The sequence below is a fragment of the Streptomyces sp. NRRL S-244 genome (assembly GCF_000717915.1).
In the GTDB taxonomy this organism is placed as follows: domain Bacteria; phylum Actinomycetota; class Actinomycetes; order Streptomycetales; family Streptomycetaceae; genus Streptomyces.
The window spans coordinates 286733-342089 of sequence record NZ_JOCX01000003.1; the positions used below are offsets into that span (position 1 = coordinate 286733).

51 protein-coding genes (2 of these 51 cut by a window edge) are annotated in these 55357 nt (G+C 73.9%); 17 read left to right on the top strand and 34 right to left on the bottom strand.

Annotated elements, in window-relative coordinates; all coding sequences use genetic code 11:
- Positions 1–560, bottom strand: the 5' portion of a protein-coding gene (locus IF02_RS0105220; protein WP_078621910.1) for a PfkB family carbohydrate kinase. 466 nt of this gene lie to the left of the window's left edge; the window shows 560 of its 1026 coding nt (coding positions 1–560); it begins with the start codon at positions 558–560; its stop codon lies beyond the left edge, outside the window.
- A gap of 2 nt (positions 561–562) precedes the next feature.
- Positions 563–1201, bottom strand: coding sequence for a bifunctional 4-hydroxy-2-oxoglutarate aldolase/2-dehydro-3-deoxy-phosphogluconate aldolase (locus IF02_RS0105225; protein ID WP_234318091.1), 639 nt, complete (start codon positions 1199–1201; stop codon positions 563–565).
- Positions 1202–1330: 129 nt separating this feature from the next.
- Between IF02_RS0105225 and IF02_RS0105230 the strand changes: the two genes are divergently transcribed.
- The 3 genes from IF02_RS0105230 to IF02_RS0105240 all read left to right on the top strand — a co-directional run bounded on the left by IF02_RS0105230 (position 1331) and on the right by IF02_RS0105240 (position 6588).
- Entirely contained in the window at positions 1331–2128 is a 798-nt protein-coding gene (locus tag IF02_RS0105230) for an IclR family transcriptional regulator (RefSeq protein ID WP_030154054.1), read from the top strand.
- Positions 2129–2243: 115 nt separating this feature from the next.
- Entirely contained in the window at positions 2244–3971 is a 1728-nt protein-coding gene (locus IF02_RS0105235; RefSeq protein WP_030154055.1) for a sigma-70 family RNA polymerase sigma factor, read from the top strand.
- A gap of 115 nt (positions 3972–4086) precedes the next feature.
- A complete protein-coding gene (locus IF02_RS0105240) occupies positions 4087–6588 on the top strand; it encodes a DEAD/DEAH box helicase (RefSeq protein WP_030154056.1) in 2502 nt (833 codons plus the stop codon).
- Positions 6589–6795: 207 nt separating this feature from the next.
- Here the strand turns inward: IF02_RS0105240 and IF02_RS0105245 are convergent, their stop codons facing one another.
- Positions 6796–8187: a glutamate decarboxylase gene (locus tag IF02_RS0105245; RefSeq protein WP_030154057.1), complete on the bottom strand. Its 1392-nt coding sequence runs from the start codon at positions 8185–8187 to the stop codon at positions 6796–6798.
- Between the two features lie 292 nt (positions 8188–8479).
- Here IF02_RS0105245 and melC1 point away from each other — a divergent pair, with 292 nt between their 5' ends.
- Both melC1 and melC2 read left to right on the top strand, forming a co-directional pair.
- A complete protein-coding gene (gene melC1 / locus IF02_RS0105250) occupies positions 8480–8884 on the top strand; it encodes an apotyrosinase chaperone MelC1 (protein WP_030154058.1) in 405 nt (134 codons plus the stop codon).
- The gene (gene melC2 / locus IF02_RS0105255; protein WP_030154059.1) at positions 8881–9732 is read left to right on the top strand and encodes a tyrosinase MelC2; all 852 of its coding nucleotides are present in this window, start codon (positions 8881–8883) and stop codon (positions 9730–9732) included. Before melC1 ends, melC2 begins: the two co-directional genes overlap by 4 nt.
- Here melC2 and IF02_RS0105260 read toward each other — a convergent pair.
- Together IF02_RS0105260 and IF02_RS0105265 are read right to left on the bottom strand one after the other, a co-directional pair.
- A complete protein-coding gene (locus IF02_RS0105260; protein WP_051695799.1) occupies positions 9684–10424 on the bottom strand; it encodes a response regulator in 741 nt (246 codons plus the stop codon). The genes melC2 and IF02_RS0105260 overlap by 49 nt on opposite strands.
- Positions 10421–12025, bottom strand: a complete 1605-nt coding sequence (locus tag IF02_RS0105265; protein ID WP_030154061.1) for a sensor histidine kinase — start codon at positions 12023–12025, stop codon at positions 10421–10423. Before IF02_RS0105265 ends, IF02_RS0105260 begins: the two co-directional genes overlap by 4 nt.
- A 108-nt stretch (positions 12026–12133) precedes the next feature.
- Here IF02_RS0105265 and IF02_RS0105270 point away from each other — a divergent pair, with 108 nt between their 5' ends.
- Both IF02_RS0105270 and IF02_RS0105275 read left to right on the top strand, forming a co-directional pair.
- Entirely contained in the window at positions 12134–13492 is a 1359-nt protein-coding gene (locus IF02_RS0105270; protein ID WP_051695802.1) for a cation:dicarboxylate symporter family transporter, read from the top strand.
- A 290-nt stretch (positions 13493–13782) separates the two neighbouring features.
- On the top strand, positions 13783–15558 hold the full coding sequence (locus IF02_RS0105275; protein ID WP_030154063.1) for a S8 family peptidase: 1776 nt from the start codon (positions 13783–13785) through the stop codon (positions 15556–15558).
- A gap of 35 nt (positions 15559–15593) precedes the next feature.
- Here the strand turns inward: IF02_RS0105275 and IF02_RS0105280 are convergent, their stop codons facing one another.
- The 4 genes from IF02_RS0105280 to IF02_RS0105295 all read right to left on the bottom strand — a co-directional run bounded on the left by IF02_RS0105280 (position 15594) and on the right by IF02_RS0105295 (position 19455).
- Positions 15594–17027 (bottom strand): alpha/beta hydrolase family protein, encoded by a 1434-nt coding sequence (locus IF02_RS0105280; protein ID WP_051695804.1) that lies wholly within the window; start codon positions 17025–17027, stop codon positions 15594–15596.
- 76 nt (positions 17028–17103) lie between these two features.
- Entirely contained in the window at positions 17104–17778 is a 675-nt protein-coding gene (locus IF02_RS0105285; protein ID WP_030154065.1) for a (2Fe-2S)-binding protein, read from the bottom strand.
- A gap of 52 nt (positions 17779–17830) precedes the next feature.
- Positions 17831–18280 carry an SRPBCC family protein gene (locus IF02_RS0105290; protein WP_051695808.1) on the bottom strand — a complete coding sequence of 150 codons (450 nt, stop codon included), beginning with the start codon at positions 18278–18280 and terminating at the stop codon, positions 17831–17833.
- Positions 18281–18375: 95 nt separating this feature from the next.
- Positions 18376–19455, bottom strand: coding sequence for an SIS domain-containing protein (locus tag IF02_RS0105295; protein WP_037835516.1), 1080 nt, complete (start codon positions 19453–19455; stop codon positions 18376–18378).
- Positions 19456–20299: 844 nt separating this feature from the next.
- On the opposite strand from IF02_RS0105295, the gene IF02_RS0105300 reads away from it, so the two are divergent.
- Positions 20300–20986: a GNAT family N-acetyltransferase gene (locus IF02_RS0105300; protein ID WP_030154068.1), complete on the top strand. Its 687-nt coding sequence runs from the start codon at positions 20300–20302 to the stop codon at positions 20984–20986.
- A gap of 55 nt (positions 20987–21041) precedes the next feature.
- On the opposite strand, the gene IF02_RS0105305 is transcribed toward IF02_RS0105300, so the two are convergent.
- The 3 genes from IF02_RS0105305 to IF02_RS0105315 form a co-directional block, all read right to left on the bottom strand.
- Positions 21042–22070: a TolB family protein gene (locus tag IF02_RS0105305; protein ID WP_030154069.1), complete on the bottom strand. Its 1029-nt coding sequence runs from the start codon at positions 22068–22070 to the stop codon at positions 21042–21044.
- A 97-nt stretch (positions 22071–22167) separates the two neighbouring features.
- A complete protein-coding gene (locus IF02_RS0105310) occupies positions 22168–23466 on the bottom strand; it encodes an MFS transporter (protein WP_030154070.1) in 1299 nt (432 codons plus the stop codon).
- A gap of 2 nt (positions 23467–23468) precedes the next feature.
- Positions 23469–24350 (bottom strand): alkaline phosphatase family protein, encoded by an 882-nt coding sequence (locus tag IF02_RS0105315; protein ID WP_030154071.1) that lies wholly within the window; start codon positions 24348–24350, stop codon positions 23469–23471.
- A gap of 280 nt (positions 24351–24630) precedes the next feature.
- Between IF02_RS0105315 and IF02_RS0105320 the strand changes: the two genes are divergently transcribed.
- A complete protein-coding gene (locus IF02_RS0105320; RefSeq protein WP_078621883.1) occupies positions 24631–25878 on the top strand; it encodes an alpha/beta hydrolase in 1248 nt (415 codons plus the stop codon).
- Here IF02_RS0105320 and IF02_RS0105325 read toward each other — a convergent pair.
- The gene (locus IF02_RS0105325) at positions 25856–27307 is read right to left on the bottom strand and encodes a carboxylesterase/lipase family protein (protein WP_051695810.1); all 1452 of its coding nucleotides are present in this window, start codon (positions 27305–27307) and stop codon (positions 25856–25858) included. The two genes, IF02_RS0105320 and IF02_RS0105325, sit on opposite strands and share 23 nt — an antisense overlap.
- Before the next feature lie 185 nt (positions 27308–27492).
- Here IF02_RS0105325 and IF02_RS0105330 point away from each other — a divergent pair, with 185 nt between their 5' ends.
- Positions 27493–27891 carry a hypothetical protein gene (locus IF02_RS0105330; RefSeq protein ID WP_158708458.1) on the top strand — a complete coding sequence of 133 codons (399 nt, stop codon included), beginning with the start codon at positions 27493–27495 and terminating at the stop codon, positions 27889–27891.
- 81 nt (positions 27892–27972) lie between these two features.
- Positions 27973–28251, top strand: a complete 279-nt coding sequence (locus tag IF02_RS0105335) for a chaplin (protein ID WP_030154075.1) — start codon at positions 27973–27975, stop codon at positions 28249–28251.
- Between the two features lie 113 nt (positions 28252–28364).
- Here IF02_RS0105335 and IF02_RS0105340 read toward each other — a convergent pair whose 3' ends face one another.
- The 6 genes from IF02_RS0105340 to IF02_RS0105365 form a co-directional block, all read right to left on the bottom strand.
- Positions 28365–29228, bottom strand: a complete 864-nt coding sequence (locus IF02_RS0105340; RefSeq protein WP_030154076.1) for a tyrosinase family protein — start codon at positions 29226–29228, stop codon at positions 28365–28367.
- 10 nt (positions 29229–29238) lie between these two features.
- The gene (locus IF02_RS0105345) at positions 29239–29604 is read right to left on the bottom strand and encodes a tyrosinase family oxidase copper chaperone (protein WP_030154077.1); all 366 of its coding nucleotides are present in this window, start codon (positions 29602–29604) and stop codon (positions 29239–29241) included.
- Between the two features lie 131 nt (positions 29605–29735).
- Positions 29736–30347, bottom strand: a complete 612-nt coding sequence (locus tag IF02_RS0105350; RefSeq protein WP_030154078.1) for a trimeric intracellular cation channel family protein — start codon at positions 30345–30347, stop codon at positions 29736–29738.
- A gap of 226 nt (positions 30348–30573) precedes the next feature.
- Positions 30574–31686 carry an acyl-CoA dehydrogenase family protein gene (locus IF02_RS0105355; protein ID WP_030154079.1) on the bottom strand — a complete coding sequence of 371 codons (1113 nt, stop codon included), beginning with the start codon at positions 31684–31686 and terminating at the stop codon, positions 30574–30576.
- The gene (locus IF02_RS0105360; protein ID WP_030154080.1) at positions 31683–32867 is read right to left on the bottom strand and encodes an acyl-CoA dehydrogenase family protein; all 1185 of its coding nucleotides are present in this window, start codon (positions 32865–32867) and stop codon (positions 31683–31685) included. Before IF02_RS0105360 ends, IF02_RS0105355 begins: the two co-directional genes overlap by 4 nt.
- Complete coding sequence (locus IF02_RS0105365) at positions 32867–33853, bottom strand: NADPH:quinone oxidoreductase family protein (protein ID WP_030154081.1); 987 nt, start codon at positions 33851–33853, stop codon at positions 32867–32869. The genes IF02_RS0105360 and IF02_RS0105365 overlap by 1 nt, the downstream gene beginning before the upstream one ends.
- Before the next feature lie 207 nt (positions 33854–34060).
- Between IF02_RS0105365 and IF02_RS0105370 the strand changes: the two genes are divergently transcribed.
- The 3 genes from IF02_RS0105370 to IF02_RS0105380 are packed head-to-tail and all read left to right on the top strand — an operon-like array spanning position 34061 to position 37044.
- The gene (locus IF02_RS0105370) at positions 34061–35185 is read left to right on the top strand and encodes a hypothetical protein (protein ID WP_030154082.1); all 1125 of its coding nucleotides are present in this window, start codon (positions 34061–34063) and stop codon (positions 35183–35185) included.
- A gap of 56 nt (positions 35186–35241) precedes the next feature.
- Positions 35242–36207: an SDR family oxidoreductase gene (locus IF02_RS0105375; protein ID WP_234318092.1), complete on the top strand. Its 966-nt coding sequence runs from the start codon at positions 35242–35244 to the stop codon at positions 36205–36207.
- A gap of 36 nt (positions 36208–36243) precedes the next feature.
- On the top strand, positions 36244–37044 hold the full coding sequence (locus IF02_RS0105380; protein ID WP_030154084.1) for a hypothetical protein: 801 nt from the start codon (positions 36244–36246) through the stop codon (positions 37042–37044).
- On the opposite strand, the gene IF02_RS0105385 is transcribed toward IF02_RS0105380, so the two are convergent.
- The 5 genes from IF02_RS0105385 to IF02_RS0105405 form a co-directional block, all read right to left on the bottom strand.
- Positions 37031–37864 carry an enoyl-CoA hydratase/isomerase family protein gene (locus tag IF02_RS0105385; RefSeq protein ID WP_030154085.1) on the bottom strand — a complete coding sequence of 278 codons (834 nt, stop codon included), beginning with the start codon at positions 37862–37864 and terminating at the stop codon, positions 37031–37033. The genes IF02_RS0105380 and IF02_RS0105385 overlap by 14 nt on opposite strands.
- 44 nt (positions 37865–37908) lie before the next feature.
- The gene (locus IF02_RS0105390; protein WP_030154086.1) at positions 37909–38673 is read right to left on the bottom strand and encodes a PIG-L deacetylase family protein; all 765 of its coding nucleotides are present in this window, start codon (positions 38671–38673) and stop codon (positions 37909–37911) included.
- Positions 38674–38725: 52 nt separating this feature from the next.
- Positions 38726–40027: an alpha/beta fold hydrolase gene (locus IF02_RS0105395; RefSeq protein ID WP_106977222.1), complete on the bottom strand. Its 1302-nt coding sequence runs from the start codon at positions 40025–40027 to the stop codon at positions 38726–38728.
- 225 nt (positions 40028–40252) lie between these two features.
- Positions 40253–41338: an S-(hydroxymethyl)mycothiol dehydrogenase gene (locus IF02_RS0105400; protein WP_030154088.1), complete on the bottom strand. Its 1086-nt coding sequence runs from the start codon at positions 41336–41338 to the stop codon at positions 40253–40255.
- Positions 41339–41411: 73 nt separating this feature from the next.
- The gene (locus IF02_RS0105405; protein WP_030154089.1) at positions 41412–42353 is read right to left on the bottom strand and encodes a LysR substrate-binding domain-containing protein; all 942 of its coding nucleotides are present in this window, start codon (positions 42351–42353) and stop codon (positions 41412–41414) included.
- A 71-nt stretch (positions 42354–42424) separates the two neighbouring features.
- Between IF02_RS0105405 and IF02_RS0105410 the strand changes: the two genes are divergently transcribed.
- Entirely contained in the window at positions 42425–43318 is an 894-nt protein-coding gene (locus tag IF02_RS0105410; RefSeq protein WP_030154090.1) for a dihydrodipicolinate synthase family protein, read from the top strand.
- A gap of 393 nt (positions 43319–43711) precedes the next feature.
- Positions 43712–44470: a transglycosylase SLT domain-containing protein gene (locus IF02_RS0105415; RefSeq protein WP_030154091.1), complete on the top strand. Its 759-nt coding sequence runs from the start codon at positions 43712–43714 to the stop codon at positions 44468–44470.
- 45 nt (positions 44471–44515) lie between these two features.
- Here IF02_RS0105415 and IF02_RS0105420 read toward each other — a convergent pair whose 3' ends face one another.
- The 10 genes from IF02_RS0105420 to IF02_RS0105465 all read right to left on the bottom strand — a co-directional run bounded on the left by IF02_RS0105420 (position 44516) and on the right by IF02_RS0105465 (position 54941).
- Positions 44516–45121 carry a response regulator transcription factor gene (locus IF02_RS0105420; protein WP_030154092.1) on the bottom strand — a complete coding sequence of 202 codons (606 nt, stop codon included), beginning with the start codon at positions 45119–45121 and terminating at the stop codon, positions 44516–44518.
- Positions 45118–46404 (bottom strand): sensor histidine kinase, encoded by a 1287-nt coding sequence (locus tag IF02_RS0105425; protein ID WP_234318093.1) that lies wholly within the window; start codon positions 46402–46404, stop codon positions 45118–45120. The genes IF02_RS0105420 and IF02_RS0105425 overlap by 4 nt, the downstream gene beginning before the upstream one ends.
- 21 nt (positions 46405–46425) lie before the next feature.
- Entirely contained in the window at positions 46426–47148 is a 723-nt protein-coding gene (locus IF02_RS0105430) for an ABC transporter permease (protein WP_106977223.1), read from the bottom strand.
- Positions 47148–48134: an ABC transporter ATP-binding protein gene (locus IF02_RS0105435; RefSeq protein WP_078621912.1), complete on the bottom strand. Its 987-nt coding sequence runs from the start codon at positions 48132–48134 to the stop codon at positions 47148–47150. The genes IF02_RS0105430 and IF02_RS0105435 overlap by 1 nt, the downstream gene beginning before the upstream one ends.
- A 101-nt stretch (positions 48135–48235) precedes the next feature.
- A complete protein-coding gene (locus IF02_RS32180) occupies positions 48236–49156 on the bottom strand; it encodes a squalene/phytoene synthase family protein (protein ID WP_158708459.1) in 921 nt (306 codons plus the stop codon).
- 46 nt (positions 49157–49202) lie between these two features.
- Positions 49203–50933 (bottom strand): serine/threonine-protein kinase, encoded by a 1731-nt coding sequence (locus IF02_RS0105445; RefSeq protein WP_051695816.1) that lies wholly within the window; start codon positions 50931–50933, stop codon positions 49203–49205.
- A gap of 27 nt (positions 50934–50960) precedes the next feature.
- Complete coding sequence (locus IF02_RS0105450) at positions 50961–52652, bottom strand: peptide-N4-asparagine amidase (RefSeq protein WP_030154098.1); 1692 nt, start codon at positions 52650–52652, stop codon at positions 50961–50963.
- Between the two features lie 211 nt (positions 52653–52863).
- On the bottom strand, positions 52864–53130 hold the full coding sequence (locus IF02_RS0105455) for a GlsB/YeaQ/YmgE family stress response membrane protein (protein ID WP_030154099.1): 267 nt from the start codon (positions 53128–53130) through the stop codon (positions 52864–52866).
- 87 nt (positions 53131–53217) lie between these two features.
- Positions 53218–54129, bottom strand: a complete 912-nt coding sequence (locus tag IF02_RS0105460) for a hypothetical protein (RefSeq protein WP_030154100.1) — start codon at positions 54127–54129, stop codon at positions 53218–53220.
- The gene (locus IF02_RS0105465; RefSeq protein ID WP_030154101.1) at positions 54126–54941 is read right to left on the bottom strand and encodes a phosphatase PAP2 family protein; all 816 of its coding nucleotides are present in this window, start codon (positions 54939–54941) and stop codon (positions 54126–54128) included. The genes IF02_RS0105460 and IF02_RS0105465 overlap by 4 nt, the downstream gene beginning before the upstream one ends.
- 172 nt (positions 54942–55113) lie before the next feature.
- Here IF02_RS0105465 and IF02_RS0105470 point away from each other — a divergent pair, with 172 nt between their 5' ends.
- A protein-coding gene (locus tag IF02_RS0105470) for a TetR/AcrR family transcriptional regulator (protein ID WP_037835524.1) crosses the window boundary here: on the top strand, positions 55114–55357 show its start. It continues 395 nt past the right edge of the window; the window shows 244 of its 639 coding nt (coding positions 1–244); its start codon is at positions 55114–55116; its stop codon lies off the right edge, out of view.

A 55357-nucleotide genomic window follows, 5' to 3' on the forward strand; every position in this document is an offset into this window, starting at 1 on the left:
TCGTACGAGACGTGCCCGCCGGCGCCGTGCACGGTCTCGGCGGCGGCCACGACCGCCTCGCGGCTGCTCGGGGAGAGCGCGCCCGTGATCCCGCTGGTGACGAGCGCCTTCGTGCCGGTCAGCAGGTCCCGCCAGGACTCGATGTGCCGGGTGGAGAGGCTGGAACCCGCGCTGTGGGTGCGCCAGTAGACGAAGGCCCGGTCGCCCTCGGTGTCGGAGGCGAGCAGATAGGCGCCGTTGGGGCGCGGGGCGCGGCGTACGTGGGAGACGTCCACGCCGAGCGCGGCCGCGCGGTGCAGGAGCGGGACGCTGAGCTCGTCCTCGCCGACGACGGCGAGGAGGGCGGTCCGGGCCCCGGCGGCCGCGGCGGCGGCCGCCGCGTTGAGGGCGTCGCCGGAGTAGGAGATGCGGGCCGGGGTGCCGTCGGCGGCTTCCCGCAGGGCGGTGTCGGCGTGGATCTCCACGAGGACCTCACCGAGGACGAGGACGTCGTAGCCGGTGTCGTGGCCGGTGTCGCGGCCGGTCTCGTGGCCGGTACGGGGCCCGGGAGCGGGCGCCATCCTCAGCACCCCGCCGCGGCGCAGCCGGTGCAGCACGGCCGGGCCAGAGCCGCGAAGACGGCGGCCAGTTCGCCCGGATCGTCGGGCAGGCCGCTGCCGATGCCCACGGCGGCCGCCCCGGCGGCGAGCCACTCCGGGATCTCGGCGGGCCGGATGCCACCGGTCGGTATGAACAGCGCCCCGGGCAGGACCGCCTTGAGGGAGCGGATGAACTGCGGGCCGCCGACGTGCGCCGGGAACACCTTGGCGGCTCCCGCCGACCGGACGGCGGAGGCGATCTCGCCCGGGGTGAAGCCGCCCTCGACGAAGACCGCCCCGCGCCGGGCGGCGACCGTCCGGACCTCGGGGGCCGGGTAAGGGGAGATCAGGAAGGCCGCGCCCGCGTCGAGGGCGGTCTCGGCCTGGTCGGCGGCGGTGACGGTGCCGACGCCGATCAGGGCGGGCCGGCCGTACGCGTCGGCGAGCGGGGCGGTCCGGGCGACGGCCTCGGCCCAGCCGGGGGTGGAGGTGGTCAGCTCGACCACGCGGCAGCCGGCGGCCAGCAGGGCGGCGGTCCGGCGGACGGCTCCGTCCGCGTCGGCCTCGCGCAGGACCGGCAGCAGGCACTGGGCGGCCATCGCGTCGTACGGGTGGCAGGACAAAGGACCCCTCCCTCTCCATCTGTTCCGCTGCTCCGCATGGCACTTGTTCCACGTAGCGGAACGCAGTACCGTGTAGCGGAACCACTTCCCGCAGACCCTACCCCCACCCGCCCTGCCCTGGGAGAGCGCATGCCCGACGACGGGCCCACGAACGACGCGGCCGAAGGCCCCGCGCGCGGCGGCCGGACCTCGGCCGCCGGCACGGCGCTGGAGAAGTCGATGCGGATCCTGGAGGCCGTGGCCGCGCCGGGCGGACCGCACCGGCTCACCGATGTGGTGGCCGCGGCCGCCGTGCCGAAGTCGAGCGCCTTCCGGATCCTCGCCTCGCTGACCGAACAGGGCTTCGTACGCCCGGAAAGCGGATCGCGGTACGGGGTGGGCCCCCGGCTGCGCGGGCTGTCCGCCCTGGTCAGCGGCGGCGAGCCGCACAGCATCGGGCGGATCCTCGGCGAGCTGCGCGAGGCCGTCGGCCAGACCGTCCACCTGGCCCTGCACAGCGGGGAGACGCTCACCTACATCCGGAAGCTGGAGAGCGACCAGCCGTTCCAGACGGCCTCCCGGGTCGGGATGCGGATGCCGCTGCACAGCACCGCGATCGGCAAGAGCATCCTGGCGCACCTGCCCGAGGAGGAGGTACGGGCGCTGATCGCGAGCGCGGGACTGCCGCGCCGCACGCCGAGGACGCTGACCGGCCCCAAGGCCCTGCTGGCGGAGCTGGAGGCGGTCCGGGCCCGGGGCTTCGCCGTGGACGACGAGGAGAACGAGCCGACCATCCGGTGCATCGGCGCCGCGGTCCTGGGCCCCGGGGGCCGTCCGATCGGCGGGGTCAGCGTCACCACGGTGACCTTCCTCGTCTCCCGCGAGGAGCTCGAGGCGTACGCGCCGGCCCTGCGCGCGGCCACGGAGGCGCTCGCCCCGCTGCTGTGAACGGCCGAGAAGAATTTCTTCGGGTTCTTTTCCGGATAACCGTTATCGGGGCCGCGCTCGACGGTCTCCCAGGTATCGGGCATCATCGACCGCCGGTACGGACAGGGAACCTCACATGACTACACAGCACACGGCAGAGCTGGTGGCAGCCGCCCGCGCGGGCGATCCCCGCGCGCAGGACGAGCTGGTCGGCACCTATCTGCCGCTCGTCTACAACATCGTCGGGCGCGCCCTGAACGGCTCCGTCGACGTGGACGACGTGGTGCAGGACACCATGCTGCGGGCGCTCGACGGACTCGGCACCCTGCGGTCGGACGACAGCTTCCGGTCCTGGCTGGTGGCGATCGCCATGAACCGGGTGCGGGCGCACTGGCAGGCGCGGCACAGCGCCCCCGGCGAGAGCGGGCTCGAAGCCGCCTGGGAACTGGCCGACCCGGGCGCCGACTTCGTGGACCTGACCGTCCTGCGGCTCCAGCTCGAGGGTCAGCAGCGGGAGACGGCCCGCGCCACCCGCTGGCTGGAGACCGAAGACCGGGCGCTGCTGTCGCTGTGGTGGCTGGAGTGCGCCGGCGAGCTGACCCGCGCCGAGGTGGCCGCGGCCCTCGAACTGTCCCCGCAGCACACGGCGGTACGGGTGCAGCGGATGAAGGCGCAGCTGGAGTCGGCCCGGGTGGTGGAGCGCGCGCTGGGCATGCAGCCGCCGTGCGAGGGTCTGCGCGGGATGACGGGCACCTGGGACGGGGCGCCGTCGACGCTGTGGCGCAAGCGAATAGCCCGGCACGCGCGTGAGTGCGTACGGTGCGCAGGGCTGTGGAGCGGACTGCTCCCGGCGGAGGGGCTGCTGGCGGGCCTGGCCCTGGTCCCGGTCTCGATGGCGCTGCTGGCGGGCATACGGTCGGCCGCGGCCGCCGGCTACGTCCCGGCGGGCGCGGGCTTCGCCCCGGCCGACGCGGCGTACGCGTACGACGGCGGCGCGGGCGCGGGCGCCCAGGCGTACTCCCCCGACGGCGGCACGGGCTTCGACGGCACCGACGTCTCCGACGCCGCGACGCAGCTCACCCCCACCGTCTCCGCCCAGGGCGGCATACCGGACGCCACCCCCGGCGGCGGCCGCAGCGTCCTGCGCAAGCGCCGCCAGAGCCGCCGCCGCGCGGTCGGCGGCGCGGTGCTCGCCGCGTGCGTCGCGGGCGGCGGGCTCGCGTACCTCGGCGGTTTCCCCGGCTCGGACGACAAGGACACCGGCGCCGCGCCCGCCGCCCCGCTGTCCGCGCTGGCGGCTCCCGACCCCGCCTCCGCCTCCCCCTCGGACTCGGCCTCGCCCTCCGCGTCGGCCTCCCCGTCCCCCTCGGCCTCCGCCTCGCCGAGCCCGTCCGCCGAGAGCCCGACGCCGAGCCCCACGCCGACCAAGTCCAAGGCGCCGGCTCCGCGCCCGTCGGCGCCCGCTCCGGGTCCCGTCCCGTCGGGCGTCGCCGGGCAGGTCATCGCGCTGGTCAACTCCGAGCGCGCGGCGGCCGGCTGCGGCCCCCTGAAGGAGGACCCGCAGCTGCGGTCCGCCGCCCAGGGGCACTCCGACGACATGGCCGCCCGGGACTTCTTCGACCACACCAACCCCGACGGCGCCGACCCGGGGAAGCGGACGACGGCCGCCGGGTACCGCTGGTCGACGTACGGCGAGAACATCGCGCGGGGCCAGCAGACCGCGGCCTCGGTCATGGACTCGTGGATGAAGAGCCCGGGCCACCGCGCCAACATCCTCAACTGCTCCTTCAAGGACATCGGCGTCGGCATCCACCAGGGCCCGGGCGGCCCCTGGTGGACGCAGAACTTCGGCGCCAAGATGTGATCCATCCGCTCCGCTCGCGGCGCGGACCCGCACGCTTCACATGTCGTGCAGGATGGAGTCTGGAGCCGAAAGGGCTGATCGGAGCCGAGGCGAGCGGGCGGACGGAGCAGGGCGCATGGCGAGGAAAGAGCTCCGTCCGCACCAGCGGGAGGCCGTCGACGCGGTGCTCCGGGCTCTCGAACTGCCCGCCGACGGCCGGGTGCCGGTATCCGGGCTGCGGACCCAGGTGATCATGGCCACCGGCTCCGGCAAGTCCCTGGTCGCCGTCCGCTCGGCCGAGGAGCTGCGGGCCGGGCGGGTGCTGGTCCTCGTGCCCTCGCTGGACCTGCTCGTACAGACGGCGGCGGCCTGGCGGGAGGGCGGCCGGACCGGGCGCGCCCTCGCGGTGTGCTCCCTGCGCCCCGCGGACGCGGGCATGCAGGCTACGACCGATCCCGCCGAACTGGCCCGCTGGGCCGGCCCGTCGGCGGACCGGGTGACGGTGTACGCCACCTACGCCTCGCTGGGCCTCGGCACGGTCGAGCAGGCCCACCTCGCCGGGCTGCCGGGCTGGGACCTGATCGTGGTCGACGAGGCGCACCGTACGTCCGGGCGGATCGGGAAGCCGTGGGCCGTGGTGCACGACAACACCCGGATCCCCTCCGTCCGGCGGCTGTACATGACGGCCACGCCCCGGGTCTGGCAGGACGGCGCGGAGGAGGACGAGGGGAGCGGCCGCGGGCGGGGCGAGCTCGTCGCGTCCATGGAGGACGACCCCGACGGCCCCTTCGGCGCGCGCTGCCACACCCTGACCCTCGCGGAGGCCATCGACCGCGGCATCTGCGCCCCGTACCGGGTGGTGTGCGTGGACGTCAGCGATCCGGGGTTCCAGGCGGCCGTGCTGCTGGGTGCGGACGCGCGCTCCGACGCCGTGCGCGGGTCGCGGCTGGCGGCCCTGCAGGCGGCGCTGGTGAAGGCCGCCGCCGACCAGGGGTTCCGGCGGACCCTCGTCTTCCATCACCTGACCCGGGAGGCCGAGGCGTTCGCCGCCGGGCTGCCGGCGGTGGCGCGGCGGCTGCGGGCCGCTGCCGGAGCGCCGGAGCCGGTCTACCCCCGTACGGTCTGGGCGGACTGGCTGTGCGGGCAGCACACGGCGGTGCACCGGCGGCGGGTGCTGGCGCAGTTCGCGGCGGACGGGGGCGCGGACAAGGCCTTCCTCGGCAGTGTCCGGGTGCTGGGCGAGGGCGTGGACACCAAGGAGTGCGATTCCGTCTTCTGGGCCGACGTACGGGGGTCCATGCCGGACCTGGTCCAGGCCGTCGGGCGGGCGCTGCGCATCCGCCCCGGCGAGGGCAAGGTCGCCTCGCTGGTGGTGCCCGTACTGCTGGGGCCGGACGAGAGCGCCGATTCGATGCTGACCTCGCGGGCGTACGGGGACCTCGCGCGGCTGCTGGAGGCGCTGCGGGCGCACGACACCCGGCTGGTCGAATCGCTGGCGCAGCCGCAGGCCCCCAGTCGGCCGCGGGCGGGGTCCGAGGCCGTGGCCGAGGGGGGAGGCGGGATGCGGACCGGGGCGCGGGCCCTGCTGAGCTTCTCCACCCCCCGGGATCCGGCGCTGCTGGCGGCGTTCATCCGGCTGCGGGTGCTGCATCCGGAGCGCGAGCACTGGCGGCGCGGGGTGGAGGCCGCCCGGATCTACGCGGCCGGGGCCGGGGACCTGCGGGTGCCGTTCGCGTTCAAGGTGCCGGCCGGGCCGCCTGTCGCGACGGGCACGGAGGCCGGTCCTGGAGCCGGTGCGGAGGCCGGTCCTGGAGCCGGTACGGAGGCCGCCGCCGAGGCCTGGCCGCCCGCGCTGGCCCGGTTCCCGCTCGGCCAGTGGATCGCGGACGTGCGGCGCACCCACCGCCGGGGCGCCCTCGGCCGGGAGCGGGTCGCGCAGCTCGACGAACTCGGCATGGTGTGGAGCCACTTCGACGTGGCCTACGAGGAGGGGCTCGCGGCGGCCCGCGGCTGGGCGGCGGAACACGGCCATCTGCTGCCGCCGGCGGAGGCCACCTGGCGCGGAGCGCCGGTCGGGGTGTGGGTCAAGAACCAGCGGGCCGCCGCCCGCCGCGAGGGCCGGGGCGCCCTGTCGGAGGAGCGCCGGGAGGCCCTGGAGGCGATCGACGCGTCGTGGTGCCCGGCCTGGGACGTCTCCTGGCAGCGCGCCTTCCACCTGACCCGCGTCCACCTCGACGCGGGCGGCCGGCTGCCGCTCGCCCCCGGCGAGGTGGTCGTCCAGGGCGAGGACCTGGGCCGGTGGGTACGCGTTCAGCGGCTGGCCTGGGAGCAGCTGTCCTGGGCGCAGCGCTGGCTGCTGGAGCACACGCTCGGGGTGACCGAGGCGGGCGCGGCCGAGCGCCCGCGGCCGCGGCGCACGCAGGCCGAGAAGTGGGCGCAGCACCTGGCCGCGGCCCGCCGGTTCCACGACCGCGAGCAGCACCTGCGGGTCCCGCGCGCCCATGTGGAACGGGTCGGCGCGCAGGACGTCCGCCTGGGCGTCTGGATCGCCAATCAGCGCTCGCGCGCGTCGGCCCTGCCCCCGGACCGGATCGCCGCCCTCGAGGCGCTCGACATGCGCTGGTCGACCTCCCCCTGAGCGCCGCCCGGCCGGGGCCCGACTGCTGGGCCTAGGGGGTGCCCGCACAGTCGTGCCGGGCGCCCGCAGGGCGCCGCCCGCGGCGTCTGGTGTCGTGCATCGCAAGGCGGAGGGGCGCCCGTGTACTGGACGTACTCGGGCGCCCCGACAACGCGGCGAGGCGCGGCACCAGACGCCGCGGGCCAGGCAGGACTGTGCGGACACCCCCTAGTGGTGGAATCCCGAGCGGGGCTCGGTCGCCGGGACCGGCGGGGGTGTGGCGGTGAGGTGTTCCACCGCGTTGCGCAGGTCCGTGACGAGGAGGGCGATCTGGTCGCGGGTCACTCCGTGCCGGATCAGCACGCGCTGGATGACGGTGTCGTCGCGGTTGGCCGGCAGCGGGTACGAGGGCACCTGCCAGCCGCGCATCCGCAGCCGGTCGGAGAGGTCGTACAGGCTGAAGCCGGAGGCGGCCTGGTCGGTGAGCCGGTAGGAGACGGCGGGGAGGCCGCCGGTGCCGTCGTACAGGATGGTGAAGGGGCCCATCGCGGCGATCTCCCCGGCCAGGTACTGCGCGGTGTCGGCGCAGGCCTGCTGGACGCGCCGGTAGCCGCCGCGGCCGAGCCGCAGGAAGAGGTAGTACTGGGCGATGACCTCGCCGCCGGGGCGGGAGAAGTTGAGGGCGAAGGTCGGCATGTCGCCGCCGAGGTAGTCCACGTCGAAGACGAGCTCCGGGGGCAGCAGGTCACCGGTGCGCCACACGATCCAGCCGACGCCGAGGGGAGCGAGCCCGTACTTGTGCCCGGAGGCGTTGACGGAGGCGACGCGCGGCAGCCGGAAGTCCCACACCACGGCGGGGTGGAGGAAGGGGGCGACGAAGCCGCCGCTGGCCCCGTCCACGTGGATCGGGACGTCCCAGCCGTGCTCGGCCTGGATCCGGTCGAGTTCGGCGGCGATCTCGGCGACGGGCTCGTAGTCGCAGGTGTAGGTGACGCCGAGGATGGCGACGACGCCGATGGTGTTCTCGTCGACGTACTCGGCGAGCTGATGGGGGCGCAGTCCGGTGGCATCCGCCTCGAGCGGGATCTGGCGCAGCTCGACGTCGAAGTAGCGGGCGAACTTCTCCCAGCAGATCTGGACCGGTCCGCACACCAGGTTGGGCCGGTCGACGGGGAGGCCCTGGGCCTGGCGGCGGGTGCGCCAGCGCCATTTGAGGGCGAGGCCGCCGAGCATGGCGGCCTCGCTGGATCCGGTGGTGGAGCAGCCGGCGGCCCGGGCTCCGGCCGGTGCGTGCCACAGGTCGGCCAGGATGTTGATGCAGCGGGCCTCGATCTCGGCCGTCTGCGGGTACTCGTCCTTGTCGATCATGTTCTTGTCGAGGCACAGGTTCATCAGGCGGTGCACGCCGTCGTCCGACCAGGTGGTGCAGAACGTGGCCAGGTTCTGTGCCGCGTTGCCGTCGAGGAGGAGCTCGTTGCTGAGCAGCTCGTAGACCACCTCGGTGGGCGAGTGGTCGTCGGGCATCCGGTACTTCGGGAGGACCTGGCCGCTCAGCGCGGACGCGAACACGTCCGTGTCGGCGTCAACGGCGTTCGCGTCTTTCGTCTCATGAAGAGCCATATCCGGACTATATGTGACTGATCCTCACAAATATTGCTTTAGCCGCCCGAGCGGAGAATTCGGACGCGCCACCGAGAGCTTCCGGCCGACTCCGCGGCGTGACGCCCCCCATAGGGGCGGCATGCGACCGGACAACTTACTGTCCAGTACACTTTTATATGAAGATCTTCCCGTCCGGGCCGCTGGAGCCGGTTCGGACGGGAAGATCGACCAACTGGTTCTACGGGCAACTTATCCGTCGATGTCCGGATAACGGTCAACGGCCCCTGCCGTCCTGATAGTTCTTCGGCCCATGAACAAGATCACCCGCCGGCAGGCCTTGGGCACCGCAGCCGGCGCACTCTCCGCCCTCGGCATAGCGGGCGCCACCGCGCACGCAGCCGCCGCCGACTCCCGCGCCTCCATACCCGGCGGCACGGTCGACGAGGTGTACCAGGGCCGCCGCATCCAGATCACCCCGGGCGCGACCGGGGGCGGCCACCACGGCGGCCATCACGGCGGCGGCCACGACGGCCTGCCCACGGTCCGGATAGACGGACGCGAACTGCACGTCATGCGCAACGCCGACGGCACCTGGATCAGCGTGGTCAACCACTACGAGACCTTCGCCGATCCGACCTCGCTCGCCCGCGCCGCCGTGCGCGAGCTCCAGGGCGCCGTCCTCGCCCCGTTCGCGCCCATGGGAGGCACGGCATGACCGTCCGCAAGAACCAGGCCGCCCTCACCCCCGAGGAGAAGCGCGCCTTCACCAACGCGCTGCTCGAACTCAAGCGCACCGGCGCGTACGACCGCTTCGTGACCACCCACAACGGGTTCATCATGAGCGACACCGACTCGGGCGACCGGGTGGGCCACCGCTCCCCCTCCTTCCTGCCCTGGCACCGCCGCTTCCTGCTGGAGTTCGAGGCCGCGCTGCAAAAAGTGGATCCGAAGGTCTCGCTCCCGTACTGGGACTGGACCGCGGACCGCACCTCCCGCTCCTCCCTCTGGGCCGCCGATTTCCTCGGCGGCACCGGCCGGGCCCGCGACGGGCAGGTCATGGACGGTCCGTTCGCGTACTCCACCGGGAAGTTCAACGTGAACGTACGGGTGGACGGGCGCGCCTACCTGCGCCGCGCGCTGGGCGAGGGCGTGGCCGAACTGCCGACCAAGGCCGAGGTGGAGGCCGTCCTCGCCATGCCGGTGTACGACATGGCCCCCTGGAACAGCTCCTCGAACGGCTTCCGCAACCACCTGGAGGGCTGGCGCGGCGCCAACCTGCACAACCGGGTGCACGTCTGGGTCGGCGGCCAGATGGGGACCGGGGTCTCCCCCAACGACCCGGTGTTCTGGATGCACCACGCCTACGTCGACAAGCTGTGGGCCGAGTGGCAGGCCCGCCACCCGCAGTCCACGTACCTGCCGGCCGCCGGCACCGCGAACGTCGTCGACCTGCACGACACCATGCGGCCGTGGAACGACGTGGCACCGGCCGACCTGCTGGACCACCGGAAGTTCTACACCTTCGACACGGAACCGGTCCCGGCCGCCGCCAGCCAGCGGTAGTGCAGTTCGGGGCGGCCGACCTGCCCGTAGCGGGGGGTGCGGTCCGCCCGCCCGGTGTCCACCAGGTGCTCCAGGTAGCGGCGGGCCGTGATCCGCGAGATCCCGGCCGCCTCGGCGGCCCCCGCGGCGGTCAGCCCCTCGGGCGCCGTCCGCAGCAGCGCGCCGACCCGGTCCAGGGTCGGCGCGCTCAGCCCTTTCGGGAGCTCGGCGGGGGCCGGGGCGCGCAGGGCGGCGAGCGCCCGGTCCACGTCGTCCTGGCCGGCGGCCTCCCCCGCGGTGGCACGGAACTCGGCGTAGCGCAGCAGCCGTTCGCGCAGCGTCGGGAAGGCGAACGGCTTCAGTACGTACTGGACCACGCCCAGCGAGACGCTCTCGCGCACCACGGCCAGGTCCCGCGCCGAGGTCACGACGATCACGTCCACGGGATGCCCGGAGGCCCTCAGCCGGCGGGCGAAGCGCAGTCCGTGCCCGTCGGGCAGGGTGAGGTCGAGCAGCAGCAGGTCGACCCGGGTCCGCTCCAGGACCCGGGTGGCCCCGGCGAGCGAGTGGACGGCGCCGACGACGGTGAAGCCGGGCACCCGGCCGACGTACAGGGCGTGCGCGTCGGCGGCGACGGGGTCGTCCTCGACCACCAGCACCCGCACGTCGGGCGCCCCGGCGGTCTCGTGGGCCCCGTGCGCTTCGTCGCTCATGCTGTCGGCTCCCTTCGCATGGGCAGTCGTACGGTGAACTCGGCTCCCCCGCCCGGCCCTTCGGCGGCGACCGCACTGCCGCCGTGCCGGTGGGCCACCTGCCGGACCAGGGCGAGGCCGAGGCCGCGCCCCTCTCCCTTGCCCGACCAGCCGCGCAGGAACACATCGGCGGCGGCGCCCGTGGGCAGCCCGGGGCCGTTGTCGGCGACGCGGAGCAGCAGTCCGTCCCCGTCGGGCCGGACGGTGACCGCGATCCGGGCCCCGGGGACGCCGGTCAGGGCGTCGACGGCGTTGTCGAGGAGGTTGCCGAGGACGGTGACGAGGTCCCGGGCCGGGAGGGCTCCGGTGCGGCCGTCGACGGCCCGGCTGTCGGAGGTGACGACCAGTTCGACTCCGCGCTCGTGCGCCTGGGCGGCCTTGCCGAGCAGCAGGGCCACGAGGACGGGCTCTCCGACGCCGGTGACGACCTCGTCGGTGAGGGCCTGGGCCAGCTGCAGTTCGGCGGTGGCGAAGTCCACCGCCTCGTCCGCGCGGCCGAGCTCGATGAGGGAGACCACGGTGTGCAGCCGGTTGGCGGCCTCGTGGGCCTGCGAGCGCAGCGCCTCGGTGAATCCGCGTTCCTGATCCAACTCTCCGGTCAGCGACTGGAGTTCGGTGTGGTCGCGGAGGGTGACCACGGTGCCGCGGCGGCCGCCGCCCGCGACGGGCGAGCTGTTGAGGACGAGCACCCGGTCCGCGGTCAGGTGCACCTCGTCCACACGGGGCCGGTCGGCGAGCAGGGCGCCGGTGAGCGGGGCGGGCAGCCCGAGGTCGGCGGCGCCGGTGCCCCGGACGTCCCCCCGCAGGCCGAGCAGTTCGCGTCCGGCGTCGTTGATGAGGGTGATCCGGCGCTGGCCGTCGAGCATGAGCAGGCCCTCGCGGACCCCGTGGAGGGCCGCCTGGTGGTAGTCGTACATCCGGCTGAGCTCGGCCGCGTTCATCCCGTGGGTGTGCCGGCGCAGCCGGGCGTTGACGACGTACGTGCCGACTCCGCCGAGGGCGAGCGCACCGGCCGCGACCCAGGCGAGGGCGGTGAGCTGCTCGGCGAGCCGGGCGCTGATCGCGCGGACGGTGATGCCGGAGCTGACCATGCCGGTCACCCGGCCGTCGTCCATGAGCGGGGTGACCACGCGGATGGAGGGCCCGAGGGTGCCGGTGTAGGTCTCGCTGAAGGTCTCTCCGCGCAGGGCGGGGGCGGTGTTCCCCATGAAGGGCTCGCCGATGCGGCGGGGGTCGGGGTGAGTCCAGCGCCGCCCGTCCGGGGCCATGATCGTCACGAAGTCCACCCCGGAGTCCACGCGGACCCGCTCGGCGTAGGGCTGGAGCGCGGCCGAGGGGTCGCCCCCCTTCGCGGCCCCGCGTACGGCCTCGCGTACGGACGGGGAGTCGGCGACCGCGCGGGCCACGGCCCCCGCCTGGCGCCGGGCGGCCTCCTCGGCCTGCCCGCGGGCGGTGGCGTACGCGAAGACCGCGCAGCCGGCCACGACCACGGCGACCAGCAGCACCTGCATGGCGAAGAGCTGGCCGGCGAGGCTGCGCGGCGGTCGGGGGAAACGGAACATGACGCTCAGTGTGCACCGGGCCGTGAACTCAATGAACGCAAGGGTGACCGGGGTCACAGCCTCGGGCGATGGTCCTCCCGGGACGTATTCACCATCAGGAGGCGAGCCGTGGCCGGCAGACGCGACAAGACCCACTATCTGTACATCGCGGTGATCGCCGCGGTGCTCCTCGGCATCGCCGTCGGCTTCGCCGCACCCGGCACGGCCGTGGAGCTCAAGCCGCTGGGCACCGGCTTCGTGAACCTCATCAAGATGATGATCTCGCCCGTGATCTTCTGCACGATCGTGCTGGGCATCGGGTCGGTGCGCAAGGCCGCGAAGGTCGGCGCCGTGGGCGGCCTCGCCCTCGGCTACTTCATGATCATGTCCACGGTGGCGCTGGCGATCGGCCTCCTCGTCGGGAACCTGCTGGAGCCGGGCAGCGGACTGCACCTGACCGAGGCCGTCAAGCACGCCGGCGAGGCGCAGGCCAAGGCGGGCGGGGCGCAGAGCACGCCCGAGTTCCTGCTGGGGATCATCCCGACCACCCTGGTCTCCGCCTTCACCGGCGGGCAGGTGCTCCAGACGCTGCTCGTGGCGCTGCTGTGCGGGTTCGCGCTCCAGGCCATGGGCACGGCGGGCGAGCCGCTGCTGCGCGGCATCGGGCACGTGCAGAAGCTGGTCTTCCGGGTACTGGCGATGATCATGTGGGCGGCGCCGGTGGGCGCGTTCGGCGCGATCGCGGCGGTGGTCGGCGCGACCGGGATGGACGCGCTGAAGTCACTGGCCGTCATCATGATCGGCTTCTACACGACCTGCCTGCTGTTCGTGTTCGTGGTGCTCGGCACCCTGTTGCGGGTGTGCACCGGGCTCAACGTGTTCTCGCTGCTGCGCTACCTGGGCCGCGAGTTCCTGCTGATCCTCTCGACCTCCTCCTCGGAGTCGGCGCTGCCCCGGCTGATCGCGAAGATGGAGCACCTGGGCGTCTCGAAGCCGGTGGTCGGCATCACGGTGCCGACGGGGTACTCCTTCAACCTGGACGGGACCGCGATCTACCTGACGATGTCCTCTCTGTTCATCGCGGAGGCCATGGGCAAGCCCCTGGCCATCGGTGAGCAGATCTCGCTGCTGCTGTTCATGATCGTGGCCTCGAAGGGTGCGGCGGGCGTGACGGGCGCGGGGCTCGCGACGCTGGCCGGCGGGCTGCAGTCGCACCGGCCGGAGCTCGTCGACGGCGTCGGGCTGATCGTGGGCATCGACCGGTTCATGAGCGAGGCCCGGGCGCTGACGAACTTCGCGGGCAACGCGGTGGCGACGGTGCTCATCGGCACCTGGACCAAGGAGTTCGACCGCGAGCGGGCCACCGAAGTCCTGGCGGGACGCCTGGAGTTCGACGAGACCACGCTGATCGACGACGGCCACGGCGCGGAGCTCCCCACCGTGCCCGCGCCGTCGCCGGCCGGCGCCAAGGACGGCGTACCGGTCTGACCGGAACGCCCGTCACGGGCCGGCCGGGCCGGGCTCGCCCCCACGGTGCCCGGGCCGGTCGGCCCTCACATCCCCTTCACGCCGCCCTCACGCGGCCCCATGGTCGATTTTCGGCCACGGGGCCGTTAAGTGTCGTGCGGTAAAAGGTACTTCCATACCGGGGCACGCGTCTGACATCTTGCGTCCACCACTCGTTTTCGTACGGCCCGGTGGGTGTCATGAGCACCTCCAGGCCGTCTTCGGAGGACGCATTGATACCCCACATATCCAGCCGACCTCGACGCACTCTCGTGCTGGCCGCCACCCTCGGCGCCGCTCTCGCCTTCGGGGCCCCCGCCGCGCTCGCCGGCACCGCCCCGGTCTCCCCTTCCGGCCAGACCGCCCCCTCCGCCCCCGCCAAGGCGGCGGGCAAGGCCGCCGCGGCGCCGACTTCCCAGAGTGCGACCTGGGTTGCCGGCACCCGCGCCTACCTCGTGATCACCGCCCCCGGTGACAGCTCGGCGGTGCGTTCCGCCATCGCCGCCAACGGCGGCACCGTCTTCTCCAACTTCGACTCCATCGGCGTGATCGTCGCCCACTCCGCCTCCGCCGGCTTCGCCGCGACGATGCGCGGGGTCAGCGGGGTCCAGCAGGTCGGCGCCACCCGCACCTCGGACGTCCCGGCCGACGCCTACAACCCGGCGCTGCCCGCCAACCCGGCCCAGTCGACGACCCCGGCCGGCGAGCCCGTCCGCGCCGACATGAGCCAGATCAAGGCGGACCAGGCCTGGGCCGTCACCACCGGCTCCGCCTCCGTCAAGGTCGGCATCCTGGACACCGGTGTGGACGACCAGCACCAGGACCTGGCGCCGAACTTCAACGCCGCCGACTCCGTCTCCTGCGCGTACGGCAAGCCGGACACCCGTACGGGCGCCTGGCGGGACGTGGACAGCCACGGCACCCACGTCGCGGGCACCATCGCGGCCGCGAAGAACGGCAAGGGCGTCGTCGGCGTGGCCCCGGGCGTGAAGATCTCCGCGGTCCGCGTCGCCGAGCCGGGCAACTCGTTCTTCTTCGCCGAGAACACCATCTGCGGCTTCGTGTGGGCCGGTGACCACGGCTTCAAGGTCACCAACAACAGCTACTACACGGACCCGTGGCAGTTCAACTGCCCGGACAACATCGACCAGGCCGCCATCATCGAGGGCGTCAAGCGCGCCCAGGAGTACGCGGAGGGCAAGGGCTCCCTCCAGGTCGCCGCGGCGGGCAACGAGAACTACGACCTCGCCCACAAGACGACCGACTCCGCGAGCCCGAACGACTCGACGCCGGTCACCCGCACCATCACCAACGCCTGCCTCGACATCCCGACCGAGCTCCCGGGCGTGGTCACGGTCGCGGCGAACGGCACCGGCACCTCGAAGGCCTCGTTCTCCAACTTCGGCTCCGGCGTCATCGACGTCGCGGCCCCGGGCAGCGACGTCTACTCCACCGTGCCGGGCGGCAAGTACGGCACCAAGAGCGGTACGTCGATGGCCACCCCGCACGTGGTCGGCGTCGCGGCGCTGCTCGCCAGCACCAACCCGGGCATCACCCCGGCGCAGCTGCGCGACAAGCTGGCCACCCAGGCCAACGACATCGCCTGCCCCTCGGACAGCCGTTGCACCGGTACCGCGGCCAACAACTCGTTCTTCGGCGAGGGCCAGGTCGACGCGCTGAAGGCGGTCGGCTCCACCCCGCCCCCCGGGAAGTACTTCGAGAACCTCGGCGACTTCGCGATCAACGACAACGCGACCGTGGAGAGCCCGATCACCGTCAGCGGGGTGACCGGCAACGCGCCGGCCACCCTCAAGGTGGGCGTGGACATCAAGCACACCTACATCGGTGACCTGAAGGTCGACCTGGTGGCTCCGGACGGCACCGTCTACACCCTGAGCAACCGGGCCGGCGGCGGTACGGACAACATCGTCCAGAGCTTCACCGTCAACGCCTCCTCCGAGGTCGCGAACGGCCTCTGGAAGCTGCGCGTGAACGACAACGCCAGCGCGGACACCGGCAAGATCGACGCCTGGAACCTCACGTTCTAGTGCTGCCGGACCAGGCCTGATCCGAAGGACACGGCCTAACGCCGCAGGACGTCGGCGAGCCAGTCGAAGACGACGTCGCAGTGCTGTTGCGGGGCCATCGGGGAGCAGTGCAACTGCGCCCCGGTGGCCTCCGTCATTTTCACGTACGCGCGCTTCGAGCGCAGCAGGTCGTACATCTGCCGGGGCTGGCCGGGGTAGAACTGCTCGAAGTCGTAGTCGAGGACCAGCGCCGGCGCCTTGATCCGCGGTACGACCTTGGTGATGTCGAGGCCGATCGCGACCTGGGCCGGGGTCCAGAGGTCCTTGAACATCCGGCCGGCCCGCGCCTCGCGCAGCACCTCCGGCGAGAAGATCTCGAAGCGCTTCTTGACGGTGGCGGCGAGCTCCGGGGTGAGTGCGGGGACGACCTCCTCGTTCCAGACGCGGTTGGTCTGCGCCTTGTCGGGGGTGACGATGTCGCGGAGCTCCTTGTCGAAGCCGAGCCACGGGCTGAGCACACCGGGCAGGCACGCCACGGCCGCGAGCCGGTGCTCGAAGGCCGCGGCGCGGGCGACCAGGTTGCCGCCCATGCTGAGGCCGGTGATCGCGATCCGGCCGCTGTCGACGTCCTTGCGGGCGTCGAGCCAGTCGACGAGCGGGGCCACCACCTGCTCCCACCGCGTGGTGAAGGGGATCTCCTCGACGAACAGCAGCTGGCCCTGGCCCGGGCCGTCGTAGACGAGCGCGTTCCAGCCCCGGCCGAGGGCGGCCGCGACGCCGTACGTCCACATGTCGACGTTCTGCCCGTCGCTGCCGTTGGTGAGGATGACCGTCGGGCGGGGCTCGTCGGGGCCCTCGGGCCGGAAGAACCAGACCGGCAGCCGGGTCTTGCCGTACGGGACCTGCGCGCGGACGGCGGCCGGGGAGCAGAGCCGTCCGAAGGTGTCCCAGGCCTTTCGGCCGGCCAGGTAGAGGGCCTTCTCGTCGCCGGGGCTGCGGGTGCCGAGGACGTAGAACAGGGCCTGGGCGTAGTACTGGGCGGCCCGCAGCGAGCGGAACCGGCGGGTCTGCGAGGGGGTGTCGCCGCCGTCGCGGCCGGCGGCCGGGGGCGCGGCGAGCCGGTCGCCCCAGGACCGGAAGGTGTCGGTGAAGGTCTGCGCGGACAGGCCCGCGGTGTTGATGGCATTGACGGCGGTGAGCACCTCGCCGACCTCGGAGGCCCGCATCCCGGCCCCGCCGAGCGCGAGGAGCCCGGCGAAGTTGTACCCGGGGTCGTCGAACAGCTTCATGGCCCCCGGCGTGGGATCGGGCGCCGCCGCGGCCGCCCGGGGCGTGGCGGCCGCGCAGCCGGAGGCGGCGCCGACCGTGAGGACCCCGGCGCCTGCGGCGAGTCCGGTCAGGGCGGCGCGCCGGGACAGCCCCGCCGGGGGCCGCGACGGGGTCCGCGACGGCGGCAGGGGCTCCGGATGCGGTGTGCGAGCGTGCGTCATGCAAGGGACCGTAGGAGGCCGCCCCGGCGGACCGGCGCCCGCCACACCCCCGGCTGCTCCGGACGGCCCTGCCGGGTTACCTGGTGCGCAGTACGCAGTCCCCGCAGAGGCCGCCGCCGGGGACCTGGTAATAGAGGCAGCAGCTGCGGCGCACGAACGCCACCCCGAGGCCTTCCTCGTGGATGAAGGTGCCCGTTCCGCCGAGCGCACCGCCCTCGGCCAGCAGCTCCGCGGCGAGGGACACCGCCGGGCCGCCCGGGACCCGGTCGATCAGCACCCGGAGCGCTCCGACCAGCCCCGACGCGGCGTTGCCGCGCAGCACCTTGGGCGAGACCCCGTACCGCTCGCGCAGCCGCGCGTCCAGGGCCGCGAGGTTGCCGAGCACGGTCTCCCCGAGGGACTCGACCGGCAGGTCCCCCCGGCCGGGCTCGGGCAGCCACAGTTCCAGCGAGCCCGCCGCGGGCAGCCGCCACCACACCCGGTCGGCCCCCAGGTCCGGCACCCGCCCGCCCAGCGCGGCGCAGCCGAGCCCGATCGACCACAGCCGCGAGGCGATCCCGAACTGGGCGGTCGAGGCCGCGACGCGCCCCGGCCCGCTGCCGATCCGCCGCCCGACCTCGGCGACGTACGGCTCCAGCCGGGGCCCGTACAGCCCGCTCAGCGGCCGGAAGCCGTCCCCGGGCGGTTCCTTCCCGTACGGGACGGTGAAGAAGGGCCCGACGGCGGCGAGTCGGCTCAGTAGCAAGTCCATGCGCGGATGATCTCAGGTGGTCTCAGGTGCTCTCGGGGGGTCTCGGGGGGCGTCAGGCGGCGGACTCGCGGATCACGGCGAGGGTACGGGCGGCCGTCTCGGCCATGGAGGTGCGCATCGCGGCGATCCGGGAGGCGGCGAACTCGCGCTCGAACTCGCCGCTGAACGTCAAGGTGAGGGCGCCGGACGGGTCCTCGTCGATGACGTTGTCGATGGTCCAGACCTCCTTCTCGTCCGAGCGGCGGAAGCTCACGCGGTGGCCGATGTCGAAGACCACGACCTCGCGGAAGCGGTCCCCGGCCCGGGCTATCTCCCGGACCAGGCCCTGCGGGTTCTCCGACAGGACCGTGCACTCGGTGATCGCCGGTACGAAGGGGCGCGGGTCGGCGGCCTTGGCCACCAGGCCCGTCCACAGGTCGTCACGGCTCAGCTGGACCTGGTCCTCGGCCACGGGGTCGTTCACGGGCAGGGTGTACTCGATGCGGGTGACGGTCTCGGTCATGCCGGGCTCCCCTGGTTTTCGATCTTGTCACGGGGCAACCAGCGTCGCAGACCAGGCATTCCCCGCAGCACCCCTAGGGTCGGGCCGGGGCGAGATCAGGGGGCCGGGGGCCTTGCGGCGTCGCCTGCCGGGGCGTAGGCGGCCACCTGGAAGGCGGACCTGTCGAGGCCGCCCTGTTTGGTGTCGCCGTTGGCGAACACGAACGACTCGATCGGTACGCCGCGTTCGGCGCTGAGCTGGGCGGCCAGCTCCTGGAGCACCACCGCCTCCAGCACCACGCGGACGGCCTCCGGGACGTCGGGGAGGCGGATCACCGACAGGCTGTCCGACGGTTCGGCGTCGGCCGTCGTCAGCAGCAGCGTGAGGTGCCCGGCGCCGGCCAGCGAGCGGGCCAGCTCGATCTCGCGGCCGTGGCCGAAGACGAGGTGCAGGGTGTTGCCGGCCGACTCCATCCCCCCGTGCAGGTAGTTGCGGGTCGCGGAGGCCGCCGCGGTCATCCGGGCCACCTCGCGCAGCAGCAGCGCGCCCTCCTCGGCCGAGGCCCGCGAGGCGCCTGCCGCCACCGCGTCGGAGGCGATGCAGCGGGCTCCGCGCTCGCGCAGGCCCGCGACCGCCTCGGCGGCCTGCCGGTGGACCGCGGCGGCCTGCTCGGCGATGTCGCCCCACGGGTCCCGCTCTCGGCCCGCCATGGCCCCCGCGACCAGGTCGAGGGCGACGACCGTCCCCGTGTAGCCGATGGTCGAGGCGTACGAGTCGGGCTCGTTGCCGAGGTCCACGGTCAGGTCGGCGAGTGCACCGAGCGGCGACGGTACGACGTTGAGCAGTGCGGTCTTCGTGATGCCTGGGGCCGCGCGCCGTAAGGCGGCGATGGTCTCGGAGCTGCGGCCGCCCTGGGACACGGCGATCAGGCAGTCGGTGTCGAAGCCGGCGGTGCCCGTCTCGATCTCGCTGGACAGCACGCGCTGGGTGACGACCCCGGCCGCGCGCAGCTGCTGTACGGGGACGGCGAGGGCGGCGTACGAGGCTCCGATGCCGGTGAACAGGGGGCGCCGGGCGGTGCGCAGGGCGGCGTACTCCGGGGAGCCGAGCCGGGTGCGGACGCGGGCGGCGATCCGGGCGAGGGCGGCGCCCTGGCCGGCCTGGCCCTCGAGGAAGGTGATGCGGGGTCCGGACATGGTGTGGGTCTCTCGTCTTTCCTGGAAGGTCTGTGACGGTCGGTGAACGTCCGCGACGGTTCCCGGACGGTCCGTGCGGGAACGGCGCGTTGGAGGGACGGTAGGGGGCGGGAGGCGGACTCCGGCACCGCCCGCCCCGTCCTCCGCGCGTTCGCGGCCCGCGGTCGCCAGGTCGAGCGCGGCGAAGGCGAGACAGATCGGGACGAGACGGGCAGGGTTTGGTGGCGATGCCGTGGTTGACGAGGCAGTCGATCGGCACGCTCGGCCACTCGTTCGGTCGGGGGCCGGTCGCCGAGTACGGCGGCGAGCGCCACCGGCCGCGGACACCCTCCGGGCGGGCCGACACGCCCGTGCGGCGCCCCCTGGCGCCACGGGCCACCGACCCCGGCGGCGAAGGGCCCGGAGTGCGACGCCGGACACATCACCGACGGCCGCATGTTCGATGGCATTGCGGACCGGGCGGGGCCCTGGGATCATCCGCCGCGCCTGCGCTCGGGGCCACCGTGGGGACCACCCGGGGCTCATGACATCCGTGCAGGTCAGAGGGTGTTTGTACGCCGATCGGACGCCGTCGGGGCGGCCGTCCGGGGGACCCGTGCGGCGCGCCGGAACGGATGTCCGCGGATCAGGATTACGGGGGCTCCGGGGCGGGGACCAAAGTCATCGAAAAACATGGCCGCGGCGTTGCCAATTTGGGGGTTCATGAGAGCACATTTAGGGGCTACATTGAGCCACTCGCGTTCACCTGACAGCCCGTTGCCTTTCACCCGTGTTTTGCACGGGGGGCGACGTCAGGAGCGCACACTGTGCAACCACCCCACCGCCCAGAAGGACCGAAGGCTCCGTGCCCGTACCCGTACTCCTCGCCGGCCGCAGCGTGCGGCTCGAGCCCCTCGCCCCCCACCACACCGAGGCCTTGGCCCTGGCCGGGGCCGAGGATCGTACGACTTACGCCTTCACCCCCGTACCCCATGGGGTGCAGGCGTCCCACGAGTACATCGACCGCGCCCTCGCAGATCAGGCGGCGGGTCGATCGCTCCCCTTCGCGGTGGTCAGAGCCACCGACGGCCGGGTCGTCGGTTCGACCCGGTTCCTGGACCTCGACTACTGGCAGGGACCACTGGTGTGGCCCGCCGTGCCGGGCGTCCCGTTCGGTGATCCGGCGACGGCGATCCCCGATGCCGCCGAGATCGGCAATACCTGGCTGTCCCCGGGCGCCCAGGGGACGGGCATCAACACGGAGGCGAAGCTGCTCATGCTCCGCCATGCCTTCGAGACCTGGGGCGTGCGCCGCATCTCGCTGCGCGCCGACGCCCGCAACGGGCGCTCGCGGGCCGCGATGGAGCGGCTCGGGTTCACCTGCGAGGGGGTCCGCCGGGCCCATTCGCGGGGTCTCGACGGCGCCGTGCGCAGTACCGCCTTCTACTCGATCCTCGACGAGGAGTGGCCGGCCGTACGGTCGATCATCGAGCTGAAGCTGTCGGCGGGGGCCCAGCGCAAGCGGCGCCGCAAGACACTGGTCCCGGCGTAACGGTCCTGCGGTCCTGCGGTCCCGCCGGTCCTTGCCCCGGTCCTTCCTCCCGGCGTCAGCCGAGGAAGGCCGGGGCGAGGGCCGATGCCATCAGCGGGGCCGGAGCGCCGCTGCCGTCGGCCGGCAGGGCGTACAGGTCGGCGCCGAAGTCGCCGGGCAGGGAGTAGACGACCGTCTTGTCGTCCGTCCACACCACCTGGTCGTCGACGCTGCGCTCCTCGGCGAGCGGGGTCTCCCGCATCGAGGCCAGGTCCAGGACGTACAGCCGCCACGGGGCGTCCGGCGACAGGCCGGGCACCCGCTTCTTGAACACCAGCCGGGTCCCGTCGGGTGACAGCGACGGGCATTCCAGGTTCTCGCGCAGCGTGGTCACCGTGCGTTCGGCGAGGTCGCCGCGGACCAGGTGGGTCTGGCCGCCGGTGGCGAGCGTCGCGTAGAAGGTCCGCTCGTCGGCGGCGAAGGTCACGCCCCAGAAGTTCACGTCGGCGTTGCGGTACGCCTTGCCGTCCTTGCGGATCTCGAAGTCCTCCAGCGAGGCGTCGAGCCTGCCGGTGCGCAGGTCGAGCAGCGAGGTCCGGGTGGAGAAGTTCGTCCCGGCGTACGAGTCCCCGCCGACGAAGACCGTCCAGGCGGCGAGGTGTCCGCCGGGCGAGACCCGGGCGCGGGTGGGTATGCCGGCCAGCGGGTACGCGGAGACCTCCTTGAGGTGCGCGTCGAGGACGACGGCCCGGTAGCTCTCCTGGACCCCGCCCTTGTCGGCCTGGAGGCAGATCCCGGTGCCGGCCGCGGCGTGGAAGCGCAGGCAGCTCACTCCGGAGGCGGTACGGGGGCCCTGGGGCGCGTCGGCGGGGACGGTGGCGAGCTCGTCGCGGTGCGGGCCCCACGCCATGTTCCGGAACACGATCCGCCGTTTGTCCCCGTCCGGGGCCAGGGACACCTCGCCCCTGGTGATCTGCGGCCCGCCGGCCTGGGTCTGGTTCTTCTCGTCGGCCCGCGAGGAGGCCCGTACGACGGCGAGCACCCCCACCGCGGCGAGCAGCACGACGGCGGAGACGAGGATCAGGATCCGGCGTTGGAGGGTCATGGGGGCCTTTCGGGGATGTGGGGGAACGTCGGAGGCGGCCGGCCCGGGGGCTGGGGGCCGGGGGCCGGGGCTGTCCGGCCGGACAGCCCCGGCGGGCTCAGTCGGCCCGCGCCCCGGCAGCCGCCTCGGCGGCCGTCGCGTCCGCCGGCCGGAGCCGGGCGCACGCGGCGGCCGCGACGGCCAGCAGGACGGCCGCGACCGCGAGGGCCGGGCGGGGGCCCCAGACGGTCCAGGCGGCGCCGAAGCCCAGCGAGGCGGCGAAGCGGGCGAGTGCCTGGCCGGTCTGGACGAGGGCGAGACCGCCGCCGCGGTGCTCCTCGGGCACGGCTCCTGCGGCCGCGGCCATCAGGACGCCGTCGGTGGCCGCGTAGAAGCCGCCGTGCAGCAGGAGCACGGCGTACGGCAGGGCGGGATGGTGTCCGCCCGCCAGCAGCAGCCCGTACGCGAGGAGCAGCGCGAGGTGGCCGCCGAGGAAGACGCGCCAGCGGCCGATCCGGTCGGCGAGCCGGCCCAGCGGCAGCGCGAGGAGGAAGAACGCGGCGGCGGTGCCCAGCGGCAGCAGCGCGAACCAGCGGTCGGCGATCCCGGTGGCGCGCTGGAGCAGCAGGAAGACGAAGGCGTCGCTGACGGTGCACAGCCCGAGCAGCAGGGCGCACAGGCTGATCCGGCGCAGGTCGCGGCGGCCCAGCAGCCCGAAGGCGGCGCGCAGCGAGACGGGCTCGGCGCCGGGGGACGGCTCGGTGCGCCGGCCGGGGACGAACAGGACGAGCACCAGCACGCCGAGGGCGGCGACGCAGGCGCTGACCGTGAAGACGGCGTCGTAGCCGTCGGCGGCACCGCGCAGGATCAGGAAGGCGAGGATCGGCCCGATCAGGGCGCCGGCGGTGTCCATGGCCCGGTGGACCCCGAAGGCCCGGCCGCGGTCCTCGGGGGCGGCGGCCAGCGAGATCAGCGCGTCGCGCGGGGCGGTGCGCAGGCCCTTGCCGGTGCGGTCGAGGGCGAGTACCGCGCCGATGGCGGGGAGGGTGTGCACGAGCAGGAGCAGCGGCTTGCACAGGGCCGAGAGGCCGTAGCCGAGGCCGGCGAGGGCCTTGTGGCGGCCGAGGCGGTCGCCGAGGTGGCCCCCGGTGAGCCGGACCAGGGCGCTGATGCCGTTGTAGATCCCGTCGAGCAGTCCGAAGCCGAGCGGGGACAGGCCCAGGCCGGCGACGAGGTAGAGGGGGAGCACGGCCGTGACCATCTCGGAGGAGACGTCGGTGATCAGGCTGACCGTGCCGAGGGCGAGGACCGTGGGGGCGAGCGCGGCGCGCCGCCCCGGGCGGATGCCCGGGGCGACGGCCTGCGGCTCGGGGGTCACGGCGGGCGCGGGGGTACCGCGGCTGTCCGCAACGTACATGGTCAGGAAGCCCAGATACCCGTGATGTCCTTGGCGCCGGCCGCGTTCCCGGCGTGGGTGGTCAGGCCGGCCAGGCCTTCCAGGGTGCGCAGCACGTCGTAGTGGTTGTAGGTGGTGGACGACGTGCTGCCGGGGGTGACGGGCTGGCCGTAGAGCACGGTGGGGATCTTGTTGCCCGCGAGCCGGTTGTCCTCGTCGAAGGTGACGACGAGCAGGCTGTTGTGGGTCTTGGCCCAGTCCGCGTAGGCCTTGAGGTTGTTCTTGAGCCAGGTGTCGCCGGTGCCGACGGAGCAGTCGTGCATGTCGCTGCACAGGTTCGGGACGACGAAGGACACCTTGGGCAGGGTGGTGTAGTCCGTCGGGAACTGGGTCATGGTCTTCGCGGTGCTGGTGGGCACGTTGGAGAAGGCGAACCAGGGGTTGTGCTTGCGGGCGTAGTTGCCGCTGCTGCACGTGGTGGAGCCCTGGCTGGGGAGGGTCTCGTTGTAGCTGGCCCAGCTCTTGCCCGCGGCGATGAGCTCGGAGGCGAGGTTGGGCGCGGAGCTGAAGCCGGGCGTGTAGCAGCTGTCGCCGGTGACGCCCTGATTGGAGCCCGAGAACAGCTGGAGGTAGTTGGGCTGGCTGGGGTGGGTGATGCCGAACGACTGCGTGAGGTTGGCGCCCCCGCTCTTGAGGGAGTTGATGTACGGGGCGCTGGAGCTGCCGATGACCTGGTTGTAGGCGTGGTTCTCGAAGACCACGACGACGACGTGGTCGGGGGCCGGCAGGCCGGCCGCGTGCGCGGGCTGGGCGGCGCCGAGGCCGGCCCAGAGGGCCGTGCCGGCGGCGGTGAGGCCGAAGGCGGTGGCAAGGGCGGTCTTGCGGGCGGACCGTGATGAGGTCATGCCAAACACGGAAGGTACCTCCGGGCAGGGGGGTCGGGTGGCGGCGCGCAGGCACCATACCCACGGGCATGTGCATGGGCCAGGGACAGTCGGCTAACAGACCGGGAACTCCGGTGGCCCTGCCGGTGTTCGGCAACGCCCTGGCCTACGGCAACCCAAGAGCTGGGAAAAAGGGGAACCAGGCAGCACGTAGGCTCATCCTTCGAACAGAAGAGACCACCCCCAGACGGGGAAAAGACCATCCCCCGACGGGGCAGCACCAGCCGGAGAGCAACCGCACATGTCGTACTCACCCGACGGACAGCACCAGCCGTACCGGTCGGAAGGGCAGTACCAGCAGCAGCCCTACGGCGCTTCGTACACGCAGCAGTACGAACCCCAGTACCAGCCCGAGCCCCCGTACGGGCCGCCGCAGCCGCCGTACAACGAGCCGGAGGAGCCCCCGTACGAGGAGCGCCGGCCGCGCAGGGGCAGGCGCTGGCTGATCGCGGGTGTCTCCGTGCTCGCCCTCGCGGGCATCGCGGCCGGAGTGATGTACCACTTCGAGATACCCCCGTTCACCGACAAGGGCAAGGACGTCTCCTTCGGCCAGGGGGCCGCGGGCGGCGGCCAGGCGGGCGGCGCCGACGGCGGCACCGCGAAGCAGGCGGCCAACTCCAAGGCCCTGATGCCCACCGGCCCGAAGGCCGAGTTCAAGAACTCCATGACCCTGGCCGACGGCACGCACGTGGCCGTCACCACGCTGGACGGCAAGAAGTCCGGCTTCAAGGGCAAGGTGTGGGTCTGGGCTCCCAAGGAGTACAACGACCCGAAGTTCGCCAAGAGCGGCTTCCCGGTCATGATCGCCCTGCCCGGCGGCGCCGGCTACCCCAACAACTACTGGATGGGCACCGACCTCGGGCTCCAGACCAGCATCAGCAAGTGGTACGCCGAGGGCAAGAGCAAGCCGTTCATCCTCGCCATGCCGGTGCTGAACCCGGGCCCGGACGACAAGGGCATCTACTGGGACGGCTCCGACATCCCCGACCAGCCGAAGATGGGCACCTGGCTGACCGAGGACGTCCCGGACCTCATGAAGCAGAACTTCCGCACCGTCAAGTCCCGTGACGGCTGGGCCTACATGGGCTCCTCCACCGGCGGCTTCGCGAGCCTGAAGGCCGTGCTCAAGTACCCGGAGAAGTTCAAGGCCGCGATCTGCTCCGGCCCGGACATCGTGCCCGACTCCTCCCTGTGGAAGGGCCACGACAAGGAGAAGGCCGAGAACAACCCGGAGCTCCTGGCGAAGGCCATGATCGACAAGAAGGGCGCGCCGGACGTCTACCTCGCCTTCCAGGTCGGCGACAACGAGAGCAACAAGAAGACGCTGCCCGATGTGCAGAAGTTCGTCGCGACCTACGGCAAGGGGCCGATCCACACCAGCCTGAGGGTCATCCCCGGCGGCCAGCACAACGCCAAGACCTACGTGCCGAACATGGGCGAGGGCCCGATCCAGTTCATCAGCAAGGTCATGGAAGGACCGGTGGAGTAACCGCCGGTACGAGGGATTCCGCGCACGGCCCGCCGAACACCATCGGCGGGCCGTCGCCGTCCCAGGCCGCCCAGCCCGGGTCCCCGGTCACGGCGAAGCGCACCCAGGCCGCGTGCATCCGGTCGGCCAGCTCCTGCGGGGCGTCCGGCCCGGCCAGCCACGAGGCCTCCGGCACGTCGAGGGTGTCGAACACGAAGCCCAGCTCCAGGGCGTGGCAGGCGCCGAGGCCCGGCAGGCCGGAGGGCCAGCCGAACTCGTACAGGAAGCTGGAAGCGGACCGCCGCGCCCCGGCGAGGCGGCGCAGCGGATCGCGCAGCAGCCCGTCGGTGAGCAGCTGTCCCGCGAGCTCCGCCGGGCCGGCCCCGGGAAGTACGGCGCGCAGTGCCCGTACGGCGGCCCGGTCCTTCCCGCTGCGGGCGCGGGCCAGCGCCACGGTGAGCGGACCGAGCCGGTCCATGACCCGCAGGGCGCCGGTGGGGGCGAGCCAGAGCCGGTACTCCTCGGTGGTCCAGCCCAGCAGCAGCGGTACGTCCGCCGCCGCGGCGGCCTCCAGGGGGTCGTCCGGGAGCGTGTCCGGGTCGGCGACCAGGCCGAAGGCGGGACCGCCGGTGAGCGGGCTGGAGCGGCGCAGCACGGCGCCCTGGGCGGCGAGCAGGTCGGGCAGGGCGGTGGCGGCGAAGGCCCCGGCGGTCGCGGGCACCTTGAGCAGGGAGGCCATCCGCCGGACCATGGCGCGCACCTTCTCGCGGGGCAGCACCTCCGGGGCGCCGCTCTGCAGGGCGGCCTGCGCGAAGAGCCCGGCGGCGCGCGGGGCGCCGAGCAGGGCCCCGACGCTGATGGCTCCGGCGGATTCACCGAAGACGGTGACGCGGGCGGGGTCCCCGCCGAAGGCCTCGATGTTCTCCCGGACCCAGGTCAGGGCGGCGATCTGGTCGAGCAGCCCGCGGTTGGCGGGGGCGTCGGGGAAGAGCCCGTAGCCGAGCACGCCCAGCCGGTAGTTGACCGAGACGAGCACCACCCCGTCGCGGGCGAAGGCGGAGCCGTCGTAGACGGGGACGGCCGAGGATCCGCGGGTGAGCGCCCCGCCGTGCAGCCACACCATGACGGGCAGCCGGGCCCCGGGAGCCGGCTCCGGGGTCCACACGTTGAGGTTCAGGCAGTCGTCCCCGGGGACCTCCGGGTCGGGCAGCAGGGCGGCGAACTTCGGCGGGTAGGGCACCTTGGGCGCGGTGGGCCCGAAGGCGCCGGCGTCGCGTACGCCGTCCCAGGCGGCCGGCGGCGCGGGCGCGGCGAAGCGGAGGGCGCCGACGGGCGGGGCGGCGTACGGGATGCCCCGGAAGGAGGCGGTCCCGCCCGGGCCGGTCCGGCCCTCGACGACGCCGTACCCGGTCCTGACCCGGGGCCGGCCGCTGCCGCCCGCTGTGCTCATCGTTTCCTCCGTAGACCCGTAGACCCGTGGACCGCAGACCCGCGGACCGCAGACCCGCGGACCCGTAGACCCATGGACCCGTTAAACCACTGAATCCGCTGTTCCGCCTCCCGGGCACGGTCGCACAGGCCTGCGAGGGGTGACAAGGCGTGACCCGGCGCGGGGCGGGCCTGGTTGGAGCGGGCATGCGATCCATGCGTATCCACTCCGGCGTCCGCGGCTTCGTCCGGGCGGCCGGGCCGGTCCCCCCGCTCGCGCCCGTGCTCGCGCCCGTGCTCCTGCCCCTGCCCCTGCTCCTGCTCCTGGCCGCAGGCCCGGCGCGGGCCGCGGCCGGGCCCGACTTCCAGTACGTGGGCCAGGACGACAAGATCCACGGGCTGACCGCCCCGAAGGGCTGCGTGGCGGCGGAGGGCGGCGGATCCCGGGCCGTCACCAACTCGACCCGCGGAACGGCGACCTTCTACCGGGAGCCGGGCTGCGCGGGCAGCCCGGCGGCGGTGCTGGAGCCCGGCGCCGCGGGCCAGATCAAGCCGTACTTCGCCTCCGTGCGATTTTCCTTCATCAGTAAGGCCCAGCGGCCGTGACCGCACGGCCCCCGCTGCGTTGTACGCCATGTCAAATGCCACAGACCCCTGTGGCACCACACATCTCACAAGGAGATCTTGATGTCGCGTATCGCGAAGGCAATCGCCGTCACCGCTGTTGCCGGTAGCGCCCTGGCCGCCGGTGCCGGTCTGGCCGTCGCCGATGCCGGAGCGCACGGTGCGGCGGTCGGCTCCCCCGGTGTCCTCTCGGGCAACCTGGTCCAGGTTCCGGTGCACGTCCCGGTCAACGTCTGCGGCAACACCGTGAACGTGATCGCCCTGCTGAACCCGGCGTTCGGCAACACCTGCGTCAACGCGTCGGGCGGTGGCGAGCACCACACCGAGGGCTACGGCGGCTGACGGCCGGATCGAGGACCGAGGGCCCCCGCCGCACGGCGGGGGCCCTTCTCGCGTCCGGACTCGCGTGTCCGCGTCGGGGCAACGGGTCATGCGTACGGGCGCATGCGTACGGGTCATTCGTAGCGGTAGAGGCCCTGGTGGCCGAGCATGTCGCGCGGGGTGAGGTCCCACGGCGGCATCGGCTCGTCGAGGGCGATCACCCGGCCGCGCTGGAGGTCGCCCGGTTCGAGCGGGGCGGCGGGCAGGTAGCCGGAGCCGGGGTGCCTCAGCTGCCAGCGGTCCCAGAGCAGGTCGACGAAGGCGTGGTGCAGCCAGAACGCCGGATCGTTGGGCGCCGTACCGCCCGTCATGTGGCCCCCGATCCACTGGTGGACCTTGTTGTGGTTGCGCCAGCGCTCGCTCTTCGGCGCGGCCCAGCCCTCCAGCTTGTTGCGGAACCCGCCGCCCTGCGCCGTGGAGTCCCAGGGCGAGCTGTCGTACTTCGGGTCGTCGAGCGCCCACTGGAGCTCGGCCGCGGTGGGCAGGGCGATCGGGTTCTGCGGCCGGCCGAGGTTGCGGGTGAGGAAGCGGGCCTCCGTGATGCCCACCGTGATCTCCCAGTTGCCGTTCCCGTAGGCGAAGGGGCCGGTCATGACCCGGCGGTCGCCCTCGCGGCCGGTGCCGCCGAGGAAGTCCTCGGCCCAGAGGGGGGAGACGGGGCTGTTGTCCGCGGTCCAGTCCCAGTACGGGACCGAGACCCCCGGGTCGACGGCCTGGAGCAACCGCTCGAACTCGAGCAGGTAGCGCCGGTGCCAGGGGAAGAAGGACGGGGACATGTGCCCGACGCGGAGCTTGCTGTCCCGGTCGGGCACGAAGTACTTGTCGTGGGTGCGCACCAGGTCGTCGTACGCGCCGCTGCGCTTGACCTCCAGCACGGCCGCCGTGAACCGCCTCTTCTGGGCGCTGGTCAGGTTCTTCTGGTTCTGCCGGGTGTACATGCGGGGCTCCTCAGCCGTGGTGCGGGGCCGCGAACGCCAGCTGGGTGGTGCCGAGTTCGTCGACGGCGGCGCGGGCGAGTTCCAGCGGTGTCCCGAAGGACTGGAAGTGGTTGATCCCGCTCAGGTAGCTGCCGTCGGCGCGGCGCATGACGTGCAGGGGGCGGCCGTCGATGCGGACCCCGGCGAGGTCGACGGCGATGTGCCGCCCGCGGTACGTCTCCTCGGCGAGGGGGGCCGGGGTCAGGGTCTGCCGGGGGCGACGGGCGCGCAGTACGGGGGCCAGCGCGGCGGCCGTGCCGGCGAGCACGGCCGCGGTGAAGGCCGTACGAAGGGCCGTGCGGCGGGTGAGTACTGCGGAGGCGGGTGTGGCGTACATGCGGTCTCCCTCGCTCGGTGGTCCGCGATACGGGGTCTAACGCGGCGCGGCGGGCGAGGTCACCTCGGCAGCTCAGGATGGTTGCAGAAGAGGGCGGCGGGGGGCAGCAGTCCCGGCCGCGAGGACGGGGATCAGCCCGCGGCCCGCTGGAGGCGGGGCAGGTGCAGGTCGCGGAAGACGGCGGCCATGCGGAGCGTGAAGACCAGCCCGGCGGAGACGGCGATGTTGAGGGTGTCCGCGGTCCCGGCCCAGTGCAGGCCGAGGTAGCAGGCCGCCCCGGCGAGCGCGGCGGTCGCGTACACCTCCTCGCGCAGGAGCAGCGGCGGGAACTCCCCGCAGAGCACGTCGCGGACGACCTCGCCGGTGACCCCGGTCAGCACGGCGAGGATGAGCACCGCCACGGGCGTGACGTGGGCGTCGATGGCGGCGCGGGCGCCGATGACGGTGACGACGGCGAGCCCGACGGCGTCGACGACGACGAGGGCGCGCTGCGGGAGCTCGCGGCGGCGCAGGTAGAGCATGGTGGCGACGGCCACGGAGGCGATGACGACGAGCAGGAGCCAGTCGCGGGTCCAGTAGAGCGGGTGGCGGTCGAGGATGAGGTCGCGGAGGGTGCCGCCGGAGATGGCCGCGGCGAAGGCCAGGACGAGCCCGCCGAAGGGGTCCATGTTGGCCCGGTGGGCGGCGAGGACGCCGGAGGCGGCGAAGGCGGCGATGCCGAGGAGGTAGAGGGCGTGCAGCATGGCGCCTCCTTCAGAGGACGGGGCGAACGATCCGAGTCGACCTGTCGACCCTGCCGCACCGCCCCGCTCCCCCACATCGGCCGTTCGGCCATGCGCTGCCGGGTGCCGCCCCCTGCCGTGACCATTGCGCGGGGCTTCTCCCCGCCCCGCCCTCCTCCCGTTCACCGGGACTCCGCCCCCGGACCCCTGGGGGTCCGGGGGCGGAGTCCCCGGGTTCGGACCGGAGCTACGGGGACGGGAGCTCGGCGAAGTCCGCCACCAGGGTGTGGTGGTGACCCGGGGTGCCCAGGGTCAGGGCGTCGGCCTTGGCTCGCTTCAGGTACAGGTGCGCCGGGTGCTCCCAGGTCATCCCGATGCCGCCGTGCAGCTGCACGCACTCCTCCGCCGCCCGCACCGCCACCCCGGAGCAGTACGCCTGCGCGACCGCCACCGTCAGCGGTGCGTCGGGGGCCCCGGTGGCCAGGGCGTCCGCCGCCGCGCGGGCCGCGGCGCGGGCCGAGGCCACGTCCAGCCACAGCTGCGCCAGCCGGTGCTTCAGCGCCTGGAAGGAGCCGACCGGCCGGTTGAACTGGTGGCGGCCGCGCACGTGCCGCACCGTCTCCGTCAGGCACCACTCCGCGAGCCCGAGCTGCTCGGAGGCCAGCAGTCCGGCCCCCGAGAGCAGCGCCCCGGCGACCGCCGCGCGGGCCGTCGCCGGGTCCGCGAGCAGGGTCCCCGCGGCGCCGTCCAGCGTCACCGCGGCGAGCGGGCGGGTCAGGTCCAGCGGGACCCGCCCGGTCAGCGAGGCCTCCGCCGCCGGGACCGCGTACAGCCCCCTGTCGGCGAGGACCAGCAGGACGTCGGCGGCCACCGCGTCCGCCACCGAGGTGACGGTGCCCGTCAGGATCCCGCCCCCGGTGTCCCGTACGGCGGTCGGCAGCGGCGCGCCCGGGGCCTGCGTCAGCGGCAGCGCCGGTGCGCACACCTGCCGGCCCGCGGCCAGCTCCCGCAGGAGCCCGGCGACTTCCGGGGTCTCGGTGTCACAGCCCAGCAGGATCTCCGTCGCGAGGACCGCGCTCGTCAGGTACGGCACCGGCGCCACGGCCCGCCCCAGCTCCTCCAGGACCACGGCCGCCTCCCGGTGGCCCGCGCCCAGGCCGCCGAGCTTCTCCGGTACGAGCAGCCCGGCCGTGCCGATCTCCGCCGCGAGCGTGTGCCACAGCTCCGGGTCGTGCGGCCGGCCGGTCTCCGCCCGGGCGAGCACGCCCGCCGGTGCGCAGCGGTCCGCGAGCAGCGCCCGTACGGCCGACCGGAGCTCCTCCTCCGTCTCGGAGTACAGCAGGTCGAACGCAGTGCTCATCGGGCCAGGTCCTTCCAGGCGAGGTCCTTGTCGTCGCGCGGCTCGGCGGGCAGGCCGAGGACGCGTTCGGCGACGATGTTGAGGAGGATTTCGCTGGTGCCGCCCTCGATGCTGTTGCCCTTGGCGCGCAGGTAGCGGTAGCCGGCGTCGCGGCCGGTGAAGTCGACGAGCTCGGGCCGGCGCATCGTCCAGTCCTCGTACAGCAGGCCCTCCTCGCCGAGGAGTTCCACCTCCAGGCCGCTGATCTCCTGGTTGAGGCGGGCGAACGTGAGCTTCATCCCGGACCCTTCGGGGCCGGGCTGCCCGGCGGCGAGCTGCTGGCGCAGCCGTTCGCCGGTCAGCCGGGCCACCTCGGCCTGGACCCACAGCTGGAGCAGCCGCTGGTGCAGTGCGTGGGTACGCAGCTCGGGCCGCTCGCGCCAGGCGGCGGCGACGCTTGCGATCATGCCGCCCTCGCGCGGGATCCGCATGCCGCCGATGGAGACGCGTTCGTTCATCAGGGTGGTGCGGGCGACCTCCCAGCCCCGGCCGACGGCGCCGAGCCGGTGGCTGTCGGGGATGCGGACGCCGGTCAGGAAGACCTCGTTGAACTCGGCCTCGCCGGTGATCTGGCGCAGCGGCCGGACCTCGACGCCGGGGGCGTGCATATCGCAGAGGAAGTACGTGATGCCCTGGTGCTTGGGCAGCGCCGGGTCGGTGCGGGCGATGAGGATGGCCCAGCGGGCGGTGTGGGCGCTGGAGGTCCACACCTTCTGCCCGTCGACGATCCAGTCGCCCGAGCCGCTCTCGCGGACCGCGCGGGTGCCGAGCGCGGCGAGGTCGGAGCCGGCCCCGGGCTCGCTGAAGAGCTGGCACCAGACCTCCTCGCCCACCCACAGGGGGCGCAGGAAGCGCCGCTTCTGCTCGTCGGTGCCGTACGCGAGGATCGTGGGCGCGGCCATGCCGAGGCCGATGCCGATCCGGCGCGGGTCGTTGTCGGGGGCGCCGGCGGCCTCGAGTTCGGCGTCGACGACGGCCTGGAGGGTGCGGGGCGCGGCGAGTCCGCCGAGGCCCTCGGGGTAGTGGACCCAGGCGAGGCCGGCGTCGAAGCGGGCCCGCAGGAAGTCGGCGCGGTCGGTGTCGGCGGGCGGGTGGGCGAGGAGCAGGTCCCGTACGCGCGCGACCAGTGCTTCGGAGGTGATCACCGCGGGTCCCCTCCGTTCAGGGCCGGTACGACGACCAGCCGGCCGGTGGTGGTCCCGTCGGCGAGGCGCTGCACGGCGTCGGCGGCCGCGGCGAGCGGGACGCGTTCGCTGACCAGCGGCTTGATGGCGCCCTCGGCGGCGAGCCGGGTGAGCTCGGCGTGGCAGGCGGCGATGGCGGCGGGGTCCTTGGCGGCGTACAGGCCCCAGTGCAGGCCGAGGACGGCGTAGTTCTTCACGAGGGCGTGGTTGAGGGCGGGGGCGGGGATGGTGCCGCTCGCGAAGCCGACGACGACGATCCGGCCCTCGAAGGCCACGCATTTGGCGGAGGCGGTGTACGCGTCGCCGCCGACGGGGTCGTACACCACGTCGGCCCCGCGCCCGGCGGTGAACTCCTTGACCCGGGCCGCGATCGCGGCCGGGTCCTCGCCGGTCCGGTCGATCACCAGGTCGCAGCCGAGGTCCTCGGCGGTGCGCGCCTTGGCCTTGCCTCCGACGACCCCGATGACGGTGGCGCCGGCGGCCTTGCCGAGCTGGACCGCGGCGCTGCCGACCCCGCCGGCGGCGGCGTGCACGAGGAGGGTCTCGCCGGCCTGGAGGCGGGCCCGGCGGTGCAGGCCGAACCAGCCGGTCTGGTAGCCGATGTGCAGGGCGGCGGCCTCGGCGTCGTCGAGGGTCTCGGGGGCCGGCAGCAGGGCCCGGGCGGAAGCGGTGACGTACTCGGCGAAGCCGCCGTGCGGCAGGCTCGGGTTGGCGATGACGCGGCGGCCGTCCTCGGTCTCGCCGCAGATCTCGACGCCGGGGGTGAAGGGCAGCGGCGGGCGGATCTGGTATTGGCCGCGCACGAGCAGCGCGTCGGGGAAGTTGACGTTCGCCGCGAGCACTTTGAGCCTCACCTCGCCCTCGCCGGGCACCGGTTCGGGAACCTCTTCGAGGCGCATGGCCTCTCGGGGTTCGCCGGGGGAATGTACTCGCCATGCCTGCATCCGGGGCCTCCAGCCGCCGTCGAGGAACCACGCTCCGCGGGCATACTAAGCAGTCGCTTGCCTCTCTGGGAACTGTCGGCGGGGCTGATTCCGGGTCGGGCCGAAACCCCACGCGTCAATCCGGCCACTCCCGCCCCCGATCAGGCAACATGTGGCGTGCACGCGTCATGACTTGAGTCCAGGGGGGACCACCACATGAGAAGAAGCATGTCCGCAGCCGCGACCGCCGTCGTCCTGGCCGGTCTGATCACGGCGGCCGGGCCGGCGGCCGCGGCCGGGCCGGCGTGCACGCCGGACATCCTCCGGCTGCCGTCCCTCGCGGACGGACCCGCGCCGGCCGGCGGGGCCGTACGGGCCTTCGGGGCCGGCGGCCTGGTGGCCGGCGACAGCGCCGGGCTGCCCGCGTACTGGACCGCCGACCACGCGGTGCACGCCGTCCCGCTGCCCGAGGGCTTCGTGTCGGGCCAGGTCCTCGCGGTGAACGCCAAGGGCCTGATGGTGGGCACCCTCCGGCGCGCCGGCGAGTACACGACCTCCTACGGGTTCACCTACCAGCGGGGTGCGTCGGAGGTCCGGCTGATCGGCGGCGCAGCCGCTTCGAGCGCGGTGACGGACGTCAACGACGCGGGGCGCGTCGTCGGCATGGAGGGCGGCGTCGCCAAGGAATGGCTGAACGGCGCCGTGGTGCGCGAGCTGCCCGTTCCCGCGGACGAGCACCCGAGCGTCCGGATCGTCTCGGTGGACGGGATCAACGCGCGCGGGGACATCGTCGGCACGGCCCAGACCTCGTACGAGGACGACCAGCTCAGGGGGAAGACCTTCCCGGTCGTCTGGCCCTCAGGGGGCGGGTACCCGCCGTACAGCCTGCGGGTGTGGACCGAGGACGACTGGACGGTGCGGACGGCCGCGGCCGGCATCGACGACCGCGGCCGGGTCGTCGGCCACGAAGACCTCAGCCACCGCGACTGGCAGGAGCGCAAGCCGGCCGTCTGGAAGAAGCCCTACGACGCCCTGCCGAACGATCCCGGACGGGTCAAGGGCTACGACCACGTGACCTTCGACGGCCTCAGCCCGGCCACGAACGTGGCCGTCGGCTCGGCCATGACCTTCGTCGAGGGGTACGCCAACTTCCTCCACGCCGCGTACTGGCCGGGAACGGGAGCGCCGCTGGCGCTCCCGCACCCCGCCGGTACCAGCCCGGACTCGCGCAGCTCGGCCTTCGCGGCCTCGGACGACGACCGGGTGGGCGGTACGTTCTACGACTGGGGGGCCATGAAGGGCAGCGCCGTGGTGTGGAACTGCGCGAGCAAGCAGGCGTACGCACCGCAGTAGCGGCCCGGGCGCCGCGGGCATGGTGATCTGAGCTCCGGCGCGCTATCGATGGGCGCATGGAGACGCCTTCGCAGGATACCGCGCCGGAACCTTCGCCCGGGCCGCCCGTGCCGCCCGGGCCGCCGCCGCCGTCCGAACCGCCCGGGCTGCCCGCGCCGCCGCCGGCGGGCGCCGCCGCGCTGCCCGCCGGTACGTACGCGGGGCAGGTGGTCCTCGTGACCGGCGGCGGCACCGGGCTGGGCAAGGCCATCGCCGCCGAGTTCGCCCGGCTCGGCGCGGACCTGGTGATCGCGGGCCGGCGCGCGGAGCGGCTGGAGGCGGCGCAGGAGGAGTTGGCGGCCGTCCCCGGCGCGGGCCGGGTGACGGCCGCCGTCTGCGACATCCGGGACCCGGAACGGATCGCCGAGGTCTTCGACGCGGCGCAGGCGGCGCTCGGCCTGCCGGACGTCCTGGTCAACAACGCGGCCGCCAACTTCCCGTGCCCGGCGGAGGACCTGTCCCCCAACGCCTGGCGGGCGGTCGTCGACATCACCCTGACCGGCACCTGGTTCACGACCCGCGAGTTCGGCCGCCGCCACCTCGGCGCCGCCTCATCCGGGTCCATCGTCAACATCGGCGCCTCGTACGCCTGGACCGGCGGCCCGGGCTTCGCCCACAGCGCGGCCGCCAAGGCCGGGGTGAAGAACCTGGTGGAGACGCTCGCCGTCGAGTGGGGCCCGTACGGCATCCGGATCAACGGCCTCGTCCCCGGCCTGTTCCCGCACGCCGACATGACCGAGGACATCCGCGGCGGCCTGGAGCGGGCCGCGCCCGACGCCCGGGACTCCCGCCAGCCCGCCCTGCGCGTCGGCGCCCCGCGCGAACTCGGGTGGGCGGCCACCTTCCTGGCCTCCCCGTACGCCCGGTTCATCACCGGGCACACGCTGGTGGTCGACGGCGCGAACTGGCAGCGCCGCTCGCTGGTCAACCCGGAGGTGGTCCCGGTCCGCACGCAGTTGGGGCGCGGCCCGTTCACCCCCTGAGCGCCGGTTGTCAGTGGCCGGTGCGAGGATCCCCTCATGTCTCTCGCCGATCTGACCCTCGCCCACTGGCGCTCGCTCGACCGGGCCGCCGCCGGGCGCATCGCGCACGAGGCCGCCGCGCAGGCGGGCGGCCGCGTGGTGCTGCTCGACACCGTCGACCACCTCGGCGGGCCGCTGCACCGCGTCCGCATCGAGCGCGAGGGGCAGGAGTTCGCCCTGATACCCGGCGGGGCGGTGCGGCTCGGGTTCGACCTCGACGCCTGGGTGCCGACGCCGGCGCAGGTCGCCGACCACGAGGAGAGCCGGGCGGAGGGGTACGGGTACGAGCTCCCCCTGAAGGACTACCTCGCCGAGGTGCTCAGCCCGGTCCGGACCACGGCGCTCGCCACCGTGCTCATGGCGGTGGAGGACGAGACCCTGACCGAGCGCCCGGAGGCGATGGCGGACGTGCTCGCGGCGCGCGGGCTGCGGATGCCGGGCGCCGACGAGTGGGAGCACGCCTGCGGGGCCGGGGCGGGCACCCTGTTCCGGTGGGGGAACGAGTGCCCCCTGGACGAGCCCTCGTACGGGGGCGCCGGTGGCCTGCGGCACGAACCGAACGCCTTCGGGCTGCACATCGCGTACGACAGCTACGGCACGGAGCTGAGCAGCGACCCGGCCGCGGTGCACGGCGGTGACGGCGGCGAGGCCGTCTGCGGCGGATACGGCGACCTGCTCGCGTGGCTGCCGCTGGCCACCGCCAACCGCAACCCGTCCACGGCCGAGTTCGCGTACGGGCCGGACGGCGAGGGCATGTACGAGGAGTTCTCGACGCGGCCGGTGTTCAGCCTCCGGTGAAGTGCGGCGGGCGGCGGGCCGCTTTGGCGGTGTAGCCCTCGCGGCAGTCCTCGGAGGTGAGGGTGAGGGCCGCCGTCATCGCGACGCGGTCGAGGGCCGGGGCGAGGGCGGCGTCCGCGTAGGCGTCGATCGCGCGCTTGATCCCCTGCACCGCGAGCGGGGCGTTGGCCGCGATCTCGGCCGCCACCGCACGCGCCGCGCTCTCCAACTCCTCCGGCGGGACGAGCAGTTGGACCAGGCTCAGGCGGTGCGCCGTCGCGGCGTCGATCCGGCGGCCGGTCAGCGCCAGGAACTTGGCCCAGCCCGCACCCGCCTCGCGGGCGATCCGCAGATCGCCGCCCGCGTCCACCGCCACGCCGAGCTGCGCCTCGGGCAGGGCGAAGACGGCGTCCTCGGCGGCGATGCGGAAGTCGGCCATCAGAGCCAGTTCGAAGCCGAAGCCGAGGCAGTAGCCCTGCACGGCGGCCACCACCGGCTGCGGGAGCCGCGAGAGCACGGCGAAGCGTTCGTGCACCCAGCGGATGCCCTCGTAGTAGTTGCGGGTCCGCTCGGCGGCCGTCGCGCCCGTGATGGCGCCGCCGGGGGCGCTCACGTCGATGCCCGCACAGAAGGCGCGGCCCTCGGCCCGCAGCAGGACCACCCGTACGTCCGGATCGAAGCGGATCCGGTCCGCGAGCAGGCCCAGCTGGCGGGTGGACTCCCAGCTCCAGCCGTTGAGCCGGTCGGGGCGGCAGAGGGTGAGGACCGCGATCCCGTCCGCGGTCTCCAGCCGGACGCGCTCCTCGCCCTCAGCGACCTCGCTGCCGATGGTGTCGATCACGGAAATCCCCTATTCTGACGATCCGTCAGAATAGGGCTCCGCGGTCAGCGCGTGAAGACTTCGAACGTCACCGCCGGGCGGCCGCCGAAGCGCGCGGACGCCTGCTGGGCGTAGCCGGTGAGGAAGGTGCGGCAGTACTCCTCCGGGTCCTGGTCGGTGAGCACCTCGATGTACGCCTTGTGCTCCATCAGCGACTTGATGGAACGCTCCAGTCCGGGACCGGCGTCCACGGCGTGCGTCGGCGTCGAGGACCCGGCCACCGCGACCCAGCGCACCCCGTCCCAGGGCTCCAGCCCCTGCTCGGAGATGAGTTCGGGGAAGATCCACCGGTTGCCGGCGTCGGCGGCCGCGTCCAGGGTGGCCCGGCCGACGGCCTTGTGGTCGGGGGTGTTCCAGTTGCCCCCGCCGCCCTGCCCGCCCCAGGTGTCGCGGTGGTTGAGGGTGATGAGCAGTTCGGGGCGGTGCCGGCGGATGGCCGCAGCGATGTCCCGGCGCAGGTCCAGGCCGTACTCGACCACACCGTCGCGGTAGTCGAGGAACTCCACCGTGGACACCCCGACGACCGCGGCGCTCGCGCGCTGCTCGGCCTCGCGCAGCGGGGCGCACTCCTCGGGCGGGATCGTGTCGATGCCGGCCTCTCCGCGGGTGGCCAGGAGGTAGACGACCTCGCGGCCGCCGTCCGTCCACTGGGCGATCGCCCCGGCCCCGCCGTACTCCAGATCGTCGGGGTGGGCGACCACCGCGAGGGCGCGCTGCCAGTCGGCGGGCATCGGCTCCAAGGGCGCGGGCTGATCCAGTTGTTCGGTCATGCCCGCACAATAGACGCACCCCCGCGCACCCCCGCGCGCCGGAAGCAGAGTTCTAGACGTCGTCGCGTACGAGGGCCAGCAGGCGGTCCAGGACGCGGGGGCCGCCGGCGCGGACGCCGTCGTGTTCGAACTCGTCCGTCACCCACGTGCGCAGGCCCCGGACCGACGCGGCGGTGTGCAGGGAGTGCGCGGTGTCGACGTACAGGTCGTCGTGGTAGATCGCGGCGGCCACCGGGACCTCGTTGGCGGCGAGCCGGTCCGGGTCGTACAGGGGCTCCCAGCCGGTACGGGCGGCCAGCAGCTCGGCGGTCTCGCGCAGCGGGGCCAGCGCGGGGTCGGCGGTGAAGTGCCAGGGGTGGATGGTCTCGCCCGTGAACAGCAGGGGCCCGTCGCCCGCGAGGGTCTTCCCGGCGTCGAAGCCGGGGTGGCCCGCGCGGACCCGCTCGGCGGCCCAGGCGGTGGGCGCGGCCGGGTCCTGGGCGTAGATCGGTTCGTGGAGCAGGGCGTACAGGGGGTGCGCGGCGAAGGAGAGCAGTCCCTGTACCTGCTCCAGGAACGCGTCGGCGAGGGCCGGGCCCGACGGGGTCGGGACGAAGGCGTCCTCCAGCAGGTAGTGCAGCTGGTGGCTGCCGTCGCCGGTGCCGAGCAGGATGCCGAGGGACTGGAAGGCCTCGGCGGTGAGGCGGTGGCCGCCGGGGAGTTCGGCCGGGCGCTCCACGAGGTGGGCGGCGATGCGGCGGGCGCGCTCGACGTCCATCGGGTAGCGGGCGTAGTGGGCCCGGTTCTTGCGCTCCATGCGGGGGTACGCCGCCGCGTACACCTCGTCGGCGGTGGCCGTCAGGGACGGGAGGCCGCCGGTGATCAGGGCGGCGGTCAGGCCCTCGGGGGCGGTGGAGAGGTAGTGGGTGGTGCAGAAGCCGCCGAAGCTCTGCCCGAGCACGGTCCAGGGCGCGCCGGTCAGGCCGGGTCGGATGGCCTCGGCGTCGCGCACGATGGAGTCCGCGCGGAAGTGGGCGAGGTACTCGGCCTGCTGCTCGGGGGTCCCGCGCAGGGGCAGGGTCTGCCGGTTCGCCGGGGTGGAGCGGCCGGTCCCGCGCTGGTCGAGCAGGAGGACGCGGTACTCGGCCAGGGCCCGCTCCAGCCAGGCCTGCCGGCCGGTGAAGCGGCGGGCGCCGAAGCCGGGTCCGCCCTCCAGGTAGAGCAGCCAGGGCAGGGTCTCGGGGTCCTTGCCGGTGGCGACGGCCTCGCGGGCGTACAGCTCGATGTGCTCCCCGTCCGGGCGCGCGTGGTCGAGCGGGACGCTGAAGCGGTGGTCGGTGAGGACGACACCGGGCTGACGGTAGCTGCGGTCGATGGTCACGAACGGCCCCTGGGTCGTGTCTTTCGGATCAGGTCGGCCGCGAGCCCGGCATGATCCGAAAGACCCGACCCGGGTCGGCGGCGGCCCCGGCCGGATCGCGACCGGGGCACGGGTCTGGCGGCCCGGCCGAGTGTAGTACGGGACCACCGCGCACCCCGGCCCCCACCTGCGCCTACGTCAGCCGGGGGCCGGGGGCCGGGTCACAGCGGTCCGGCGGGTCTAGAACTCGACCACCGAGCGGAGGACCTCGCCGCGGTGCATGCGGGTGAAGGCGGCTTCGACGGCGTCCAGGGAGATGGTCTCGGAGACGAAGGCGTCGAGGTCGAGGCGGCCCTGGAGGTAGAGGTCGATGAGGAGGGGGAAGTCCCGCTCGGGCAGGCAGTCCCCGTACCAGGAGGACTTGAGGGAGCCGCCGCGGCCGAAGACGTCGAGCAGCGGGAGTTCGAGCTTCATCTCCGGCGTCGGCACGCCGACCAGGACCACCGTGCCGGCGAGGTCGCGGGCGTAGAAGGCCTGCTGGTACGTCTCGGGGCGGCCCACGGCGTCGATGACCACGTCGGCGCCGTTGCCTCCGGTGAGGGCCTGGACGGCCTTGACCACGTCTTCCGTACGGCCGTTGACGGTGTGGGTGGCCCCCAGGCCCCGCGCCCACTCCAGCTTCCGGTCGTCGAGGTCGACGGCGATGATCCGGCCCGCGCCGGCGAGGCGGGCGCCGGCGACGGCCGCGTTGCCCACTCCCCCGCAGCCGATGACGGCGACGGAGTCGCCGCGCCCGACGTTGCCGGTGTTCAGGGCGGCGCCGAGGCCGGCCATCACCCCGCAGCCGAGGAGGCCTGCGGCGGCCGGGGAGGCCGCCGGGTCGACCTTGGTGCACTGGCCCGCCGCGACCAGGGTCTTCTCGGCGAACGCGCCGATGCCGAGCGCCGGGGAGAGCGGGGTGCCGTCCTCCAGGGTCATGGGCTGCGTGGCGTTGTGCGTGTTGAAGCAGTACCAGGGGCGGCCGCGCTTGCAGGCCCGGCAGGTGCCGCACACGGCGCGCCAGTTGAGGACGACGAAGTCGCCGGGCGCGACGGAGGTGACGTCCGGGCCGACGGATTCGACGATTCCGGCGGCCTCGTGGCCGAGGAGGAAGGGGAACTCGTCGTTGATGCCGCCCTCGCGGTAGTGGAGGTCGGTGTGGCAGACCCCGCAGGCCTGGACCTTGACCAGGGCCTCGCCGGGCCCCGGGTCGGGCACGAGGATCGTCGTCGTCTCCACCGGTGCGCCCTTGCTCCGGGCGATGACCCCTCGTACACGATGCGTCACGTCGTACCCCGCTCTGGTCGGATCTGTCTGGATCAACGAACGTACACGGGCGCGGCGGTGGAAGGGACCCGTGTCACGCCGGGGAAGTGGGAGTGGCGAGTTCCGGCGGTACGGCGGCGCGAAGTGCCGCTGCGAAGGCGGCCACGGCGGGGTGGGCGGCGGCGCCGCTGCGGAAGGCCACCTGGGTCCGGCGCTCCATGAGGAGCCGGGTGAGGGAGACGGCCGGGCCGGCGGGCCCCGTGACCCCGAGCTGCGGGACGACGGCGACGCCCTGACCGGCCGCGACCAGGGCGAGCACGGTGGGGAACTCGTCGACCCGGTGGCGGATCCGCGGGGTGAACCCGGCGGCCTGGCAGGCCCGCAGGGCCATGGCGTGGCACAGGGTGCCGTGGGTGGCCGTGATCCAGGGGGCGTCGGCGTGTGCCCGCAGGACGGCTCCCTGGTCGGGACCGCGGCCGGCGGGGGCCGCGGCGGCCGCGGCCCCCGCCGGGGCGGCCAGGTACATCGACTCCCGGTAGAGCGGCCGCGTCGCGAGCCCCGGCTCCTGCGGGACGGGGACGAAGTCGTATTCGTGGATCAGGGCCACGTCCAGGTCTCCGGCGCGCAGCGCGTGCGCGACCGCCGCCGGGTCGGTCTCCGAGACCATCGGCTCCAGCCCCGGGTGGCGCCGGGCCAGGGCCACCAGGGCGGCCGGGACGATGGCCCGGATGGCGGTGGGGAAGGCCCCGATGCGAAGGGCCCCGGCCAGGCCGCCGCGCGCCTCGGCGAGATCGGCGTCGGCCTGTTCCAGCCGCTCCAGCACGGCCTCGGCGTGCCGGACCAGGTTCTGCCCGGCGGGGGTGAGCCGGACCCGGCGGCCGGTGCGTTCGAGGAGCGGCAGCCCCGCCTCGCGTTCGAGGACGGCGAGTTGCTGGGACACCGCCGAAGGGCTGAAGGCGAGGGCCTCGGCCACGGCGGCGATGGTCCCGCGGCGGGCGAGTTCGCGCAGCAGGCGCAGGCGTCGTACGTCGAGCATCGGCTCAGCTTACGGGTGCGGTAAGAAACGCGAACTGGATTTGGTGCTCGGGGCAGATGAAGCTCGTCGGCATGGCACAGGACCTCTCCCTCCACGGGATTCACGTACCGCTCGTCACCCCCTTCACGCGCGCCGGGGACATCGCCGCCGACTCCCTGGAAGCGCTCGCCCACCAGGTGCTCGACGAGGGCGCCACCGGGATCGTCGCCCTCGGCACGACGGGCGAGGCCGCCGCGCTCGACGAGGCGGAGCGCGACCTCGTCACCGGCGTCTGCGCCCGGGTCTGCCGCGAGCGGGGCGCGATGCTGACGGTCGGCGCGGGGGCGAGCGGCACCCGGGCCGCCGGGGCGGCGCTCGGCCGGCTCGCGAAGTGGCCCGAGGTGCGGGCGGCGCTGGTGACCGTGCCCTCGTTCGTACGGCCCGGGGCGGCGGGGGTGCTGGCGCACTTCGCGCGGCTGGCCGAGGTGAGCCCCGTACCGCTCGTCGTCTACCACATCCCGTACCGGACCGGGCAGCCGCTGGACGCGGCCGCGCTGCGGGCGCTCGGGGAGCTGCCGGGGGTGGCGGGGATGAAGTACGCGGGCGGCGGCGTCGGCGAGGAGGCGGTGGCGCTGCTCGGCGGGGCGCCGGACGGGTTCGCGGTACTGGCGGGCGACGACCTGTACGTGTCCCCGCTGCTGGCGCTGGGCGCGGCGGGCGGGGTACTCGCCTCGGCGCACCTGGCGACGGCGCGGTACGCGGAGCTGGCCGCGGCCTGGCGGGCCGGTGACGTGCCGCGGGCCCGGGCCCTGGGCCACGCTCTGGCCCGGCTCTCGGCGGCGCTCTTCGCCGAGCCGAATCCGGTGGTCGTGAAGGGCGTGCTGCATGCCCAGGGCCGGATCCCGACCCCGGACGTACGGCTCCCGCTGCTGCCGGCGGGCGGGGCGGCGGTGTCGGCGGCGCTGGAACGGCTGGCGGAGGTCTGAAAACCGTCCGACAGCGCGACGGGCATGCCGGGAAGCGTCCCCTGTGGGCGGTTCGCAAACAACGGGCGAGATGCCCGAATCGGACTAGGGTTTGGGCGACTTGTCCGTTTCCCTGAAACGGTTCCGGAGCTCGTGATGTGAGTCACTCGAATAGGAGCAACATCATTAATCCGGAGTAGACGGTTCCCTTTTCCCGGAAAGGAATTTCGGCATTCCCGGAAGGCGCCCCCAAGGTCGTTTCCGACCCTGAAACCGGCAAGACGATCACCCGGGGGAATTCGAGCCTTGTTCCCGCCCGGCGCACTCGCTTACCTTCTCGTCATTCCCAGCGGGCAGCTGCTGAAACCGGCGGCCGCCAGGGATCCCCCGCACCCCCACGTGAGGAATTCCGCCATGCCCGGACTCGGTAAGCACCGCCGCCCGAAGCAGCGCCCGATCGCCCGCAAGCTGGCCTTCGCCGGCACCGGCGGCGCCGCCCTCGCCCTGCCGCTGATCAGCGCGACCACGGCCGGCGCGGCGGTCACGCAGCCGGCCGCGGCGCCCGCCGTGAAGACCGTCACGCTGCCCGCCGTCAAGCCGGCGGCGGAAAAGGCGATGGCCCCCCTCACCTATTCCGTGACCGTCGGCGACACCCTTTCGAAGATCGCCGTCGAGCATGCGGTGAACGGCGGCTGGCAGGCCCTCTACGAGGCCAACCGGGGCGCCATCGGGTCCAACCCCTCGATCATTCGCCCGGGGCTGAAGCTGAGCATCGGCGCGGCGGCCAAGGCGGCCGTCGCGAAGGCGACCGCGGTGAAGGCGGCCGCGGTGGCCAAGCCCGCCACCACGTACGCGAACAACCTCGACGGCTGGATCCGGCAGTCGCTGGACATCATGGCCCAGCACGGAATCCCCGGCAGCTACAACGGAATTCACCGCAATGTCATGCGGGAGTCCTCGGGCAACCCGATGGCCATCAACAACTGGGACTCCAACGCGGCGGCCGGCATTCCCTCCAAGGGCCTGCTCCAGGTCATCGACCCGACCTTCCGGGCCTACCACGTGCCCGGCACTTCCCTGAACTCGTACGACCCGGTCGCCAACATCACGGCCGCCTGCAACTACGCGGCGGCCCGTTACGGCTCGATCGACAACGTCAACGGCGCCTACTAGGCCCCCCGGAGGGCCGTCCCTGAGCCGGGTCCAATGCCAGGTGCCCTAGAGCCAGCCCTGGCGGCGGGCCGCGCGGACGGCCTCCATGCGGTTGCGGGTGCCCGTCTTGCCGATGGCCGAGGACAGGTAGTTCCGTACCGTCGACTCCGACAAGTGCACCCTGGCCGCGATGTCGGCCACGGTCGCCCCGTCGACCGCCGCGCCCAGCACGTCGACCTCGCGCGCGGTCAGCGGGTTCGGGCCGGCGCTGAGCGCGGCCGCGGCGAGCGCGGGGTCGATCACGGTCTCCCCGGCGAGCACCCGGCGTATCGCGGCGGCCAGTTCCTCCACCGGACCGTCCTTCACCAGGAACCCGGCGGCCCCCGCCTCCATCGCCCGGCGCAGGTAGCCGGGGCGCCCGAAGGTGGTCAGGATCAGCACCCGGCAGCCGGGGAGGCGCGTGCGCAGCTCGGCGGCCGCGTCGAGGCCGCTGCGGCCCGGGAGTTCGATGTCGAGCAGGGCCACGTCCGGCCGCGCCTCGACCGCGGCGGGCACGATCTCGGTCCCGGCGCCGACCTGCGCCACGACCTCGATGTCCTCCTCCAGCCCGAGCAGCAGGGCCAGCGCGCCGCGCATCATGCCCTGGTCCTCCGCGAGCAGGACCTTGATCATCGACTCTCCTCGTTCTCCGCCGGCTCCACCGGGAGTTCGGCCGTGACCCGGAACCCCCGCCCCGGGCCCGGTGCCGGGCCGCCGACCAGGGTGCCGCCCGCCGCGGCGAGTCGTTCCGTCAGCCCGGTCAGTCCGCTGCCCGGCGGGGTCGAGCCTACGCCGTTCCCGTTGTCGGTGATCACCAGGCGGACGCGCTCCGCCGTGCTCCGCACCTCGATCTCGCAGGTGGTCGCACCGCTGTGCCGGATGGCGTTGGTGGCGGCCTCGCGCACCACCCAGCCCAGCAGCGCCGCCGCCTGCGGGGGCAGCGGGGGCCCTGACTGCCGTACGACGGGCTCGATCCCGGCGGCGGTCAGCGCGCCGCGGGCCCGGTCGAGTTCGGTGGCGAGGCTGGCCTCGCGGTAGCCGGTGACGGCCTCCCGGATCTCGGTGAGCGCCTGGCGGCCGACCGACTCGATGTCGGCGACCTGGGCGAGCGCCGCGTCCATGTCCCGGGGGGCGATCCGGCGGGCGGCCTCCGACTTCACGACGATCACCGACAGGGTGTGGCCGAGCAGGTCGTGCAGATCGCGGGAGAAGCGCAGCCGCTCCTGGTCCACCGCGGCCCGGGCCAGCTCCTGCCGGGTCTCGCGCAGCTCCTTCACGGTCTCGGACAGGGCGAGGATGGCCGCGGTGACCATGCCGGAGACCAGGGTCCCGTACACGATGCCGAGGGTGTCCCAGCCCTCGTCGAGCCCCGCGATCACCCCTGCGAGGCCGGTGACGGCGAACATCACCGGGCCGAGCTTGCGACCCCGGACCACCGCGCCGGTGGCCAGGCCCCAGAGCGGGAAGAACAGCAGCCAGTTGCCCCCGTACGCGAAGGCGAGGGCGCAGGTGACCGCGCCGAGGGCGGCCAGGCACCACCGGGTACTGGCCGCCTCCCGGGCCCGCCGGTCGAAGGCGCGGAACACCAGGGTGACGTAGAGGGAGTTGAAGAACAGCAGGCCGAGGGCGCCGATCCACGGGTTGGGGGTCTCCCCCTTGATGACGTTGGAGATGGCTCCCATGCCCAGCAGCAGCCACGGCAGCAGCGTGAAGGCGTTGGGCGGGCCCATGGGGCCGCGGCCGTAGTCCGGGGCCTCGCCGCACTCCTTGCGCCTCTTCTCCCGCGCCCGCCATTCGGCTTTGCGGACCGCCCAGTCGGCCTTCCACTCAGCCTTCCACTCGGCCTTCCTGTCCGCCCTGGCCCTGCGGGCGGCCTTCCGGTCCTGCCCGGTCCCCCGCCTGTCCTGCGTTTTCATTCCCGGTCCCTGCTCCATGCGTTACACCGTCCTCGCGGACCGACGGTACGAGAGCACCGCGTACGAGCCGAACAGCAGGGCCCATGCCGCCAGTACGGCGACCGCGGCCAGGCCGGGGGCGGAGCCTGCGGCGAGGGACTGGCCGATCTCGGCGAAGCGGCGCGTCGGGGTGAAGCCGGACAGGGAGCGCAGCCAGTCCGGGAACAGCTCGACCGGGAACCAGAGTCCGCCGACGATGGAGAGCGCGAGGCTGCACCCGACGTTGACCACGCCGGTGGACTGGGCGGTGAGCCGGTACCCGTTGCCGATGCCGAGCAGGGTGAAGGGGAGCGCGCCGAGCCACAGGACGAGGGTGACTGCGGCCCACTGCCAGGCCTCCAGCCGGACCCCGTTGACGAACGCGCCGGCCGCGAGTACGGCGGCCACGGCGGGAAGCACGGTCACCGAGCCGGTCAGGGCCCGGCCGACCACCACCTGACGGGAGGTCATCGGGGTGACCCGCAGCTGCCGCAGCCAGCCGATGCCCTTGTCCTCGGCGACTGCGGATCCGGTCCCCAGGGCCGAGCCCAGGGCCCCGTACGCGGCCATGGCCACCATGGAGGCCGTCTTCCACCCGCCGGTGTCGGCGCCGGTGCCGAGGTTGGTGAAGAGCAGGTACATCAGCACCGGCATGCCGATGCCGAAGACCACGAAGGAGGTGTCGCGCAGGGTCCGGCGGACTTCCAGGCGGACGTAGGCGGTGATCATCGGGCGCTCCCCGGGGCGGCGGTGTCGGTGGTGTGGTGGGTGTGGGCTTCGGTGAGGGCGAGGAAGGCTTCGTCGAGCGAGGGCGCCATGACCTCGATCCCGCGGACGGCGCCGAGGCCCGCGAGCGCGACGACCGTCGCGTCCGGGTCCTCCGTACGCAGCCGCGCGCGGTCTCCCCGTACCTCCACGGAGACCACCCCGGGCAGTTCGCCGAGCCCCTCGGTGGGGCGCCCGGCCAGGTCGACGCAGACCAGCGATCCGCCGGCGGCACGGCGCAGCTGCTCCCCGGTGCCGTCGGCGACGATCCGGCCGGCGTCGACGACCACGATGCGGTCGGCGTGGGCGTCGGCCTCCTCCAGGTAGTGGGTGGAGAACAGGACGGTGTTGCCGCGCCGGGCGAAGGCGCGCATGGACTCCCAGAAGGCGCGGCGGGCCTCCACGTCGAGGGCGGCGGTCGGCTCGTCGAGCACGATGAGCTCCGGGTTTCCGGCGAGGGCGACGGCGAAGCGGACGCGCTGGGCCTGGCCGCCGGAGAGCCGGTCGATGCGGCGGCCGGCGAGCTCGGTGAGCCCGGCGAGCTCCAGCGCCTCGGCGACGGGCATGGGGGCGGGGTAGGTCCGGGCCACGAACCCGATGAGCTCGCGCACGGTGATCCGCGGTACGGCGCGCCCCTCCTGGAGCATGGCGCCCACCCGGCCTGCCCGGACCGCCCGGTCGGGGGTCTCGCCGAAGAGCCGTACGCTGCCCGCGTCGGGCTCGTCGAGGCCGAGCAGCAGGCTGATGGCGGTGGACTTGCCCGCGCCGTTGCGGCCGAGCAGGGCGACCGTCTCGCCGCGCCGGACGTCGAGGTCGATGCCGGCCACGGCGCGGACGGCGCCGAAGGACTTGGCGGCGTGCCGGAACCGGACCGCGGGCTCCTCGTGCGGCGGCTTCGCCGTCCTCGTCGTCTGCGCCGACCGCGTCGGCTGAATCGTCTTCGTCATGCCCACCACGCTACGAATCGGGGCGGGTCCCCCGGCAGATCCGCATGTACGGACCCCACCGGTACAAATGTCCCGGCCGCGACCCGGCCACTACCAGGCCGCTACCCCGTCGGCCCGAGCCGGGACCTGCCGGCGCGGGCGAGCAGCAGGGTGCGGACGGGGGCCGCCAGGCCGTAGCCGACGTCCTTGCGCAGCGCCCGGACGCCGGCCCGTTCCACGGCCGCCAGTTGGTGTCCCATGAGCTCCGTCATCGCGGCGATCACCGGGCGCAGGCCCGGCTCGACCAGGTCGAGGATGCCGTCGGTGGCGTCGAGGGCACTTCGGGCGCGCCGGGTTTCGGCGGCGAGGAGGGCGCGTACGGCCGGGGTGTCGCGGGCCTGTTCGAGGTCGGCCCGGGTGACGGAGTGCTCGGCGAGGCGGGCGCGCGGGAGGCAGAGCCGGCCGTCCGCGAGGTCGCCGGAGAGGTCGGCGAGGAAGTCGACCCGCTGGGCGGCGTCCACGAACCGCCGCCACCCGGCGGCCTGTTCCTCGTCGGGGCCGCCCTGGTACTGGAGTCCGGTGAAGACCAGCACCCCGGGCCAGGCATAGGCGTCGAGGTAGGCCTGGAAGTCCTCCTCGGTGTCGAAGCCGTCGAAGGCGGCCTCGGCGGTGGCCGCGCCCTCCAGGAACCGGGTGACCCAGTGCTCCGGCAGCCCGCGGGTGGCGACGGCGTGGGCGTACGCGCGCAGCAGCGGGTCGGGGCTGTCACCGGTCTTGAGCGCCGCCTGCGCCTGCCCGGCGAGCGCGGCCAGACCGGCAGAACGTTCCTGCGGAGTGCCGGTCTCGGCCACGTCGTCGACGAGGTTCATGAAGGCCACCCCCGCCGTCAGCCAGGGCACCAGCGGCGGCGCGGCGAGCAGGCGCAGCGTCACGTACGGGGCCGGTTCCCGGCGCAGGACCCGGCGGGCGACGTACGTGTAGTCCTCGCGCAGCCGGGGGCCGGTGATACCGGCCGCCGTGAGGGTGGTGCGCCAGCTGGGCATGGTGGTGAGACTCCCCGAATCGAACCGCTCGTACGGGTACACGATGTCAGGAGCGGTAGACCTTCTTCACCTTGCCCTGGGTGTCGGCGTAGACGTACCCGCCCTGGCCGTACTCGTCGGTGAGGTAGGGCCGCATGGACGGGGTGTTGTCCATGAGCCAGGGTTCGACGATGACGTAGCGGGAGGTCGGGTTGGCCACGCCGAGCTCCTGCTTGGCCTGGTCGAGGAGGCCGGGCAGGGCGTCCCAGTTGACGGTCGCCATGTCGATCAGCGGCTCGTCCGCCTTGATGGTGCTGCCGGGGCCGGTGCGCTTGGCCTCGCCGTCGCGGTACTGGTAGCGGTCGTAGGTCTTGGCTCCGGGGGCGGTGGGGATGGACGCGAGCACGTACTCCTCGTAGATGTTCATCTCCACGAACTGGGTGGTGCCCGTCTTCTGCTTGAGGGCCTCGATCGCGGTCCGCACGTTGGCGGGGGTGAGCAGGCTGCCCTTGGGGGCGGTGACCGGGCTGCCGACCGGCTTGGGGAGGCTCTGCTTGGGGCCGGGGGTGGTGCCGGAGGGGCCGGCGCTCGCGGTGGTGCCGCCGCCCTTCGCCTCGCCGCTGCCGCCGCCGGAGTTTCCGTCGGGCATCCACTTGACGAGCCCGATCACGCCGCCGGCCAGGACGAGCGCGAGGACGCCGCCGAGCAGCACCGGGCGGCGGCGCGGGGCGTGCGCGGCCGGGACGGGCGTGGTGACCGAGTACGGGGAGCCGCCCCCGGGGGTGAACGGCGCCGACGGCGCGTAGGGCTGCGGGATCTGCGGCTGCGCGGGCCGGGTCTGGCCGGAGCCGATGCCGGCGCCGATGCCCATTCCGATCCCCTGCTGCGGAGTCGGCGGCCCGTACTGGCCCAGCACCGTCGGCGGCGCGGCCCGCGAGGCCCCGCTCCCGAGAGCACTGCTCGCATCCCGGAGCAGTTGTTCCAGCTGCGCCGCGTCGGGCCGTACGGACAGGTCCCGTACGAGCAGCCGTTCCAGTACGGGCCCCAGCGGGCCGGAGCGCACCGGGGCCGGGATCGGCTCGTCGAGCACGGCGACGACGGTGGCCAGGGTGGTGGCCCGGCGCAGCGGATGGACCCCCTCCGCGGCCACGTAGAGCAGCATGCCGAGCGACCAGAGGTCGGAGGCCGCCAGGCCCTCCTCGCCGCGGGCCCGCTCCGGGGCGATGTACTCCGGTGAGCCGATGAGCACGCCGGTGGAGGTGAGGGCGGTCGAGTCGTGCAGGGCCGCGATGCCGAAGTCGGTCAGCACGGCCGAGCCGTCGGGGCGCAGCAGCACGTTGGCCGGCTTCACATCGCGGTGGAGCACCCCTTCGGCGTGCGCGGCCCGCAGCGCGGACAGCACGTCGAGGCCGAGCCGCAGCACGTCGGCCACGGGCATCGGCCCCGACTCCAGCCTGTCGTGCAGGGAGCCGCCCTTGACCAGCTCCATGACGATCCACGGATGTCCGTCCGGGCCGGCGGCGGGCTCCACGATGTGGTGGATCGTCACCACGTGCGGGTGCGCCAGCCGGGCGAGGGCGCGGGCCTCGCGGATGGCGCGTTCGCGCATTTGGGCGGTGAGTCCGGGTTGGGCGGCGGCGGTCGCCGGGTCCGGCGGGCGCACCTCTTTCAGGGCGACGTCGCGGTGCAGTGCGATGTCGCGGGCGCGCCACACCGTGCCCATACCGCCGGCGCCCAGCGGCGCGATCAGTTCGAAGCGGCCGTCGACCAGCTGTCTGCCGGCCTCACTCATGTCCATGGCCGGTCATCGTAGGGGCAGCCGCTGTCAGCAGCGTCGGCGGTCCACCGTCACCGTGCCCTGGGCGGTGGACACCGTACGGTCGTAGCAGCCGCGCCCGGCGTCCGACCCGTACAGCTGGTAGTGCTCGGAGCTGGTGCCGACCGCGTGCCGCTGCTCGCGCGGGACGTTCGCCGTGTAGCTCGCGTCGCCCGTGTACCGGTCGTCGAGCCTGCTCCGGTCCACGGTGCGGCCGCCGCGCAGGGTGCTCGTCTCGGCGCGGTCGCCGAGCGCGATGACGGTCCGCAGCCGGTCCCCGGCGCCGAGGGTGGTCTCGCCGTCCATCGTGTACGTGCGCGCGGTGCGGACGGTGGCGGAGCCGCGGGTGACGCTCTCCTCGTCGGTCCAGGTGGCGGTCAGGGCGTCCTGGTCCTCGCCCTCCGTCCAGCGGTGCACGGAGGTGTTGTGCACGGCGCGGGTGACGGTGGTGGTGACCCGGCCGTGGGAGGTGTCGAGCCGGCCGGCGACGGTGAGCCGGTGGCCGCCCTCGGTGTCGAGGCGGTGCTGCGCGGCGGGCGTTCCCGGTGTCCCGGGCGTGGCGGGCGTCCAGCGGGTGGAGTTGGCCGGTTCGCCCTCCTCGTGGCGGGTGAGGGAGCCGGTGACGACGGCGCGGCCCTCGTCCTGCCACAGGAGCAGGTTCGTCGGGGTGCTCCAGCCGCTCTGCCCGGCCGGGACGCCGGCGACGGACACCTCGATCCGGTGCGGGCGGCCGTCGTTGAGGAGGGCGGCGTACGGGGTGAGGTCGTACACGACCGGCTGGACGTCGAAGGCGCGGGGCGCGGGGGTGACGTACCAGAGGAAGGGGTTCGACCAGCCGCCGGTCCACACGGTCGGGAAGGGGGCCGCGATGCCGGCGAGCTGTCCGTCGACGGAGATCCGGACCTCGCGGTACGGGCCGTCGGCGGCCTTGCAGGAGTACGGGGCGGCGTCGGGGGTGGTCATGTACCAGTACTCCTCGCAACCGCCGCCGGAGCCGGTGGCGTACACCTCGGCGAGGAGCCGCTCGGTGTTGCGCGGGGTGGTGACCGCGGGGGTGGTCAGCGGCAGGACGCGGTCGGGGGTGTCGGGGGCGATGGTGTGCCGGTCCCGGTCGGCGGCGTAGAAGGTCAGGGTGACCTTGACGTCGATGACGCCGGTGTAGGTGTCGTTGACGACGTTGCCGATCAGCATCTCGACGGGCTGCGGGCGGCTGAGGGTGTCGCGGTAGCGGGTGACGTCCTTCTCGACGGACCAGGTGATGCCGTCGGGCGAGGGCTCGGGGGTGGAGGTGCGCAGGATTTCGACGCCGCCCAGGGAGAGGTGGCCGAGGCGGTCGTACTGGCGGCCCTTGACCTTGCCGTCGAGGCGCAGGACGACCTTGGCCCAGGTCCCGCCGCATGCGGCCGGGGGCGCGTAGCTCCCGACGTACGGGGTGTAGTCGCGGAACTGTGCCTCGGCGACGGTCACCTCGCAGGACCGGGTCGCGGGGCGCGCGACGGGTGGGGCGGCGGTGAGGGGGTCGTGCCAGTCGCTCCCGAACTCGGCGGGCGGCTCGGTCTGCCGCTCGGCGGTTGCGGCGCTGCGGAGCCCGCTCTCGCCCGCGGTCGGGTCGGCGGCGGCCGCGGGTCCCGCGGCGCCGGCCAGGGTGCCCGCGGCGAGCGCGAGCGCGCCGAGCAGGCCCATGATCCTGTGTCGTGTCATGGCCCCGCAGTGAATCCCGCCCGGCGGGCCCGGCACCAGGGGCCCCGGCCCGTCCCTGGCCGAATTTCGCCCCCGGCCAGGGCAAGCAGCGGGGAGTCCGCCGAGGGCCACGCTGTCGCGGACCGCGCCGTTGCCGCCCGCCGAACCGGCGGAACCGCGTGGTGCGGAGGGCCGGGGCAGGCCCGAGGCCAACCGGTGGCCCCGGGGCGGCTCAGTCCCGGGAGTTGCCGAAGAGGATGCGGTAGCCGATGAGCAGGACCAGCGAGCCCGCGATCGCGGAGCCCCAGGTGGCGGGGTCGTAGAAGTCGTGGCCGATCGGCTTGTCCAGGAACTTCGCGGAGAGCCAGCCGCCGATGAAGGCTCCGGCGATGCCGATGAGCGTGGTCCCGATCAGGCCGCCGGGGTCGCGGCCGGGCAGCAGGACCTTGGCTATGAAGCCGGCCAGCAGCCCCAGGACGATCCAGCTGACGATCCCCATGGTCGTTCACTCCGCTTCGCTCGTACGTACGTGTTCGCGTTCTCACCGGGGAGGACGCGAACACGTGCGAAACGGTTCTCGGCTGCTTCAGACCGCCACCCGGCCGGCTACGGGTGCGGAGGCGGGTGCCGGTACGGAGGCGGCGGCCGGTGCTGAGGCGGGTGCCGGTGCGGGCGCCGCGCCCGGCGCCGTCCGCGTCAGCAGCAGCACCCCGCGCGCCGCCGCGAGGGCGCCGGCCACGGCGAGCAGGAGTCCCACCGCGCCGCCCTGGAGGCGCTCGCCGAGCAGGATCATGCCGATGGCGGCCGCGGCCAGCGGGTTGGCCAGGTTCACCACGGCGAGCGGCGCCCCGAGCCCGCCCCGGTAGGCCCGCTGCGACAGCAGCATCCCGCCGACCGCGAACACCACGACGAGCAGGGCGACGGCGACGACCCGCACGCTGAGCAGGGCCCCGCCCCGGCCGCCCGCGACGGCCACCGTCTGGGTCAGGGCGGAGGCCACGGCGGAGGCCAGCCCGGACGCCGTCGCGTGCCGCAGCCCCGAGCGCACGTCCCGGCGTACGGTCAGCAGCGTGATCGCGGCGACCGTGGCCCCGGACACGGCGAGCGCTTCGGCCAGGGTGAGCGTGTCGTCGGGGGCCGGTCCGGAGGCCGGGAGCAGCAGCAGCCCGAGCCCGGCGACCGTGGCCAGGGTGCCCCGCCATTCGGTGGCCGCCACCCGGCGGCCGGCGCCGTGCGCCCCGAGCGGGACGGCGGCGACGAGGGTGAGGGCGCCCAGCGGCTGGACCAGGGTGAGCGGCCCGTAGCGCAGCGCGGCCGCGTGCAGCAGGGCGGCGCCCGCGTTCAGCCCGGCCGACCACCACCAGGCCCCGTTGCCGAGCAGGGCTCCGGCGCTGCGGGCCACGGCCGCGCGGGCGAGGCGCTCCTGGGCCACGGCGGCGGCCGCGTACGCCACGGCGGAGGCGAGGCAGAGCAGGACGGCGAGGACGGTGGCGTTCATCGGCCGGCCCCCACGGCCTCGGCCGCCCCGGCGGTGCTCCGCGGGCGCGGCAGGTGCCGTACGACGGCCGGCGATCCTGCGCTGACCCGCGGGCGCGGCACGATCAGCAGCGCCCCGCCGAGCAGCACGGTGGCCACGATCGCGTCGAGCCAGTAGTGGTTGGCGGTGCCGACGACCACGAGCAGCGTCACCAGCGGGTGCAGCAGCCACAGCACGCGCAGGCGGGGCCGGGTGGCGGCGATCATGCCGAGCGCCAGCATCAGCGCCCACCCGAAGTGCAGCGAGGGCATGGCGGCGAACTGGTTGGCCATGGTGTCGGTGGCGGGCGCGGCCCGGTAGACGGAGGGTCCGTAGACCTGTGCGGTGTCCACGAGGTGCGCGGCGCCGAGCATCCGCGGCGGTGCGAGCGGGAAGGCGAGGTGCAGCGCGAGGGCGGCGCCGGTCAGGACGGCGAGCACGCGCCGGGCCCACAGGTAGTGGCCGGGCCTGCGCACGTACAGCCAGACCAGGAAGAGCACGGTCGCCGGGAAGTGCACGGCCGCGTAGTAGGTGTTCGCCGTGTGCACGAGGGCGTCCCCGTGCAGGAGGAGGCGCTGGATCGCGCCCTCGCCCGGCAGGTGCAGGGCGCGCTCGGCGTCCCAGATCCGGCCGGCGTTGCGCAGGGCCTCGTCGGTGCGGTCGGTGGCGAGCATCCGGCCGGCCTTGTAGACGGCGAACAGGCCCGCGACGAGCAGCAGCTCGCGTATGAGTCGGCGCCTCGGCCCCGGTACCGGGCCGTCGGCCGGCCCGGCGGGTGTGGTGTGGGAGCTCATTTCCCCCGCTTTCTCTTCTCTGTGCTCGCGCGCCGCCTGTACGCGGACATCGACACGCCAGTGTATCGATACATTTGCGTATCGATACGCGGGTGTACCGATACGCTTGCGTTCCCGTACACTTTCCTCACGGATACATCAGCTGCGGAGCCCCCGAGGAGAGCCGCTCACCATGACGTCGACAGCGCCGGCCGCGCGCCGCTCCAAGATCACCCCGGAACGGGTGCAGGAGTTCTACGACGCCGTCCTGGACCAGCTGCGCGAGCACGGGTACGAGGCGCTGACCATGGAGGGCGTCGCCGCCCGGGCCTGCTGCGGGAAGTCGACCCTCTACCGGCAGTGGAAGACCAAGCCCCAGCTCGTCGCGGCGGCCCTGCGCGCGAACCGGCAGGGCACGCTGGCCGCGGTGGACACCG

Coding starts and splice junctions, on each gene's coding strand:
- IF02_RS0105230 (WP_030154054.1), top strand. CDS start 1,331: ATGCCCGACGACGGGCCCACGAACGACGCGGCCGAAGGCCCCGCGCGC.
- IF02_RS0105235 (WP_030154055.1), top strand. CDS start 2,244: ATGACTACACAGCACACGGCAGAGCTGGTGGCAGCCGCCCGCGCGGGC.
- IF02_RS0105240 (WP_030154056.1), top strand. CDS start 4,087: ATGGCGAGGAAAGAGCTCCGTCCGCACCAGCGGGAGGCCGTCGACGCG.
- IF02_RS0105245 (WP_030154057.1), bottom strand. CDS start 8,187: ATGGCTCTTCATGAGACGAAAGACGCGAACGCCGTTGACGCCGACACG.
- melC1 (WP_030154058.1), top strand. CDS start 8,480: ATGAACAAGATCACCCGCCGGCAGGCCTTGGGCACCGCAGCCGGCGCA.
- melC2 (WP_030154059.1), top strand. CDS start 8,881: ATGACCGTCCGCAAGAACCAGGCCGCCCTCACCCCCGAGGAGAAGCGC.
- IF02_RS0105260 (WP_051695799.1), bottom strand. CDS start 10,424: ATGAGCGACGAAGCGCACGGGGCCCACGAGACCGCCGGGGCGCCCGAC.
- IF02_RS0105265 (WP_030154061.1), bottom strand. CDS start 12,025: ATGTTCCGTTTCCCCCGACCGCCGCGCAGCCTCGCCGGCCAGCTCTTC.
- IF02_RS0105280 (WP_051695804.1), bottom strand. CDS start 17,027: ATGACGCACGCTCGCACACCGCATCCGGAGCCCCTGCCGCCGTCGCGG.
- IF02_RS0105285 (WP_030154065.1), bottom strand. CDS start 17,778: ATGGACTTGCTACTGAGCCGACTCGCCGCCGTCGGGCCCTTCTTCACC.
- IF02_RS0105290 (WP_051695808.1), bottom strand. CDS start 18,280: ATGACCGAGACCGTCACCCGCATCGAGTACACCCTGCCCGTGAACGAC.
- IF02_RS0105295 (WP_037835516.1), bottom strand. CDS start 19,455: ATGTCCGGACCCCGCATCACCTTCCTCGAGGGCCAGGCCGGCCAGGGC.
- IF02_RS0105305 (WP_030154069.1), bottom strand. CDS start 22,070: ATGACCCTCCAACGCCGGATCCTGATCCTCGTCTCCGCCGTCGTGCTG.
- IF02_RS0105310 (WP_030154070.1), bottom strand. CDS start 23,466: ATGTACGTTGCGGACAGCCGCGGTACCCCCGCGCCCGCCGTGACCCCC.
- IF02_RS0105315 (WP_030154071.1), bottom strand. CDS start 24,350: ATGACCTCATCACGGTCCGCCCGCAAGACCGCCCTTGCCACCGCCTTC.
- IF02_RS0105320 (WP_078621883.1), top strand. CDS start 24,631: ATGTCGTACTCACCCGACGGACAGCACCAGCCGTACCGGTCGGAAGGG.
- IF02_RS0105325 (WP_051695810.1), bottom strand. CDS start 27,307: ATGAGCACAGCGGGCGGCAGCGGCCGGCCCCGGGTCAGGACCGGGTAC.
- IF02_RS0105330 (WP_158708458.1), top strand. CDS start 27,493: ATGCGATCCATGCGTATCCACTCCGGCGTCCGCGGCTTCGTCCGGGCG.
- IF02_RS0105335 (WP_030154075.1), top strand. CDS start 27,973: ATGTCGCGTATCGCGAAGGCAATCGCCGTCACCGCTGTTGCCGGTAGC.
- IF02_RS0105340 (WP_030154076.1), bottom strand. CDS start 29,228: ATGTACACCCGGCAGAACCAGAAGAACCTGACCAGCGCCCAGAAGAGG.
- IF02_RS0105345 (WP_030154077.1), bottom strand. CDS start 29,604: ATGTACGCCACACCCGCCTCCGCAGTACTCACCCGCCGCACGGCCCTT.
- IF02_RS0105350 (WP_030154078.1), bottom strand. CDS start 30,347: ATGCTGCACGCCCTCTACCTCCTCGGCATCGCCGCCTTCGCCGCCTCC.
- IF02_RS0105355 (WP_030154079.1), bottom strand. CDS start 31,686: ATGAGCACTGCGTTCGACCTGCTGTACTCCGAGACGGAGGAGGAGCTC.
- IF02_RS0105365 (WP_030154081.1), bottom strand. CDS start 33,853: ATGCAGGCATGGCGAGTACATTCCCCCGGCGAACCCCGAGAGGCCATG.
- IF02_RS0105370 (WP_030154082.1), top strand. CDS start 34,061: ATGTCCGCAGCCGCGACCGCCGTCGTCCTGGCCGGTCTGATCACGGCG.
- IF02_RS0105375 (WP_234318092.1), top strand. CDS start 35,242: ATGGAGACGCCTTCGCAGGATACCGCGCCGGAACCTTCGCCCGGGCCG.
- IF02_RS0105380 (WP_030154084.1), top strand. CDS start 36,244: ATGTCTCTCGCCGATCTGACCCTCGCCCACTGGCGCTCGCTCGACCGG.
- IF02_RS0105390 (WP_030154086.1), bottom strand. CDS start 38,673: ATGACCGAACAACTGGATCAGCCCGCGCCCTTGGAGCCGATGCCCGCC.
- IF02_RS0105405 (WP_030154089.1), bottom strand. CDS start 42,353: ATGCTCGACGTACGACGCCTGCGCCTGCTGCGCGAACTCGCCCGCCGC.
- IF02_RS0105410 (WP_030154090.1), top strand. CDS start 42,425: ATGGCACAGGACCTCTCCCTCCACGGGATTCACGTACCGCTCGTCACC.
- IF02_RS0105415 (WP_030154091.1), top strand. CDS start 43,712: ATGCCCGGACTCGGTAAGCACCGCCGCCCGAAGCAGCGCCCGATCGCC.
- IF02_RS0105420 (WP_030154092.1), bottom strand. CDS start 45,121: ATGATCAAGGTCCTGCTCGCGGAGGACCAGGGCATGATGCGCGGCGCG.
- IF02_RS0105425 (WP_234318093.1), bottom strand. CDS start 46,404: ATGAAAACGCAGGACAGGCGGGGGACCGGGCAGGACCGGAAGGCCGCC.
- IF02_RS0105435 (WP_078621912.1), bottom strand. CDS start 48,134: ATGACGAAGACGATTCAGCCGACGCGGTCGGCGCAGACGACGAGGACG.
- IF02_RS32180 (WP_158708459.1), bottom strand. CDS start 49,156: ATGCCCAGCTGGCGCACCACCCTCACGGCGGCCGGTATCACCGGCCCC.
- IF02_RS0105445 (WP_051695816.1), bottom strand. CDS start 50,933: ATGGACATGAGTGAGGCCGGCAGACAGCTGGTCGACGGCCGCTTCGAA.
- IF02_RS0105450 (WP_030154098.1), bottom strand. CDS start 52,652: ATGACACGACACAGGATCATGGGCCTGCTCGGCGCGCTCGCGCTCGCC.
- IF02_RS0105455 (WP_030154099.1), bottom strand. CDS start 53,130: ATGGGGATCGTCAGCTGGATCGTCCTGGGGCTGCTGGCCGGCTTCATA.
- IF02_RS0105460 (WP_030154100.1), bottom strand. CDS start 54,129: ATGAACGCCACCGTCCTCGCCGTCCTGCTCTGCCTCGCCTCCGCCGTG.
- IF02_RS0105465 (WP_030154101.1), bottom strand. CDS start 54,941: ATGAGCTCCCACACCACACCCGCCGGGCCGGCCGACGGCCCGGTACCG.